The organism is Actinobacillus minor NM305 (genome assembly GCF_000175195.1).
GTDB classification, from domain to species: Bacteria; Pseudomonadota; Gammaproteobacteria; order Enterobacterales; family Pasteurellaceae; genus Haemophilus_A; species Haemophilus_A minor.
In genome coordinates, this window is sequence record NZ_ACQL01000055.1 from 57,672 (window position 1) to 115,342 (window position 57,671).

Here is a 57,671-nt window from a genome sequence, read left to right on the forward strand (position 1 = left end):
GGTTGGACAGTAATGCCGGACGGTCAATACTATCGCCGTGCCGTACCAAGCCCATTACCACAAAGTGTCACCGGGATTGGCTCTGTTAAAGCACTTCTCGCAAATAACAATATCGTTATTTGCGGTGGAGGCGGTGGTATCCCAAGTTTCCGCAATGAAAAAGGCGAATTACAAGGCGTAGAAGCGGTTGTAGATAAAGATCTTTGTACTGCAGTAATTTCACAAAATCTTGAAGCAGATTTATTTGTGATCGCAACCGATGTGAAAGCTGCGTGTGTAAACTTCCAAAAAGAAGATCAAAAGGCCATTGCAAAAGCAAGCCCGGCAGCACTTGAAGCACTTGCTAGTGAATTCGCACCAGGATCAATGGGGCCAAAAGTGAAAGCGGTCATCAATTTCGTTAAAGCAACAGGTAAAGATGCAGTTATCGGCTCACTGTCTGATATTGAAGAAATTGTCAAAGGCAACGCAGGAACCCGTGTAACAAACAGTATTGACGGTGTAGAATTTTACTAATCTTACTCACATAGACAAGCGGTTGAATTGATTGTGTATTTTGCAAAATCCACTTAAAATTCAACCGCTTATTTTCTTTATGAGAGGTTTTATGTCTGAGCTATTGATTGAACCTGTTACTGAAACGGATTTTGAAACCCTTTTTACCATTGAACAAAAAGCACATCTCGTGCCGTGGTCAAAAGGCACCTTGCTTAATAACCAAGGCGAACGTTATCTTAATTTAAAATTAACTGAAAATGGGCAAATCGTTGCCTTTGCGATTTGCCAAACGGTACTAGATGAAGCTACACTTTTCAACATTGCTGTCACGCCTGAAAAACAAGGCAAAGGCTATGGCAAAAAGTTACTTGAGGCCTTAATTAACGCTTTACAAGACCAAAAGATCCTGACTTTATGGCTAGAAGTGAGAGAAAGTAATCAAACCGCCCAGCGCCTTTACCAATCTTTAGGGTTTAATGAAGTTACGGTGCGGAAAAACTACTATCCTTGCCCCAATGGGCAAAAAGAAAACGCCATTGTGATGGCACTTTATTTATAATTTTTTTATTTTTTATAGGAACACAATATGACAATCACAATTCTTGACGGTGGTATGAGCCGTGAACTTATGCGCCTTAATGCCCCTTTCCGCCAACCAGAATGGTCTGCTCTTTCTTTATATGAAAAACCAAGCGCAGTTCAACAGGTACACGAAAATTTTATTCAAAGTGGCGCAGAAATTATTACCACAAACAGCTATGCAGTGGTGCCTTTTCATATTGGCGATCAACGCTTTATTGCCGATGGAAAGATGCTTGCCGATTTAGCCGGTCGTTTAGCCAAACAAGCGGTCAAAAATAGTCAAAAAAATGTCAAAATCGCAGGCTCATTACCGCCTTTGTTTGGCTCATATCGCCCTGATCTTTTCCAAGCCGAGAAAGTGAAAGAAACCGCTCAACCACTGATTGATGGCTTAGCGCCTTATGTCGATTTTTGGTTATGCGAAACCCAAAGTGCCATCATTGAACCTCAATCGATCAAACCATTACTCCCTGATAATCGTCCATTATGGGTTTCATTTACTTTAACCGATGATGAACCTACGCCGGAACCACAATTACGTTCAGGTGAAAGTGTCAAAATGGCAGTCGAAAAGATGATTGAACTCGGTGTACAAGCCATTCTCTTTAATTGCTGCCAGCCTGAAGTCATTACCGAAGCATTAAATATTACCCGCCAAGCATTAGCGGCCCATCAAGCAACACATATTCAGATCGGTGCTTACGCAAATGCATTCGCTCCTCAACCGAAAGATGCTACGGCTAACGATGGTTTGGATGAGGTTCGCCCAGATCTTGATCCGCAAGCCTACCTCACTTGGGCGCAAAAATGGGTCGAAAGTGGTGCAAGCATTATTGGCGGCTGTTGTGGTATTGGACTTGAACATATTCAAGCATTATCAGAAAACCTCAAATAAGGGAAAGCTATGTCGAATAAAAAAATTGGATTAGTATCCCTTACTGCATTAGTACTTAGCTCAATGATCGGTTCAGGGATTTTTAGTTTACCGCAAAATATGGCTGCCGTAGCAGGTTCTGAGGCATTGCTTATCGGTTGGGCAATTACCGGCGTTGGCATAATCTTCCTTGGGCTTTCTTTTTTCTACATTTCTCGGTTAAAACCAGAATTAGACGGTGGCATTTATACTTATGCTCGAGAAGGCTTTGGTGACTTAATGGGCTTTATGTCTGCTTGGGGCTATTGGCTTTGTGCAACGATTGGTATTGTCGGTTATCTGGTGGTTGCTTTTGAAGGACTAGGTACTTTTACAGATAACGAAAATACAATCATTTTTGGGCAAGGAAATACGCTCGCTTCTTTTATTGGCTCCTCTATCATCGTTTGGCTCGTTCATATTTTGATTGCCAATGGTGTTAAAGAGGCAGCCTCCGTTAATCTTATCGCTACCTTTGTTAAAGTTTTCCCACTTATTTTGTTTATTGGGCTTGCGATTTGGTATTTCTCGCCAGTAACATTTAGCCAAGACATTAAGGCAACGGCTTTAAATAACAGTGTTTCTGATCAAGTAAAAAATACTATGCTCATCACGCTCTGGGTATTTACGGGCGTAGAAGGCGCTTCTGTTCTTTCTGCTCACGCAAAGAAAAAAAGTGATGTAGGTTTAGCAACCGTATTAGGGATTATCATTGCTTTAGTGCTATATGTTGCCATTACCGTACTTGCTCTTGGTATTTTACCAAGAGAAGTGATTGCAGAAATGTCTAACCCTTCTATGGCAGGATTACTTGAACAAATGATGGGAGCAAGCGGTAAAATTATCATTACGTTTTGCTTAATTGTTTCGGTACTAGCCTCTTACATCAGCTGGACAATGTACTGCTCTGAGGTTCCTTATCGAGGCGCAAAAAATGGGGCTTTTCCTAAAATTTTAGATAAGCTCAATGAAAATGATGTTGCTATCAACTCACTATGGTTTACAGGTGCAGTTGTACAATTTTGCTTATTCTTAGTCTTAATGACAGGCAAAAGCTACGAAACACTATTATTAATTTCGACCTCAATGATCCTCGTACCTTATTTATTGATTGGCGCTTATTTACTTAAACTGTCTATTCAACAAAATGCGGCTTGGCATATTAAACTAACAGGGCTCATTGCAACGCTTTATGGCATTTGGATCTTATATGCGGCAGGTTTAGATTATCTGTTACTCTCTGTGATTTTATACCTTCCGGGCATCGGTTTATTCCTTTATTCACGCTATCAGTTTAATGGGAAGAAATTTAACCTAACCCAATGGGAAAAAGGACTACTTCTTATTATCTGCCTGCTCTTTATATGGGCGGTTTATCACAGTCTAACCAATATGGATTGGAGCTAAAAAGCAAGGTTGCTCATCGTAAAGAACATAAGCCAACATTCGCTACAAATGGTATATAAGCTCTTTTGGTATGATAAGTTAGGCGTATCGCAATCTAATGATATCGAAGAGCTAGGAAAAAACTGGCAATCGCTTTGGTTAAATACGCAAGAAAAACAGATTATTCTACTGGTAAAGCCAACGGAAGAAAGTGAGAATTATCGGGTTTATGTTAAGTGAGTGTTTTCCATCTATTCTTTTATAGCGTTAAGTCGTTACTGGTTTATAGCGTTCAAAATAGCGAGACTATTTAATTTAAAGGGTTAAGCTCTATATTACCTGAGACTTAACCTTTTTTATTTCTAAAAAAAGTATAACATGATAATATATACTCATTATTTTTACAGTATTCTTTATGGCTATGTTTGAAAACTATTGGCACTATATTGTCATTGTCTTACTCTTTTTGCTTTCTTTAGTACTTTTCTTTTTCCACTCTCGAGCGCAACGAGATGTATTGGAATTACAACAAGATTTAGAAGAGGCTAAAAATACTTCTACTCAATTAACCCAAAAACTTGAACAGCTTTTGACAGAAAAAAGCCAGTTAGAGCAATGGGCTATTCAATATAAAGTCCAATCGGAAAATGCCCTTGAGCGAATTCGTGAAAAAGAGAATGAAATTGACTGCTTGCAACAAAAAATAATTTTGGCTGAACAAGCTGAAAATCAATTGGAAAATTACATTAGTGAGCTAAAAGAGCGAATTGGATCATCGCAGGCGAAAGCAGAAGGTTTAGAAGAACAGCTTCAAACCACACAAAATGCGCTTATAAATAAAGAGCGAGAAACTCAATCGTTATTTGTTCAGTTAAGTCAAACACAGAATGATTTAACGGAATTACGCACAACATTGCATGAAAAACAAGCCAATTTTGAAGCTCAGCAGCGGAATTTTATTGAAGTTAAGCAGCAGCTCAATAGTGAGTTTCAGCATTTGGCGCAACAAATCTTGGAAGAAAAGAGCCAGCTATTTGCACAGAGTAATCAAACGTCCCTTGATGCTTTATTAAAGCCGTTTAGAGAGCAAATTGAAGGCTTCCAAAAACGTGTGAATGAAGTTCATAGCGAATCGGTTAAAGGCACTGCAAATTTAGAAGCAGAGATTAAACGAGTGCTTCAAGTGGGGCTATCAATGTCTGAAGAAGCCCAAAATTTAGCCACAGCGTTAAAAGGTAACAATAAGGTTGCAGGTAATTGGGGAGAAGTGCAATTAGAAAGTGCTTTGCAAGCAGCAGGCTTATTAGCCGGTGAGCATTATGTTGCTCAAGAAAGTTTCCGTAATGAAGAAGGAAAACGATTTGCACCAGATTTTGTTCTGCATCTACCAGATAATAAGCATTTAATTATTGATAGCAAAGTGTCGCTTGTTGCTTACGATAAAGCGGTTCGAGCAGACAATATGGCGGAAATCAACCAAGCCTTTGATGAACATTGTCGTTCACTGAGAACCCATATTGAAGGTTTATCTAAGAAAAATTATAGTGCTTTATTAGGCGTGAAAAGTCCTGATTTTGTGTTAATGTTTGTGCCGATTGAGCCTGCTTATATTGAAGCTATGAAACATGATCCAACCTTGTTTAATTTTGGTTATGAACATAATGTGATTTTGGTTTCTTATACAACATTAATGCCTATTTTACGTACAGTTGCGAATTTATGGCGAATTGAACGAGGAAATAATGAAGCCCGTGAAATTAGCGAGAAAGCCGGTGAAATTTATAATCAAGTTTGTACCATTGCAGACCGTCTCAGTAAGCTAGGTAACACACTCAATACTGCCAATAATCAGTATAATCAAACTGTAACGGCTTTAGTGGGGCGACAAGGCTTACTTGGTAAAGTTGAACGTTTCCAACAACTTTCTAGTAAGGCAAGCCAGCTTGTTCCACAAGTAGAGCTTTTAACCAGCGATTTGGATACAGCAAAATTAGAAGTATTGGTAGAAAAGGAAGCGGAACATGACGACTAAGTTGTTAATTATCGATAATCACGATTCTTTTACTTTTAATTTAGTCGATTTATTGCGCCCAATTTGTCATACGCATCAGATTGACATGCAAATTGTGAAAGCAGAAGACGTGGAATTGGATAAAGTGGCGGAATTTAGTCATATTCTGATTTCACCGGGGCCGGATGTACCGAGAGCTTATCCAAAAACGTTTCAAATGCTGACGGATTATCATCAGTCTAAATCGATCTTAGGGGTTTGTTTAGGTCATCAGACCATCGCCGAATTTTTTGGTGGGGAACTGTATAATTTAGCGGAAGTAAGGCATGGGCAACAACGCCCACTTTATCAAATTCAGGATAATCCGCTTTTTCATTCTCTGCCGGCTTCGTTTAACATCGGGCTTTATCATTCGTGGGCAATTTCGCAAGATTCTTTAAAAAACACACCGCTTGTTGCAACCGCGGTGTGTGATCAAAATGTCTTGATGGCGTTTAAACATCAAACCTTGCCGATTTATGGTGTCCAATTTCACCCTGAATCTTTTATTACCGAGTATGGCAGCATGATGCTAACGCATTGGCTTGTGAGCTAAAAGTTTGTTGAAAAACGCTTTGGCACAATAAAGATTGCCGGTAGAGCAAAAAGTGTCATCGTTAAAAACATCCACGTTGGGCTACTTTGATAGATAATGCCGGAAAGGAATGTAAAAATGGCCATCATGGCACAGCTGCCTAATCCGAAATAGAGTCCTTGCAACTTCGCAATTTTGTTCGTTTCTTGGCTAGAAATATAGCGAATCATCGCAAAATGAGCTAAGGCAAAACTCAGTGAATGAAAGAGTTGTGAGAATGCGAGTAGGTTAATGTCAGTCGTAGTGGCGAGTAATGTCCAACGCAGGGCAGTCCCAAGTGTTGAAACGAGGATTAAATACGCAAGTCGAATTCGTGTGAAAAAGCGTTTTGCGATAAAAAATAAACCAATTTCGGCAATGACGGCTAATCCCCACAATAGGCTAATTGCTTGAGTCGAAATGCCTAATGAAGACCAATAAATGGTGCTATAAGTATAGTAAGCTGCATGCGAAGCAAGAATCAAAGAAACTGCCATCAACATTCTGAATGTTGTGGGTTCTTTCAGAATTTGCCAGTAGCTAAATGAGATACTTGCCTCTTGTTGTTGAGGTTGTTGTAAGCCAATCGTTGGCGTAAAAAGTTGCCCTAAGCCAAGTAAAAGAAGAAAAGCACCACAAATCAACACAATAGATTCTGTACCCAACCAACCGACTAAATAGCCCGTACTAATCGAGCCAACGACAAAAGCTAGTGAACCGAATAAACGTGCTTTTCCATAATCTAATCCCACTTGCTGTTGCCAAACAGAAGCAATGCTATCTGCAATGGGCATTGCTCCTGCATTGAAAATGTGAAAGAGCATGAGCATCGGGAAGAAGAGCCAGATATTCTCAACCGTGAGAATGAGACCTACTACAACAGCTAAATTTAACCAAGTAAGCCAACGTGCAGTCGGTAAAAATTGCGAAACTTGCTTTACCCGTTGAGAGCTTAGCATACCGCCAAGAAAGCGAAATAAATAACCAAAGGAAACTAATAAGCCAATCATTTCCGTTTCGTAGCCATAATGTTTTAGCCAAACAGGTAAAAAAGGTAAGATCACGCCATAAGCACAGAAGAACCCGAAAAAATTAAAGGAAGACCATTGAAACGGGGTCAATTTCATAGTGATTTCTCCATTTCCTCCGCACGCTGAATTGCGGCTTGCATAGCATCATCAATAATTTTAGGGAGTTGGTATTGTTCAAATACAGCGAGAGCTTGTGCCGTTGTACCACCTTTTGAGGTAACATTTTCTCGTAAGGTGGAAAGAGGCGTAGTTGGATTTTCTGCAACTAATTTCGCCGCCCCTAATGCAGCCTGCTGAACTAAAAAACGTGCATCATCAGCAGAGAACCCCATGGCTTCGGCAGAGTTTTGCATCGCTTCCATAAAACGGAAAAAATAAGCTGGACTTGAACCTGTAATCGCAATAATTTGATTTATCTGCGCTTCTTGCGCTACCCAATAGCATTTTCCTACGGCTGCCATAAGCGTTTCAGCAAATTGACAAGCGGTCGGATCAACGGATTTTTCTGCAAAAAGTCCGGTTAGTCCCTCGCCAATCAGAGAAGGCGTATTTGGCATGGTTCGAATAATGTGTTGAGCGTGAGGGAGAAGTTGTTTTAAACGGGCAACTGATATCCCCGCGGCAATAGAAATGATCCATTTATTAGCAAGATCGATGTCTGCAAATTCCGCACATACTTCTGCCATCATTTGTGGTTTTACCGCTAAAATAATCACATCAGCCTGTTCTACTGCTTGTCGATTGGTAAAATGGGTATGAATTCCGACCGCTTGTAATGCTTCTCGGCGAGCAACATTTGATTTATTGCAGGCAATAATTTCATTAGCATGATAACCGCTTTTTAATAGCCCTTGCATGATCGCCCATGCCATGTTACCCGCCCCAATAAAAGCTAATTTTTTTTGTATCATGAATTCCCCTTTATCCTCTTTAGTTATGAAAAGACCGACATTGGTGTCGGTCTGCTTGTTTGATTGCCTACACAATAACGATGTTATTAACTAGAACGCTTATTCTTCGGCATCGGATCTTCAATCGGTCTAATCTCTTTTTCTGGATTTTCTGGATCTTGTTTTGGTGTAGACTCTGGTTGTTTCTCCGTTTCTGATTTAGGCGCTTCTGTATTCTGTGTCGCTGGCTGTGTTTCTACTGTGTTTTCTGGTGTCGTAGGTACTGTTTGAGAAGGCACTTCAACGACTTGAGTTCTATTTTCAGCCGCATTTTCTGATTTTTGCACAGCGGCATCTTGAGCTGGTGCTGGTTGAGTATTTTCAACAATGGCTTTAGTCGGCACGCCAATAGCTGGGTGTTCTAATACTTTTTCAGAAAATTGTGCTTGTTTTAGCGCAAATGATTGAAATAGACCGCTTGCTGTTTTTTCAATGACCTGATTTTCATCACTCACTTCTGGTACGGTATAGGCCGCAACGTGAACGACTTGCTCATCGTTAATTTTTTTCACGGTAATTTTTTTACTTAAATCGACTCTTGGATCTAACCATACCGCTACAATAGAGTCATTGACTGCTTTATCAAATTCTTCAGGGATAATCTGATCATTTACAACAAAATAGCCTTTATCTTCTAAAGCAATATAGCTCAGTAAATCGCCTGATTTTAAATCGGGTAGGAGTCTTCTTAAGCGCTCAATCACTTTATTTTGTTCAGGTACTTTAATATCTAAGCTTGCCCATGAACGTGCAATAGAAATCGCAAAGTCTCGCCCATCAACAGGTTTATCATATTTTAAACTTAACATTAAAGGACGAGTTTGAGGCTGATATTCCCCATTTTCAGTAAATAACGTAATGTTATAAATTTTGAAGGGCCCCCACGTATAATCGAGATCATTAATTTTTTCCCAATTCGCGAAGGTTGTGTGACTGAATACAGAAAATAAAAGAGTAAAGAGAACTTTGTAACGCATTATTATTGCCTCTCAAGAAATTTGTTCGCATTATACCGTGAAAATATAAAATTTCGTAGAATGATTTTTAAGATAAAAATTTTGTGATCTAGTTCAAATTTTTGAGATATTTACCGAGCGATTTATATTAGAAGTGCTACTATGATTATGCTATCCACAACCATTAGAGGAGTATTTTATGTTTCCAGAGTATCGTGATCTTATTTCAAAATTGAAGGTAGAAGATGCTCATTTTGCTCGATTATTTGAAAGACATAATGAGTTGGATCAGAAAATTAAAAATCAAGAAGCGAATATTGAATTAGCAACACATGAGGAAATTGAAAATCTGAAAAAAGAGAAGCTTCATATTAAAGATGAGCTTTATGCTATTTTAAAACAAAAAGCGTAATTAGCTTTAGGACTATATAAAAAAGTGCGACATTCAAGTCGCACTTTTTGCTTTAGACTAATTGTATCTTACCAGTAAGCACGTGCACCGATAACAGTGATGTTATCACGAACGCGTTTAGTTTTTTCGCCATTTTCAAAGTGTTTTGCGTGAGTTGTTTGCCACTCAACAAAAGCTTTTAAGTATTTAGGTACGATGTAGTATTCCGTTCCTAACATAAATTGATGGCGTCTTACTTTGGTATCGTTACTTCCAGCAATTGCATCTAACTTATTATCTTTGTAAGCATACATAGTATAAGCACTCCAATCATCCGTTAATTTTTGACGTAATACGGTACGGATTTCTTTCTCAGTGCGTTTATTACCAACTAATGCTTGGTCATTTGTTTCACGGCGTTCTAAATCTACGCCCACAGTTGTTTTATCATAAGTATAAGCTACGCCAAATGAGAACGCATTGCGATCATAAGCTGGTCGATTTGATTGCTCAAAGCGATCGCGAGTAAAGCCGATGCCGGTTTTTACGCTTTGTAACTCATCAATTTTGTGTTTATAGATTGCTGCCGCACCCCAAACATCTTTTACATGGTTGGTTAAATCTAAACCGTTTGAACCACGTTGGCTATGACCAGAATAGAATGCGCCTAATTTTAAGCCATCAATACCTTGATAAGTATATTGGATAGCGTGGCGTGCATTTGCAGTTAATAAACCATCACTTAAACTTAATGTATTCGGTAAGTCAGTTTGTTTTACTTCATCGGTTACGGTTGTCATATGACCATAGGTTAATTCACCGTACTGCTTATGACCAATACCTGCATAAAGTTGGCGATCGTAAACGTGGTCAAAACCGTGTTGAGAGCTTGCTAAATCTTGGAAACGCCATTCAACGCGACCTAACGCATAGAAGCCAGCACCAAGTTGTTGGTTTACTTTAAAGCCAAAACGTGAGCCGTTATTGCTTACTGCTTTATTTACGTGATTTCGTGTTGTTGCACCATTCACATTTGAAGTTTTATTAGCCTCACTGCGCCATTGTAAACGTGCAGAACCGGTAAATTCTACTTTTGTGCCTGTTTCTTCACTATCGAAAACAGTGATTGCTGATGCTGAGTTTGCCACGAAAGCAGATGCTAACAGGGCTAATGTTGTTTTTTTCATTATAAAAATCCCACAGTCAAAAAAAAGAGGCTATATTCTAGCTTATATAACAATACCTAATCAATCCGATTTTGTTTGTTTATATTGCGATTAGTTATAATAACCATATAATACCGTTTTATTTTTACCCTTATTTTTACTCTTAGAACATTGAGAGGACATTGAGATGGAACAACAATCTCCGTTAATCGCACTTGTTGCCGGCGAAGTTTCGGGCGATATTTTGGGGGCAGGTTTAATTAACGCTTTAAAACTTCATTATCCTAATGCTCGTTTTATTGGCGTTGCCGGTGAGAAAATGCAAAAAGCCGGTTGTGAAACACTATTTGAAATGGAAGAGCTTGCCGTGATGGGATTAGCGGAAGTGGTTAAACATCTTCCTCGTTTACTTAAACGCCGTAAACAAGTAATTGAAACGATGCTAGAAATGAAACCGGATATTTTTATCGGCATTGATGCACCTGATTTCAATCTTACTGTGGAAGAAAAACTCAAAGCTCAAGGGATTAAAACTATCCATTATGTTAGCCCTTCGGTTTGGGCTTGGCGCCAAAACCGTATTCATAAAATTGCAAGAGCGACAAACTTAGTCTTGGCGTTTTTACCTTTTGAGAAAGCTTTCTATGACCGTTTTAATGTGCCTTGCCGTTTTATTGGGCATACGATGGCAGATGCCATTCCGCTCAAACCTAACCGAACGGAAGCCTGTAATATGTTGGGAATTGATGAACAACAGCGTTATATCGCTATTCTGGCAGGAAGCCGTGCGAGTGAAATTCATTTTTTGGCAGAGCCGTTTCTAAAAACAGCACAAATTTTGCAAGAAAAACACCCTGATTTGCAATTTTTAGTGCCCATGGTTAATGAAAAAAGGCGAGCGCAATTTGAGGCAGTGAAAGCACAAGTTGCGCCAAATCTTCAGATAAACATCATTAATGGTAATGCGCGCCAAGCTATGATTGCGGCAGAATGTACGTTACTGGCTTCAGGCACGGCAGCATTTGAAGCGATGCTTTGTAAATCTCCAATGGTAGTCGGGTATAAAATGAAGCCGATGACTTATTGGTTGGCAAAAAAATTGGTCAAAACCGACTATATCTCTTTGCCAAATTTATTAGCAAATGAACCGCTTGTTCCAGAGCTTATTCAAGACGAATGTAATCCGGAAAATTTAGCGTGGTATTTAAATCGCTATTTAAGTGATGATGCCGATAGTCAAAAGCAAAAAAATGAATTGAAACAACGTTTCACAGAGTTACATAAACTTATTCAATGTGATGCTGATAGCCAAGCCGCACAAGCTGTGGTGGAGTTGTTAAATCATACGCCTGAAGCAAAATAATGCGCTAACAAGCGGTTAAATTATTCTTATTTTTTACAAAAGGACACTTATCAATGTGGAAAGAAATTCTTCTCAATTATGGGATATTTTTACTCGAGCTTTTAACCATTTTTGGCATTATCGCCGTTGTTGTGATGTTGATTTTAGAAGCTAAAAAACAACCTGAAGATGGGGCTATCTCAATTACGAATTTCTCTAAAAAATACCAAGAGCAACAAACTTCACTTAATCATTTCTTTTTAAGTGAGGAAGAGCTTAAACAACAAGAGAAAGCGGAAAAAGAAGCCGAGAAAGCAAAAGCGAAAGCGGAGAAAAAACGCATAAAAGAAGGAAAAGAAAAACCTGAAGAAGAGCAAAAAGCTCGTTTATTTGTTTTAGATTTCAATGGCGATGTTCACGCCAATGCGGTAAATGCATTACGTAAAGAAATTACCGCACTCTTATCTATTGCGAAACCGAATGATGAAGTACTACTTAAATTAGAAAGCCCTGGTGGTGTGGTTCACGGCTATGGTTTAGCTGCTTCACAATTACAGCGTTTGAAAGCCAAAAACATACCGCTTACGGTGGCGGTAGATAAAGTAGCGGCAAGCGGTGGCTATATGATGGCTTGTGTTGCCGATAAAATTATTTCAGCACCTTTTGCGGTTATTGGATCTATCGGTGTTGTAGCTCAAGTACCAAATATTCACCGCTTATTGAAAAAACACGATATTGACGTAGATGTGATGACGGCGGGGGAATACAAGCGTACGGTAACCTTAGTTGGCGAAAATACCGAAAAAGGTAAACAAAAATTCCAACAAGAGCTAGAAGAAACACACGATTTATTTAAACAGTTTGTCACGCAACACCGCCCTCAATTAGACATTGAGAAAATTGCGACCGGTGAACACTGGTTTGGGCAACAAGCATTGGCATTAAATTTAGTTGATGAAATTGCAACGAGCGATGATCTGTTAGTGAAGGCGGTTGAAGATAAAGAAATTATTGAGCTGAAATACAAGGAAAAGAAAAACTTAACCCAACGTATTGGTTTACAGATGGAGCAGTCTGTTGAAAGTTTGCTTGGGAAAATGCTTAATAAGAGAAGATTTATAATGTAAGAGATATTTTTCATGACAAAAGAGATTACGATTGTAACGGCATTTTTTGATATTGGCAGAGGGAATATTTCTACAGAAGCAGGCTATCCAAGCTATTTAATACGTAGTAATAACACCTACTTTAGTTATTTTGTTCATCTTGCCAAATTAGAAAAAGGGGGATGGTTCTCTATGTTTAAAAGATTTTCAGTCTCTCAATAAGATGAGCGTATAGCGATGCAGACGATTAATTTCACAGATTGCTTAGCAAAAAAACTTTACACTGAGCTATACAAGCGGTCGGATTTTTCTCAAACAATGGAACCACAACAGCAGATTTACTATTACCGAGAAGTAAACCGTGAGCAAATGCAACACGTGGCGAAAATTTGGGAACAAGTCATTACGCAGTATTATAACCAGCCTTTTCCTCCCTTTGAAATTAAACCTAAGCAAAATTTGGATGGGAAGAAAATTATTTGGCAATACTGGGGGCAGGATATCGATGCTAATTTGCCTGATATGGTCAAGCTCTGCTTTGCGAGTGTTGAGCGTTTTAAAGATGACTACGTGGTTATTCGATTGACGGATAAAACCATAAGGGATTATATCGAATTGCCTGAATTTATTTGGCAAAAGCGACAAACCCCTGCCTTTGTGCCTTGCCCCTATGAATTATCTTGATTAGAATCGATATCCTACGTTAGCCGTAAAATCATTGCCTTTTAATTTTGTACCGCTACGTTTTAAGTTGTTACGTGTATATTCTGCACCAACTTCAACGTTGCTTGATACCGCATATTTTGCTCCAGCGCCATAGCCAAAGCCACGATAAGTTTCATCGCCCACTTTGCTTGAGCTTGCATCCACTTTTACGTAAGGTAATAAATCTGAACCTACACGGTAGCCTTGTTGGTAAGCAACGGTGTATTTATTTTTCTGTTTTACATCGTTAAAAACTTTCGTGCTACCTACTTTTGCTTTACCTTGAACAATACCAACAAAGTTGCTACCGTAATCCATTCCATAGTCCACAACAAGAGCCGGACCGGTAGATTGTTTACCTTTTACGCCATCAACTTTATATTTTGCGGTAGTTAAATCAACACCTACGCCTAAGCCTGTAAAAGTTTCACCTACCGGTGCAGCAAAAGCAGAGGCAGAAAATAGCCCTGCTAATGTAAGTACTGCCATTTTTTTCATAATTGAATCCTTATTGATATCTTAAAAAGAATAGTAAGCCCTGTGGGCTTAATAAAAATAGACAAAGCTGTCTTACTCAAGTTCACCACAAAAACGATAACCTTCGCCATGTACGGTAATAATGATCTCAGGTGTATTCGGATGATCTTCAAAATGTTTGCGAATTCGGCGAATCGTTACATCAACCGTGCGATCATGCGGTTTTAATTCACGCCCAGTCATTTTTAGTAAAAGATCTTCTCGGGTTTGAATTTTTCCTGGATTTTCACAAAAGTGGAGTAATGCTCTAAATTCACTCCGTGGTAATTTATTTTCTTCGCCTTCAGGGCTAATGAGGCTACGGCTGTTAATATCTAACGTCCAGCCATTAAAGCGGTATTGTTCAATATTTTTTTCAGGTTGAAGTTTTTCTTTATCTTCTACCATTGTACGATGAAGTAAATTTCTAGCACGAATCGTTAATTCGCGAGGATTAAAAGGTTTAGTAATGTAATCATCGGCACCAATTTCTAATCCTAAAATTTTATCAATTTCGTTATCTCGTCCTGTGAGAAACATTAAGGCAACTTTGGTTGTTTCTCTCAATTCACGAGCTAACATAAGTCCATTTTTTCCGGGTAAATTGATATCCATAATCACTAAGTGAATTGTTTGTTTTGCAAGAATTTCATGCATTTGTGTGCCATCAATTGCTTCAAATACATTATATCCTTCGGCTTCAAAGATATTTTTTAATGTATTGCGTGTGACAGCTTCATCTTCAACAATTAAAACTTGTGGATTATTCTGCATAATAGAGATTCCTCATTTGAAATGACGTAATAATAACATTTCAATAATGTTGCGAAATTGTATCATTGTACCTGATGGTAACTGTTACTCAAAAAAGTTATTTACCGTTTTTTTATGCTTAATCAAATTTTTAACAAATTTGATTACTTTATGCTGTTTGATCCCGATCATCAATGCCAAATATCAAATAATTCCCGTTAATATCGGCAAGGCTTCGGAAGCCAACATTAAACATCTCACAATGTTTATTGCGATTAATAGGTTTGTAATCAAAATTATCATGGTGATGCCCGTGAAATATTTTACGTACGCCCATTTTTTTCGCTAATTGATTGATGATTGCAAAGCCCTGAGGATGAGGTCTTGGCGCCTCATGAGTAATTAAAATATCTGCTTTTTGTGTTTCTAAGGTTTCCACATCCGAAGGAAAAATAGAAGTCCGATGTCTAAGTGGCAAACCGCCTCGCCAAATCTTTTCTTGTGGCATATACTGACAGTAGTGAATTGGGTCAAAAAACATCGGGCGGTTAGGAGGCATCCAAATATGCCCTCTAAAAACGCCACCTAACCCAGCAATTTTGACGCCTTGAATATCGACCACTTTGCCATGTAAATTACGTGTTTTCCATTCGCTTCCCCAAAGGGCATCAAAAGCGGCAGCTGTTTTACTATCGTGATTTCCGTGGATAAACCAAATATCACAATATTGCGCTAATTTATCGAGATCATGCGGCGTAGTCAGTTGTAAATCACCTAAAATAACCAATGCAACATTTTGTTGAGAGGTCACAATAGGATAGAGGTGTTCGTAGCTGCCATGCGGATCTCCGGCAAATAGAATCATGCGTTACCTTCCGATTCGGTATCAGTATTAAATTGTTTAAATTGTAACGGAATTGGCTCATCATTTAAAATAGCTTCAACCACTTCTTTTGTTTGGTTATAGCGATCTAAATAGCTTGGCGATTCAATTTCAATATAAGGAATATGATGTTTCTCTAACAATTTTTTAAGTAAAGTTTGGAAGCGTTGGCGTTGTTTTAGAGAGCCTAGGCTACGCAAACCATCATCAACCCATTTGGTATTGTTAGCAAGTAAAATGGTTACATCAAAAGGATATTCCTTAATCATTGAATCCAAAAACGGATGCGATTTTCCTTCATATTGAATACAAAAGGCTTGTGTTGTAATGTAGTCCGTATCAATAAAAGCCACCTTATGGGCATGCTTCATTGCATAATCTACATAGCGTTTGTGTCCAAGTGCCATTTGAGGGTAATCGGAGTATTGCATTGCTTGTTCATCGCCCCCGAGTTGCTCAAATACGAATTCACGACCATACTCCCAAGCAGATGTGGTATTAAAGACATTTGCCAGTTTGCTCACAAGAACGGATTTACCGCTGCTTTCTCCCCCTAAAATCGCAATGGTTTTCACGAAAAATGGACGAACCTCTTTTGGAATAAAACGCCAGTATTGGAACGGATTATTACGGATTTTGGTTGCCGAAACGTTAAAGTGCTTGCGATCAGGATCGACTAAATGAACCTCTAAATTAAGGTATTTTTCATAAGGTTCTTTATCTTGCATTTCGCTACTAAAAACGATAGTCGGTTGAATGTTTTTTTCAACGAATAATTCTTTTACTCGGTTCGCCCAACCTTCCCAGCCATTAGGATAGCTAGGAATACCATCTTCAGATAAATGATGAATTAAGATGTGTTTTTGTTGATATTTAAAAATTTGTTGCATCCAACGTAGGCGATCTTCATTGGTTGGCATTCTCTTCATTTTGCTCTGTTTGAAGAGTTGGAGATCACGTTCCGTATCCGTACAGACGACCACATGTAAAACATCCACTTTACTGAATGCTTCATAGATCATATTAATATGCCCTGTATGAATAGGATAGAACTTGCCAAAAATCACGCCAATACGTTGATTTTTATCTTCTACAATGTTTAAAACTTGATGAAGTGCTTTTAATTTTGCTGCACTTGGGTTTTTAATTTTGCCACTGACTAATTGATTAAAATAAGCTCGCGTCACGCCTGCTTGAGTACATACGTCATTGACTTTCATTTTTAGCTGTTTACGCTTGGTTTGAAGGTAGGCGAAATGGGTTATCGTTGTCATAATTTAGAAAAGGTTGTAAATAATCATATATATGATAAAGCAAAATGTAGCATTTGAATAATCTTTTCTGCCTAACAGTAAGAAAAATGCACTATTTATGAGACATAAATAGTAGAATAGTATTTCTCTTCTTGATTTTTGCAAAAAATTGCTGGAATCAGACCGCTTTTATTTCCTCTTTTAGCGGATAACCGCTATAATCAGAAGAATTTTTTTATTTTGTTTTTAAGATACCGTTACCCATGCAACTAGTTCGAGGATTCCATAATTTAGCCAATAACCCCATATTCCAACAAGGGTGTGCTTTATCCATTGGGAACTTTGACGGGGTACATTTAGGGCATCAAAACATTTTGGCTCGCTTAAATGAAAAAGCAAAAGCACTGAATTTGCCTTCGGTGGTGATGGTATTTGAGCCTCAACCTCGAGAGTTTTTTGCAAAAAAATCTGGAAATTTAACCGCTAATCCTCCGGCAAGATTGATGCGTTTAAGAGATAAACTTAAGTATTTAGAAAAAGCCGGGGTTGATTTTGTTCTTTGTGTGCGTTTTTCGGCACAATTTGCAAAACTAACGGCACATGAATTTATTGAAAAATTATTGGTAGAACGGTTAAACGTGCGCTATCTAAGCGTGGGCGATGATTTCCATTTTGGTTCAGATCGAAGCGGTAATTATCAAACGTTACTTAATGCGGGTAAAACGCTAGGGTTTGAAGTTGAAGAAAGCCACACCCATAGTTTTGAGAGTGAAAGAATTAGTAGCTCGTTAATTCGTGAAGCATTAAGTAAGGATGAATTAACGTTAGCCGCAAAACTACTGGGTAAACCTTATTCCATCGCTGGGCGTGTTGCTCATGGGAATAAATTAGGCAGAACCATTGGCTTTCCTACTGCAAATATTATGCTCAATCGTTTAGTGACACCACTGCAAGGCGTTTATGCGGTAAAAATAGAGACAAAATACGGTATATATAGCGGTATTGCCAATGTGGGGAATCGCCCAACGATAAACGGAACAAAACCGTTATTGGAAGTGCATTTGTTTGATTTTAATCACTCAATTTACGGTCAGGCAATTGAAGTCCTCTTTTTAAAAAAAATCCGTGCGGAAATTAAATTTGCAAGTTTTAATGAGTTAAGACAGCAAATTGAACAAGATCGGGAACAAGCAGTGAGGTTTTTTAGAGGTAATGATCCTGTATTATTCTTAGACTAATCATAAGTCAGTCTTTTTAGACTGTAAGGTGGAGACAATGAGCTATACAGACAAAATTTTACTAGCTAATGAAAAAATTATTTATCAAGGTAAAAGAAGCGTATTTCCTAAATTACCCTATATTATAGGTTTAAGTTTGATTTTTCCTTTTATAAGTGTATTAGGCACATTAGCTGTTTTTTTTGATAAAAATATTCTTAATCTTACAGGATTATTTACTGGTATTTTTTTAGGCGTTATTGTGTTTATTATTTTATATTTATTAGCAAAGCTTATTGTAAATAAAACGGAGCTTGTGATTACAAATAGAAGGATTATTGCAAAATTCGGGATTATTAGATTAGACACATTAGAGATAAGATTAGAAAACATTGAAAGTATTGGAATTGAACAAACTTTTTTAGGTAGATTGTTCAATTATGGAACGATTATTATTCACGGCTATGGTGGCTCAAATACGCCAATAATAGAAGTTATAAATCCTTTAAAATTTAAAAGAGAACTTGAACAATTACACGATACTTTTCAGACTTAAGTGTGATGTATTAAACAATATTCAATTTTATTAACTGGAACATAAAAATGACTGATTACAAAAACACATTAAATTTGCCTGAAACAGGCTTTCCGATGCGTGGGGATCTCGCTAAGCGTGAACCTGCGATGTTACAAAATTGGTATGACAAAAAGCTCTATCAAAAAATTCGTGAAGCATCAAAAGGGAAAAAATCCTTTATTCTGCACGATGGCCCTCCGTATGCGAATGGGAACATTCACATTGGTCACGCCGTTAATAAAATTTTAAAAGATATTATTATGAAGTCAAAAACCGCATTGGGTTTTGACACGCCTTATGTACCAGGTTGGGACTGCCACGGTTTGCCAATTGAGCTAAAAGTAGAAGGTTTGGTGGGTAAACCAAATGAAAAAATTTCTGCGGCAGAGTTCCGTCAAGCGTGTCGTGAATATGCAAAAGAGCAAGTCGAAGGACAAAAAGCAGACTTTATTCGTATGGGCGTGTTGGGCGATTGGGATAATCCATATCTCACGATGAACTTCAATACTGAAGCGAACATTATCCGTACTTTAGGTAAAGTAATTGCAAATGGTCACTTATACAAAGGCTCAAAACCGGTTCACTGGTGTTTAGACTGTGGCTCTTCCCTTGCTGAAGCCGAAGTGGAATATGAAGATAAAGTATCGCCATCAATCTATGTTCGTTTCCCTGCCAAAGATCAAGCAGAAATTGAAGCAAAATTTAACGCTCAAGGTAAGGGGCATGGTCAAATTTCTGCGGTGATTTGGACAACAACGCCTTGGACATTACCTTCAAATAAAGCGATTTCAATCAATCCGGAATTTGATTATCAATTAGTCCAATTTGGCGAAGAACGCGTTATTTTAGCGAAAGAACTCGTAGAAAGTGTACAAAATGCTGCAAAACTTGAAAGTGTTGATGTATTAGGTGAAGTAAAAGGCGAGGCATTAGAATTACTTCAATTTAATCACCCATTCTACGATTATAGTGTGCCATTAATTTTAGGCGATCATGTCACAACGGATGGTGGTACAGGTTTAGTTCATACCGCACCGGATCACGGTCAAGACGACTTTATCGTTTCGAAAAAATACAACATTGAAATGGCTGGTTTAGTCGGAAACGATGGTAAATTTAAAGCAGAAGCGCCATTCTTTGCAGGTTTAGGTGTTTTCGAATCAAACGAGAAAGTTTTAGAAAAATTAAAGGAGGTGGGGGCGTTACTTAAATTAGAACGCATTAAACACAGTTATCCACATTGCTGGCGCCACAAAACGCCGATTATTTTCCGTGCAACACCACAATGGTTTATCGGTATGGAAACGCAAGGTTTGCGCCAACAAGCGTTAGGCGAAATCAAATCCGTACGTTGGATTCCTGCTTGGGGAGAAGCGCGTATTGATACAATGGTGGCGAATCGTCCAGACTGGTGTATCTCTCGTCAGCGTACTTGGGGCGTACCAATGACGATGTTTATTCACAATGAAACGGAAGAGCTGCACCCACGTACAGAAGAAATCCTTGAAATCGTGGCAAAACGTGTGGAAGAAAAAGGTATCCAAGCGTGGTGGGATTTAGATCCAGCAGAAGTCTTAGGCGAAGAAGCTAAAGATTACCGCAAAGTACCAGATACACTCGATGTATGGTTCGATTCGGGATCAACTTATGCCTCTGTGGTAGAAGCTCGTCCAGAATTTAATGGTAATAGCGCAGATATGTACCTTGAAGGTTCAGACCAACATCGTGGTTGGTTTATGTCTTCATTAATGCTTTCAACCGCAACTAATGGCAAAGCACCTTATAAACAAGTATTAACTCACGGTTTCGTGGTTGATGAAAAAGGTCGCAAAATGTCAAAATCACTCGGTAACGTGATTGTGCCAAGTGAAGTATGGAATAAAAATGGTGCGGATATTTTACGTTTATGGGTTGCTTCAACAGACTATACGGGCGAAATTGCGGTTTCTCATAACATTTTAAATAGCGCAGGCGAATCGTACCGCCGTATTCGTAATACTGCTCGCTTCTTATTAGCGAACTTAAATGGCTTCGATCCAAAACGTGATTTGGTTAAACCGGAAGAGATGATCGCCTTAGATCGTTGGGCGGTAAGCTGTGCGTTAGATGCACAAAACGACATTAAAGAAGCCTATGATAATTATCAATTCCACACCGTTGTTCAGCGTTTAATGCGTTTCTGTTCAATCGAAATGGGATCGTTCTATTTAGATATTATCAAAGACCGTCAATACACCACCAAAGCAGACAGCCTTGCACGCCGTAGCTGTCAAACTGCGTTGTGGCATATCTCTGAAGCATTAGTGCGTTGGATGGCACCGATTTTATCCTTCACCGCCGATGAAATTTGGGGCTACTTACCACAAGTGGAAGAACGTTCTGAATTTGTCTTTACTGAAGAATTCTACACAGGCTTATTCGGTTTAAGTGAAAGCGACAAATTAGATGACAACTACTGGCAAAAACTGTTAAAAGTGCGTGCGGAAGTAAACCGTGTCTTAGAACAAGCGCGTAACGACAAGTTAATTGGTGCTGGCCTCGAAGCGAAAGTCACCGTGTATGCAAATGATGATATTCGTCCGTTGTTAGAACAGTTAGGCAACGAGCTACGTTTTGTGCTAATCACTTCACAAGCGATTGTTAAACCACTTGCAGAAGCTGATGTTGCAGAAGGCGAATTGGCGGGTCTTGCGGTGAAAGTAGAACGTGCAGACGGTGAAAAATGCCCACGTTGCTGGCACTATGCGACAGATATTGGTGCGAATGCAGAACATCCTGAGATTTGTGGGCGTTGTGTGGAGAATGTGGCAGGTAATGGCGAGCAAAGAGCATTTGCTTAAACAAGCACTTTCTCCGTAACTACATTTCCTACTTTTCTTTGCTTCGCCAAAGAAAAGTAGGCAAAAGAAAGGCGACCCCGAGCGTTTCTTCTTCCTACGCTTGTTGCTAATTTTTGGGACGAACTTTTCAAACTCGCTTGCTTTGCAAGCTCAAACACGAAAAGTTGTCCTCAAAAATTGACGCAACCGCTTCGGCGAAACGCAGGGGAGATCGAACATCTCGATCTTAGCATTACAAAAAATTTATTAAAACTCACCGCTTGTTATGGCGGATTGGGTTCCCTTCTGAACCGCCTGAGCGTGTTTAAATTTGTAGGAACATTTTTCTCTGAGCCAACGAAGTTGGCGAATTTAAAATGTTCCGTTAAGCAAATTTAAACTAAGCGAAGATAAGCGGTGAAGTAGGGTGTGTTTCTTTTGGTTACTTTTCTTTGCACAAGCAAAGAAAAGTAACAGAGGACTAACAATGCTTATTCTAAACAAACAAACCCGTGCAAAACGCCACTTAGATAATCTCACTTTTATCCCCCAAGCGGTAGAAAAAGTGGATTTTCTTACCAGTAGCACCGAGTTTAAACAACACATTTTAGCGTTAATAAAACAAGCAAAATTTCGCATTTATCTCACCGCTCTCTATTTTGAAAAAGATGAAGCCGGGCAAGAGATCTTAGATGCACTTTATCAAGCGAAATTAGCTAACCCACAACTAGAAATCAAAATCCTTGTAGATTGGCATAGGGCGCAACGGGGACGTATTGGCGAAGCAACCCAAAGTTCAAACGCCGATTGGTACACCCTGATGCGTGAGCAATATGCCCTGCCGACAGAGCAAGAGATTGCGTTTTATGGCGTTCCGGTCAATAAACGTGAGATCTTCGGTGTGTTGCACCTAAAAGGGTTTGTGTTTGATGATACCCTACTTTATAGCGGAGCGAGCATCAACAACGTCTATTTACAGCAATTTGAGCGTTACCGTTACGACCGTTATCATCAAATTGAAAATAAGGCTTTAGCAGATAGCTGGGTTAATTTTATTCAACAGAATATTTTGAGCAACCCTGCGGTAAATCGCTTGGATCAAGCAAATCGCCCAAAAACCATTGAAATCCGACCGCTTGTGAAAGCTTTCCGTAAGGAGCTTAGCCAACAAGAATATCGTTTTAATGGTAAATCAATGGATAATGAACAGCTAATGGTTTCGCCATTGGTCGGGCTAGGGCGTAAAAATCCGCTGAATAAAACGATTGAAGCGTTATTTTTCCAAGTACAACAAAAATTGACGATTTGTACGCCTTATTTCAATTTCCCTCGTTCAATTAACCAACGAATTGAGTGGTTATTGGAAAATGGCAAACAAATTGAAATTATTGTCGGCGATAAAACGGCGAACGATTTTTTCACGCCACCGGAAGAAAAATTTACGATGGCGTCCGCTTTGCCGTATCTGTATGAAAAAAATCTGCGAGCATTTACGAAAAAGTTTGATCATTATATCCAAAATGGGCAATTAACGATCCGCTTGTGGAAAGATGGCAAGAACAGCTACCACTTAAAAGGCGTATGGATTGATGAGCGTTATATTCTACTTACAGGAAACAATCTCAACCCACGAGCGTGGAAGTTAGATGCGGAAAATGCGGTATTAATTTCAGATCCGAAAGGTGAATTAACCGAAAAGTCTCAAGCAGAATTAGCGCAAATACGTACCCATACGACAGTGCTTACCCATTATAGTGATTTAGAACAGTTAAAAGATTATCCGGAAAATGTGCGTAAGTTACTGAAGAAATTCGGGCAAGTTAAATTAGATAAAGTGGTTAAAATGCTTTTATAGTGTATTAACTGAATAAAGGAAAAAAATGAGCGAACAAATTTACGGTATTCATGCTGTTAAAGCATTTCTTGATAACGCTCCGGAGCGTTTGATTGAGGTGTTTGTATTAAAAGGGCGTGAAGACAAACGACTTATTCCGTTGTTAAATGAATTACAACGTTTGGGGATCGCAATTCAACAAGTCAATCGCCAAACATTAGATAACAAATCACAAGGCGAGGTTCATCAAGGCATTATTGCCAAAGTAGTGCCACAAAAAGAGTTAAATGAACATGATTTAGATCGTATTTTAGCAAGCAAGCCGCAACCCTTATTATTGATTTTAGATGGTGTTACTGATCCGCATAATTTGGGCGCTTGCCTGCGTACAGCTGATGCCGCTGGTGTTGATGCAGTAATTGTGCCAAAAGATAAATCGGCACAATTAACTTCAACAGCTCGTAAAGTGGCTTGTGGTGCGGCAGAAACCGTACCTCTCATTCGGGTAACCAATTTGGCTCGAACCATGAGAGAGCTTCAAGAACAGCATAATGTTTGGATTGTTGGCACGGCAGGTGAAGCAACTTCAAGTATTTACGATGCCAAATTAACGGGTGCTATTGCACTTGTAATGGGGGCAGAAGGCGATGGAATGAGACGCTTAACACGTGAACATTGCGATCAATTGATTAGTATTCCAATGGCTGGTTCGGTCTCATCATTAAATGTTTCTGTTGCGACCGGTGTTTGTTTATTTGAGATTATTCGACAAAAGTTATCTACATAGTTTTTGATAAATCAACGACTATTTTGTCCACGGTGCCAGCTTAAAGCCTTATGCTACAAGACTTTAAGCTGGTTTTAGTAACAAAATTTAGCTATTATCTAGCTCTCTTCAAAAGCCTCAGAAAAACGTTCAATCGTTGCGCCAAGACCACGTAGTTTTTCTTCGATGTGTTCATAACCACGATCGATATGATAAATGCGATCCACAATGGTTTCACCATTTGCGATACAGCCTGCTAAGACTAAGCTGATTGATGCGCGAAGGTCAGTTGCCATAACTTCTGCAGGTTTTAATGATTCAACACCATGACAAATTGCTGTGTTACCTTCGATTTCACCTTTTGCACCCATGCGGTTGAGTTCCGGAATATGCATAAAGCGGTTTTCAAAAATGGTTTCCGTAATACGGCTTGTCCCTTCTGCTACAGTGTTTAACAAGGTAAATTGAGCTTGCATATCTGTTGGAAAGCCAGGGTGAGGCATAGTGCGGATATTTACCGCTTTTGGACGCCGACCTTTTGAATCAAGTGTAATCGTATCTTCAGTCACTTCAACATCCATGCCTGCTTCACGTAATTTCTCAATTACAGCGTCTAGTGTATCTGCTTTCGTACCGCGGCACGTGATTTTACCGCCAGAAACGGCAGCTGCAATAAGGAATGTACCGGTCTCAATACGGTCTGCAACAACACGGTGTTCACAACCACCTAAATGTTCCACACCTTCAACCGTAATCATATCAGTACCTGCACCAGAGATTTTTGCCCCCATCGCATTTAAGAAAATGGCTGTATCTACAATTTCAGGCTCACGAGCAGCATTTTCAATTACCGTTTTTCCCTCTGCTAAAGTTGCCGCCATCATCACAGATAATGTTGCCCCTACGCTCACTTTATCCATATAAACTCGAGCGCCTTTAAGACGACCATTTGAAGTTGCTTTTACATAGCCTTCATCTAATTCAATCGTTGCGCCCATTTTTTCTAAACCTGCGATATGCATATCCACAGGTCTCGCACCGATAGTACAGCCACCCGGTAAAGAAACTTGTCCTTCGTGGAAACGAGCCACTAATGGTGCCAGCGCCCAAATTGAAGCACGCATCGTTTTCACTAATTCGTAAGGTGCAACATAGTGATCAATCTTACTTGCATCAATCTGTACTGCGCCGTTTGCATCACGCTCAACAACTACACCTAATTTACGTAAAATTTTGAAAGTGGTTTCCACGTCCTTTAACACAGGCACATTGGTTAATGTCACTGGCTTTTCTGCCAAAATGGCGGCGAAAAGAATAGGTAATGCCGCATTTTTTGCACCAGAAATTTCAACGGTACCGCTTAAAGTAACTGGACCGCGTACTCGGAATTTTTCCATTTTTTATCCTTTTTATCATAAAAACAAAAGTTGAACCTTTTGTAAGCGGTCAAATTTGACATATCACTTACGAAATGGCCCAACTTACTTAATTAACCTGCCATATTTAATAAACGCTCTTTTTTCCATTGGTCTGTGGAAAAAACTTTAATGGTAAGCGCATGAATAGCATTAGTAGCAAATAAATCGCCGAGTGGTGCATAAACAGCTTGTTGTTGTTTCACTCGAGAAAGTGCAGCTAAACTATCGCTTACCACAATAACACCATAATGGGAATTTTCCCCTTGAGCATGAATTTCTGTGGCATCGGTAAGTGCTGCTTTAAGTATTTCTTCAAGTTGTTTTGGTTCCATAAATTAAATGATCCTTTAAATCAAAAAATAATGATGTCGATTAGTTTACAAGAAAGCGATTTAACCATTGGTCTAAATCATATAAATCCGCTAATGTTTTCACAACATTCGGAACATGAATCAGATGATTTGAGGTTTGCTTTCCATAAAAATGCAACAATTCAGTCAATAGAACAAAGCCGGCAGAATCAATACGTGAAATTGCTTTTAAATCCCAGTAAATATGTTGATTTTTTCTTGTAGATAAAAAAGAAGCACGTTGCTTCCATAACGGAAGCAACGTGTCACGGGTTAATTCACCACTCAACTCTACCACTAAGCTTTCATTGTTATGCAATACGCTCCATTGTAATGTTTTTTGTGGTTTCATACTAATTATTTTTTAGTTAAAGAGATTGGTTGTTTTGCTGATTGTGCAACTTGTGCAGTAAGAGCATCGATACCTTGTTGGCGTAATACACCGCTCCATTCATTTTGTTTTGTTGCAACCATACTTACGCCTTCAGCTGCCATGTCGTAAGCTTGCCATTCACCGGTTTTACTATTTTTACGCCATTTAAAATCTAATTTAATAGGCGCTGCACTGCCGTTCGATAATACATTTACACGAATACTTACGATAGATTTACCTTCTGTTGGTTTTTCGCCCTCAATCTCAATTTTTTGATCTTGATATTGGGTTAATACTTGTGCATAAGATTGCTCAATAAATTGACCGAATGCATCAAAGAATTTCTCACGTTGTGCTTCTGATGCTGAAGAAAGCGCTTTGCCTAGAACAAGCTGTCCAGCATATTTCACATGTACTTTTGGCATTAAATCGTTACGAACGATTGTACGTAAATATTCTGGATTTGATTTAATTTTACTTTGGTTTGCTTTAATATCACTAAAAAGTTTATCTGCGGTTTGTTGCATTAACGCATATGGGCTCGTTTCTGCAAACGCTTGTGTTGAGAATAAAGTTGATAAAGCGACAACACCAGCAACCATCATTTTTTTGATATTTTTTAACATTAAAAATACTCCAATAAGAATAACTATCTGTTATTAAGGTTTACAAGCGGTAGAATAATGCGTTTATTTTACCGCTTTTCATTATAGTCTATACGACTACATTAAGGTGAAGCAGGTTTTTCTGCTTCGGTTTTTTCTGCATCCGTTCCTGAAGATTTTTTATCTCCATATAAGAACTGACCGATTAAATCTTCTAATACCATCGCAGAATTGGTATCTGCAAAAGTACTTCCTTCTTTCATATATTCCGTTTCGCCTTCCATCATAAAGCCAACATTTAACGCAATATATTGTTCGCCAAGTAAACCTGCCGTTTTAATAGAAAGTGAACTCGTGTCCGGAATCTTATTAAAATCTTCGTTTACCGCTAAAGTGACTTTAGGGGTATAAGTTTGAGAATCTAACTGGATATCAGAGACACGTCCTACAACGACACCGCCTACTTTAATTGGCGCACGCACTTTTAGTCCACCGATATTATCGAAAGTTGCGTAAAGAGTGTAAGTTTTCTCTGAACTAAATCCCTGAACATTCGCTACACGTAAGCCTAAAAAAGCAAGAGCAATAAGCCCTAATAATACAAATAAGCCTACCCAAAATTCAAATTTAATTGATTGACGCATTTTTTTTCCTTTCTTAGATTAACCGCCAAACATAATGGCTGTTAAAATAAAGTCTAACCCTAAAATAACCAGTGAAGCGTTTACCACGGTCTTTGTTGTCGCTTGGCTAATCCCCTCTGATGTTGCAGTCGAATCATAACCATTAAATAAAGCAATCCAAACAACGGCGAAGGCGAAGATAATGCTTTTAATAAAACCGTTAATTAAGTCGCTTGCACTTACAGAGTTTTGCATAACAGACCAGAAGCTACCTGAATCTACCCCTTTCCAGTCAACCCCAACTAAAGAGCCGCCCCAAATGCCAATTGCAGTAAAAATAACAGCTAAAATTGGCATTGAAATTACACCAGCCCAAAAACGTGGTGCGATAATACGCCGTAAAGGATCAACTGCCATCATTTCAAGGCTGGAAAGCTGTTCTGTCGCTTTCATTAAACCAATTTCTGCGGTTAATGCCGAGCCAGCTCGGCCTGCAAAAAGTAATGCCGTGACCACCGGTCCTAACTCTCGAAGTAAAGAGAGTGAAACTAAAGTTCCCAAACTGGTTTCGGCGGCAAAATCAACTAAGACAACATAGCCTTGTAGCCCCAATACCATTCCAATGAATAAGCCTGAAAGCATAATAATCAGAAGAGATTGTACACCAACTACATAAAGTTGTTTAATTAGCAGTGGGCTATGTTTACGAAATTGAGGCTTTCCAATCAATGCTCCCCATAACATAAAAGCGGAACGCCCAAATGCTCGGATAATATCAATAGTCGTTTTCCCAATTTGGTTAATAAAATTAATCATTAAACAAGTCCTCCACATAGTCTTTTGCAGGATAGTGGAAACGAACCGGACCATCTGCTTTTCCTGCCAAGAATTGAATCACTTGAGGATCTTGACTTTCCACAAGCTCTTCAGGCGTTCCCTGAGCAATGACTCGCTGATTTGCCACAATATAAGCATAATCCGCAATACTTAATACTTCCGTCACATCATGAGAAACAACTATCGAAGTTAAATTCAATGCCTGATTGAGTTTTTTAATCAACTCGACAATAACACCCATACTAATCGGATCTTGCCCCGTGAATGGTTCATCGTACATGATCAGATCAGGATCTAATGCAATTGCTCGAGCCAATGCTGCTCGGCGAGCCATGCCTCCGGAAAGCTCTGAAGGCATTAAGTGAGCCGCCCCACGTAGCCCAACAGATTCTAATTTCATTAGAACCAATTTTCTAATCAGTTCTTCCGGTAAAGTGGTATGTTCACGAATGGGAAAGGCGACATTATCAAAAGTCGATAAATCAGTAAATAACGCTCCGGATTGAAACAACATCCCCATACGTTGGCGAAGCTGATAAAGCTCTTTATTTGATGCTTGGCAAATATCTTGTCCATCAAATAAGATTTCGCCTTGTTCCGGAATAATTTGTCCACCGATTAAACGTAATAATGTTGTTTTTCCTATGCCCGAAGGCCCCATTATCGCTGTCACTTTACCTTTCTGCACTTGCAGATTAAGATTATCGTAAATTACTCGCTCACCTCTTTTAAAGGTCAAGTTTTTTACTTCAATCAAGTTTTCAGTGTTTTGCATTCGTTTGTTTATATACTCTTTTTAGTAAAAAGAAAGGCTTCTATACTCCACTAAGTTAGCCATAAAGTCAAAAGGCTTTTAAATTTTGACAAAAAATTTTTTCGAAAGATGTTCTTTTCAAAAATTTACGTATTAACAATCCAACCATTCTAAATAAAATATCAGTCTTTAATGAACCCTTCCAAATTTTGTCTGTCCTATCAGACACGAGCAAGCGACTCAAGTTCAGCAAAAAGTATGCTTTCTCGCTATAGACATTTTCATATAAAAATTAAGGAACAAATAATGAAAACAATGAAAAAATCAATCATTGCCGCTTTCGTATTAGGTATGGGAATGGCATCTATGCCTATCACAGCACAAGCTGAAATCAAATTACCTTTTATTTCAGCAAGTAGCCAGCAAGAAACCCTATCTTTAGCAGATATGTTGGATAAAGTACGTCCTGCTGTTGTTAGTATTTCTGTTGAAGGTAAAACAAAAGAAGAAAAATACAGTCGAAGAATGAGAGATATTCCAGAAGAATTTGAATTTTTCTTCGGAGATATGTTTGGTGATCAACGCTCTGCTCCGCGTAATTTCCGTGGAATTGGCTCAGGCGCAATTATCAATGCAGAGAAAGGCTATGTGATCACCAACAACCACGTGATTAAAGATGCAGATAAAATTATCATTAAATTAGAAGATGGACGTGAATTTAAAGCAAAATTAGTTGGTGCAGATCCACTTTCTGATGTGGCTTTAGTCCAAATTGAAGAACCCAAAAATCTTACAGAGCTTAAATTTGCTGATTCGGATAAATTACGAGTGGGCGATTTTAGCGTAGCTATTGGTAATCCATTCGGTTTAGGTCAAACCGTAACATCAGGGATTATTTCTGCCTTAGGCCGCTCCACCGGAACAACTGATGATGGCTATCAAAACTATATTCAAACCGATGCAGCTGTAAACCAAGGTAACTCGGGTGGTCCGTTAATTAACCTAAAAGGAGAACTCATCGGTATCAATACGGCAATCATTTCGCCAAGTGGTGGTAATGCAGGTATTGCATTTGCGATCCCATCTAATATGGCAAATAACCTTGTTCAACAAATTATTGAATTCGGTGAGGTCAAACGTGGTATGTTAGGCATCAAAGGTGGCGAATTAAATGCAGATCTTGCTAAAGAATTCAGCATTGATGCTCAACAAGGGGCATTTGTCAGTGAAGTTTTACCTGATTCTGCTGCAGCAAAAGCAGGCTTAAAAGCCGGTGACGTTATTATCGCACTCAATGGTCAAAAACTCCGTAGCTTTAGTGAGTTACGTGCGAAAGTGGCAACAACCGGTGTAGGAAAAGAGATTGAATTAACGTATCTACGTAATGGTAAAGAAGAAAAAACAAAAGTCACTTTACAAGCCGATCCAGGCAGTACTGTTGCAGCCAAAGATCTATTACCGGCACTAAAAGGGGCTGAGTACAGCAATTACAAAGAGAAAGGCATTAAAGGTATTGAAATCACTAAAGTCGAAAAAGGTTCACAAGCAGAAATGCGTGGCTTGAAAAAAGGCGATGTGATTGTTGGTATCAACCGCCACAGTATTGAAAATATGAGCGATTTACGCAAAGTGCTTGAGACAAAACCTTCAGCCATTGCTCTCAACATTTTCCGTGATGGTTCTAATTTCTTCTTACTTATCCAATAATTAATCGATTAAAGCACAACATCTGTTGTGCTTTTTTTCTTATTTATCTTCTATAATGGCAACATTTTCTTCACTCTTTCATAATGTCAAATGAAAACACCTTTATCTATTTGTATCTTACGTTTATCTGCAATAGGCGATGTATGCCATACTCTTGCGGTTGTCCAAGCAATTCAACGCCAATATCCCGATGCTGAAATTACGTGGATTATCGGTAAAACAGAAGCCAATTTAATGCAAGGATTAGCAAATGTAACACTTGTGCCTTACGATAAAAAAAATGGCTGGAAAGAAATTTTTACAATCTGGAGAAAGCTATCAAACAAGCGGTTTGATTTTTTATTAAATATGCAAACCGCTTTTCGTGCTTCATTAATTTCTATCGGAATTAAAGCTAATCGGAAAGTTGGCTTTAATCGAGATAGAGCAAGGGAGCTACAATGGCTTTTTACCAATGAAAAAGTCGATACTACCACTTCTCCTCACGTACTTGACGGGCAAATGATGTTTGCTAAAGCGGTTGGCGTAACAGATTTAACCCCACGTTGGACCTTACCTATTTCTGCCGAAGATCGTGCATATTCACAGCAATTTCTAGATGAAAATCGTAAAAATGTTGTGATTTCTCCCTGCTCGAGTAAAGCCGAAAAAGATTGGCTGCCTGAACGTTATGCCGAAATTGCAAAATGGCTATCAGCACAAAATGTTAATGTGATTTTAGTCGGATCGCCTGCAAAAAATGAATTAAAAATGACCGCTTACATTGAAGAACAAGCTCCACAATGTACAAATCTTGCAGGAAAAACCACATTAAAACAGCTTGCGGCATTATTAGATAAAGCAGATCTCGTTATTTCTCCGGATACCGGAGCGGCTCACATTGCCAGTATTCAACATACTCCGGTTATCGGACTTTATGCTATTCATAACCCACGCCGTACTGCTCCTTATAACGATCAACAAAATGTGATCTCTGTATATGATGAAGCCGTAAAAGCATATTATGGAAAAAGTTGGGAACAACTCCCCTGGGCAACAAAAGCGCGTAGTAAAAATGATGAAAAATTGATGGCTCGCATTTCTGTTGAGCAAGTTAAGAAAAAAGTAGTTGATATTTTAGGTGTAAATCTGTAAATTACAACTGTATTATTTATTTTACACAACAGGAAAGAAAAATGAACGCACAAGTCGTTAATCAAGATAGCATTCACAACGTTAATATTACTGATGAAAAAGTATTGCTTACCCCAGCTGAATTAAAAGCTGAACTGCCACTACCTTCTCATCTTCGTAAACAAATTGAGACATCTCGTCAAGAAATTGCCGATATTATTCACAAACGTGATCACCGCAAATTGATCGTAATTGGACCTTGCTCTATTCACGATCCTAAAGCCGCCATTGAATATGCTCAAAAATTAAAAGCATTAAACGATAAAGTGAGTGATCAACTTTACCTAGTCATGCGTGTTTACTTTGAAAAACCTAGAACCACGGTTGGTTGGAAAGGTTTAATCAACGATCCTAACATTGATGGCACTTTTGATATTGAAAAAGGATTACACGTTGGGCGTAAACTTTGCTTAGATTTAGCTGAATTAGGCTTGCCACTTGCAACAGAAGCACTCGATCCAATGACACCACAATATATTATGGATTTATTCAGCTGGGCAGCTATTGGAGCAAGAACCACTGAGTCGCAAACGCACCGTGAACTGGCTTCCGGTTTATCAATGGCAGTAGGCTTTAAAAATGGTACTGATGGTGGTTTAGGTGTAGCAATCAATGCAATGAAAGCCGCAGCCGAAAGCCATAGCTTTATCGGTATGAACCAAAAAGGGCAAGTTACCCTTTTAAAAACGAAAGGGAATGAAAACTGCCACGTGATTTTACGTGGAGGCAAAACGCCTAATTTCGAAAAACCATTTGTAGAAGAGTGTGAACAAAGCTTACATAAAGCAAATCTAGCAGAAGCGATTATGATCGATTGTAGCCACGGGAATTCAAATAAAGATTATACTCGCCAACCATTAGTGGCTGAAAATGCTTTAGAGCAATTACTTGCCGGGAACAAATCTATTATTGGTTTAATGATTGAAAGCCACTTAAATGCAGGTAATCAATCTTCTGAACAACCTTTTGAGCAAATGAAATATGGTGTATCTATTACAGATGCGTGTATTGATTGGGATACCACAGAAACATTATTAACTCATTTTGCTGAAAAATTAAGACAACTAGATAAATAAGAGACACGATAATGCCACTTAACCCTTTACGAGAAAAAATTGATCAGGTTGATCAACAACTCATTCAATTATTCGCAGAACGTCTAAAATTAGTTGCCGAAGTGGGCAAAGTTAAATCTGAGCACGGCATACCTGTTTATGCGCCTGATCGTGAAAGTGCGATGATCAAAGCTCGCCGAGAAGAAGCTGAAAAACAAGGCGTACCGGCAGACTTAATTGAAGATGTACTGCGCCGAGTGATGCGAGAGTCTTACGCTAATGAAAACAAGCACGGATTTAAAACCGTTAATCCGCAGGTGCGTAAAATTGTTATCGTAGGTGGTAAAGGGAAATTAGGTGGCTTATTCGTTCGCTTTCTAACGCTATCAGGCTACCAAGTTGAAGCATTAGGCAGCCAAGATTGGGGGAATGCCGAGCAAATTATCAATGGTGCAAATCTTGTTATCGTCTGCGTACCGATCAATAAAACCCTTGAAACCATTGAACGATTAGCGCCTTACTTAACGGAAAATATGATCTTAGCCGATCTCACATCCGTAAAAGCCCAACCTTTAGAGAAAATGTTAGAAATACATAGCGGACCTGTTGTTGGTTTACACCCTATGTTCGGGCCTGATATTGCAAGTATGGCAAAACAGATTGTCGTTTGTTGTCACGGACGCTTTTCCAGCGAATACGAATGGCTTATCGAGCAAATTAAAATTTGGGGCGCAAAAATTGAGGTCATCGATGCACATGAACACGATCACTGTATGACTTACATTCAAGCACTCCGCCATTTTTCAACATTTGCATTTGGGCTACATTTATCTCGCCAGCCGGTAAAATTATCACAACTTTTAGCGTTATCTTCACCGATTTACCGTTTAGAACTGGCGATGATTGGGCGTCTATTTGCGCAAGATGGTGGACTGTATGCCGATATTATTTCAGATAAGCCAGAGAATTTATCGGTCATTCAGTCGCTTAAAGAAACCTTTGAAGAAAGTTTGAAGTATTTTGAGCAAAATAATAAAGCCGGTTTTATCGAGGCCTTTGATGAAGTCCATCACTGGTTTGGCGAATATTCTGAACTGTTCTTAAAAGAAAGCCGAAACCTACTTCAACAGGCACATGATTTTAGACGATAGTTGTTCAGTAATAACATAGTAAAAAGGGACTATCCTAGATAACTGACTTAAACAGATCTTAACTAATTGTTTTAAAATGGAAATTTGAGATTTTAAGTAGCTGTGATAAAAACGCCATTTGCATTCCTTCAAATACAATTCAAAATGTGCTTTGGGGATACCATAAAGCTTGTGTAAATGACATTTAGCTTGATTCCATTCTCAATTCCGTTTATATGATTTTGTTTTTCTGCGAAGAGGGTATTGCGATTGATGCAAAAATGATTAAACTCAGGTACATCATAGCTTCAGTAAAAATCGGTATACACTATGCTGTCTAGCTTCACCTTTTCTCGAATAATCGGTAAAATCAGGCATAGTAGACAAATTTGTTGCTAAAAACAGGCACAAGCAGATGCTTGTGCCAAAGTTGCTAGTATGCGCTATTACTTCGCAATACGCTTATATTTAATACGATGTGGCTGTGTTGCCGCTTCACCTAAGGTTTTCTTTTTCCACTCTTCGTAGTCTGAGAAGTTACCTTCGTAGAAAGTCACTTTACCTTCATCGCCGTAATCTAAAATGTGAGTGGCGATACGGTCTAAGAACCAGCGGTCGTGCGAGATAACCATTGCGCAGCCTGGGAATTCTAAGATCGCATTTTCTAACGCACGCAAGGTTTCCACATCAAGGTCGTTGGTTGGTTCGTCTAATAATAAGACGTTTCCGCCCGCTTGTAACAATTTCGCAAGGTGTAAACGACCACGCTCACCGCCTGATAATTCGCCAACACGTTTTTGTTGATCCACGCCTTTGAAGTTAAAACGCCCAACATAAGCACGGCTTGGGATTTCAAAGTTGCCGATGGTTAAAATATCTTGTCCGTTTGAGACTTCTTCCCATACGGTTTTCTTGTCGTCCATTGCATCACGGAACTGATCCACTGAGGCAAGCACCACTGTTTCGCCCATCACGATTGAACCGCTGTCCGGCTGTTCTTGACCTGAAAGCATACGGAATAAGGTTGATTTACCTGCACCGTTCGCCCCGATGATCCCCACAATCGCCCCTTTCGGAATACTGAAAGATAAATCGTCAATTAAAGTGCGGTCGCCGTAAGATTTAGTTAGGTTGCTCACTTCAATCACTTTATCCCCTAAGCGTGGGCCAGGTGGAATAAAGAGTTCGTTAGTTTCGTTACGTTTTTGATATTCGCCTGAGTTAAGTTCTTCAAAACGTGCCATACGCGCTTTACTTTTCGCCTGACGACCTTTCGGATTTTGGCGTACCCATTCCAACTCTTTGGCAATGGATTTTTGGCGAGCATTTTCCGCCGCTTGTTCTTGCTCTAAACGTTTCTCTTTTTGCTCTAACCAAGAAGAGTAGTTACCTTCCCAAGGAATACCTTCACCACGGTCAAGCTCTAAGATCCAACCTGCTACGTTATCTAAGAAGTAACGGTCGTGGGTAATTGCCACCACAGTACCTTCATAGTCGTGTAAGAAACGCTCTAACCACGCCACAGACTCCGCATCTAAGTGGTTGGTCGGCTCGTCTAATAACAACATATCCGGTTTTTCGAGCAATAAGCGGCAAAGTGCCACACGGCGGCGTTCTCCCCCTGAGAGGTGTTCAATTTTTGCGTCCCAATCAGGTAAACGTAACGCATCAGCCGCACGTTCTAGCTGGTTATCCAAATTGTGCCCATCGTGAGCTTGAATAATTGCTTCTAATTGTGCTTGTTCAGCCGCAAGTTTATCGAAATCCGCATTCTCATCAGCATAAGCCGCATACACTTCATCTAAACGAGTGAGTGCATTTTTCACTTCTGAAACTGCTTCTTCAATGGCTTCACGCACGGTTTGTTGCGGATCTAATTTTGGCTCTTGCGGAAGATAACCGATTTTGATCCCCGGTTGTGGACGAGCTTCACCTTCAAACTCTTTATCAACGCCGGCCATAATGCGTAATAGGGTAGATTTACCCGCACCATTTAAGCCAAGCACCCCGATTTTTGCCCCTGGAAAGAAGCTTAAAGAAATATCTTTTAAAATATGACGTTTCGGCGGAACAACTTTGCCTACTCGGTGCATTGTATAAACAAATTGTGTGGACATTTTTAATTCCTCAATAAAAAATCTTATCTATTTTACTTGAAAAGCGAAGGAAAATACAGAAAGCAAGCGGTAGGATTTTTCGCATTTTTTACTAAATTTAAGGTAAAAAAAATCCCTAAGCAAAAGGGCTTAGGGATAAGTATTAAATAAAGTATAACTACTTTAACTTAACCAAGGAAATATCTATGAAAACATGCCTTATTACTAAATGGCGGTGAGAGGGGGATTCGAACCCCCGATACAGTTTCCCATATACACGCTTTCCAGGCGTGCTCCTTCAACCACTCGGACATCTCACCGAATCAATAAAAAGACCGCAGAAATATACCTTTTTTTAGCTGATTAAGCAAGGATTTTCTTCACGTTATAAAATAAATTACTTGCGAACTATTCACCTACGCCCAAGCAATTTGTTGATTTAGGAATAACACCTTTTGCATCCAACCATTCCTGTGAAGTATAAGTATGTAATGCAAGAGCATGAACACCTTGCGCCAGTTCATCGGCTAAACATTGGTAAATCGCTTGATGACGGGCAACACTTCTTTTTCCTTCAAAAGCAGGAGAAACTATCGTTACTTTAAAATGCGATTCAGCCCCTCTGCCAGAACTATGCATATGGCTTTCATTTTCAATCTGTAAAAAAGAAGGATTAAAGGTTTCTTTCAGTTTTTGTTCAATCATTTGTTGAATAATCATTGTTTATTTCCTAAAGAAAATAGCCCACGTATTGTGGGCTATTTAGATTTATGCTTTTTTGCGTAATGCAACTTGACTTAATACCACTAATGAAAGTGATAAAATAATCATAATCGTTGCAAGCGCATTCACTTCTGGTGTTACACCTGTTTTAACAAGAGAGAAGATTTTAAGTGGTAAAACTTCATAACTTGGGCTGGTAACAAAAGATGAAACAACAACATCATCTAATGAAATCGTAAAACTTAATAACCAACCTGAAATGATTGAAGGTAACGCTAACGGTAAAATAATTTTACGTAAAATCGTCACTTCGCTTGCCCCTAAATCTTTTGCTGCTTCAAGCATTTTACCGTCAAAATCGCTCAAACGTGCTGAAATCGTAATTACAACATAAGGCAAACAGAAAGTAATATGTGCAATCAATAGCGAAATAAAGCCTAATTGGATACCTAAAATCATAAATAGCACAAGCATAGAAACTGCCATTACGATATCCGGCGACATCATAACAATAAAGAGCAATCCGCCAACCATTTGCTTACCACGGAATTTATAACGATATAACGCAATAGAAGTTAATGCCCCTAAAATCGTTGAAAATGTTGCCGCGAAGAAAGCAATCGTAATTGAGTTCATTGTTGCTTGTACTAGCGTATCATTATTAAATAAACGCTCATACCAGTCCCAACTAAAGCCTTTCCAGTTCAGACCATAGCGATCTGCGTTAAATGAATTCACAACTAAAATAATAATTGGAATATAAAGATACGCAAACACCACAAACATAAAAAGGTTTCTAAACATCTTTTTCATTATTCAAGCTCCACCTTTTTATTTAAAAGTTTATTTGCACGGTAGTAAACATAAAGCATTAATGCCATTAAGAAGGTTAAAGCAATACTTACTGCTGAGCCTAATGCAAATTGGTTGGTATTCAAGAACAAGCTCTTAATAATATTCCCCACTAATGGAGTTTTACCACCACCTAATAAGTCTGCAACGTAGAACATCCCCATTGCCGGTAACAATACCAATAAACAACCCGAAACAATCCCTGGCATGGTAAGAGGAATGGTTACACGAATAAAGCGTTGGAAAGCATTTGCCCCTAAATCTTTTGCTGCTTCCAATAAACGCCCATCAATTTTCTCAATAGACGAATAAAGAGGCAGAATCATAAACGGTAGCAAAATATAAACTAAGCCAATAATAATTGCTAATTCTGAGTTTAATAAACGCAATGGCTCATTGATAATACCTAACCAAAGTAGAGCCTCATTCAGTACCCCCTTCACACCTAAGAAAATTTTAATGCCGTAAATACGAATTAAAGAGTTAGTCCAGAATGGCAACACCACAAGGAAAAGCAAAATCGGACGTACCTTTACCGGCATTTTTGCAATAATAAATGCAAAAGGATAGCCAATGATTAAACAGAAAAAGGTCGCAATTCCCGACATATACAACGAGTTCCATAACACCGTTGCATAAGTATCATTAAATAATGCTTTATATGCTTCTAAGCTAAAAGCAAAATCAACAAAGTACTGACTTTGGCGGTTTTCTGTTAAAAAACTGATGATCAACACTAATAAATTCGGGACTAAAACGAAAAGTAATAGCCAACCGAAAATTGTTGCCACCGTTCCTTTTTGGAATTTATTACTCGTCATCGCTTAAGACAACCTCCCAGCCTTCGTGCCACGTTAATGCCACTTTTTGACCGACAGAATGGTCGATATGCGGATCATCTTCATTGAAGAATTCGCTTACTAAAACATTCATTCCATTGTGATCTAATTTCACGCTTGATTCTAGCGTCATACCTTTATAGTTACGATCTGTAATATGACCGATAATCGCTTTTGAGCTTTCATCTTCATCAAGTTCTTCAATCACAATATCTTCAGGACGTAATAATACTTTCAGTTTTTGATTTGGCTTCACATCCATATCTTCTACTTTAATATTACAAATACGACCTTCAACATTCGCTTTCACATTTGTTGCATCAACACGCTCAATCGCCGTTGCATCAAATACGTTAATTTCACCAATGAAACGAGCAACGAAAAGGTTTTTCGGTTCTTCATAAATTTCACGTGGTGAACCGTCTTGAGCAATTTTACCTGCATTCATCACGATAATACGATCTGACATAGTTAATGCCTCTTCCTGATCGTGAGTAACGAAAATAAAGGTAATGCCTAATTGGCGTTGTAATGCTTTCAATTCATTTTGCATTTCTTTACGCAATTTGTAGTCTAATGCAGAAAGTGATTCGTCTAATAGCAATACTTTCGGTTTGTTTACCACTGCACGAGCAATCGCAATACGTTGTTGCTGACCACCGGAAAGTTGTGCCGGTTTTTGCTCCGCACGGTCTTCAAGACGAACCATACGTAACGCTTCCATGACACGTGGCTTAATTTGCTCATTTGGTACTTTTTGCATACGCAATCCAAATGCCACGTTTTCAAAAATGGTCATATGTGGGAAAAGCGCATAACTTTGGAAAACAGTATTAACAGGGCGATGTTCTGCAGGAACGTTAGATACATCTTGACCATCAAGAATAATCGACCCCTCTGTCAATTCCTCAAAACCTGCAATTAAACGTAATGCGGTTGTTTTACCACAACCCGAAGGCCCTAAAATTGTTAAAAATTCACCATCGTTAATGGTTAAATTCAAATCTTTAAGAATCGTTTTGCTACCATAGCTTTTAGTAACATTGCGAAGTTCGATGATCGGTTTTCTGTCTAACTTTTCCATCTACTGCCGTTTTCCCCTATCAAAATACGTTGAGAAAATTCATTGCCAGCCAATTTGGCTTACAATACAAACATAATAAAAATCAATAAGCTATAATATAGCGAATGACTAGATATTGAAAGCAAAAAATGACTTTTTAGGCAAATTATTCCAAGAATAAGCGGTCATCTTTTTTTTCATATTTTACGAATTGCTAAACAAATTAGACCGCTTGCCAGCTTTTCGTTAAAATAAAGAAAAACATAAAGAAAAGAACATGAAATTAAACGATCAACAACAACAAGCCGTTGAATATGTAAAAGGTGCTTGCTTAGTGCTTGCCGGGGCAGGTTCGGGCAAAACTCGGGTAATCATCAATAAAATTGCCCATTTAATTGCATACTGTGGTTATTCACCAAAACAAATTGCTGCTGTAACCTTTACCAATAAAGCTGCACGGGAAATGCGTGAACGTGTGGCACATTCTATTGGTAAAGAAAAAAGTAAAGGACTTACCATTTCCACCTTTCACACACTTGGGTTTGAAATCTTAAAACGTGAATATAAATTACTCGGTTTTAAATCGGGAATGACATTATTTGATGAGCACGATCAATTAGCATTATTAAAACACTTACTACCCGAAACGGTAAGCGAAGATAAAGATCTGTTAAAACAGCTCATTAGCGCCATTTCAAACTGGAAAAACGATTTACTTTCTCCGGAAATGGTTATTTCGCATACAAAAACCGAGCGAGACCGTGTTTTTTCTCACTTTTATCAACTTTATCAAAATCAATTAAGAGCCTATAACGCTCTGGATTTTGATGATTTAATTATGTTGCCCGTGTTGCTCTTTCGTCAATTTCCGGAAGCTAAAGAACGCTGGCAACAAAAAATTCGTTATTTACTGGTTGATGAATACCAAGACACCAATACCAGCCAATATGAACTCATCAAGCTTATTGTTGGCAAAGAGGCGAATTTTACCGTTGTAGGTGATGATGACCAATCCATCTACTCTTGGCGTGGTGCAAAGCCTGAAAATATGCAACGTTTACGGGAAAATTTTGATCTTAAAGTCATTAAGCTGGAACAAAACTATCGTTCCAGCCAACGTATTTTACATTGCGCTAACATTCTGATCGATAATAATGATCATATCTTTCAAAAACGCCTTTTTTCACAGCTTGGAGAAGGTGAAAAACTCAATGTTATAGAAGCCAAAAATGAAGAACATGAAGCTGAACGTATTGTTGGTGAGTTGATTGCCCATCGTTTTTCTAAAAAAACAAAATATAAAGACTATGCCATTCTTTATCGAGGGAACCATCAATCTCGCTTGCTTGAAAAATTATTGATGCAAAATCGTATTCCTTACAAAATTTCAGGCGGAACAAGCTTTTTTGCTCGCGCTGAGATTAAAGATATGATGGCATATTTACGTTTAGTGGTAAATCAAGATGATGATGCAGCTTTTTTACGCATCGTTAATGTTCCTAAACGAGAAATCGGTGCGGCTACTCTCGAAAAATTAGGGCAATTAGCAAATGAAAAGCAGATTAGCCTTTTTGAAGCGATTTTTGATTTCGAGCTTATTCAACGCCTTACGCCAAAGCCTTATCAAGCACTACAAGATTTTGCACACTGGATTGTAAAGATTGCTGATCAAGCAGAACGAGTTGATCCTTTAGAAGCTGTTAAAGATCTTTTATCACACATTCAATATGAAGCCTATCTTTACGAAACAGCAACATCACCTAAAGCGGCTGAAATGCAAAGTAAGAATGTTGAAACATTATTTGAATGGGTACAAAGTATGTTAGAAGGCGATGAATTGGAAGAGCCTATGACGCTAGTTCAAGTCGTAAACCGTTTAACATTGCGAGATATGCTGGAGCGAAGCGAAGAAGATGATGAGACGGATCAAGTTCAACTAATGACCCTTCACGCCTCCAAAGGCTTAGAATTTCCACATGTATTTTTGATCGGTATGGAAGAAGGTATTTTACCCCATCAAACCAGCTTAGATGAAGACAATGTGGAAGAAGAACGCCGCTTAGCTTATGTTGGCATTACTCGGGCGCAGCAGACCCTAACTTTTTCACTTTGTAAAGAACGCCGTCAATACGGGGAGGTGATACAAACCGAACCTAGCCGTTTTTTACTTGAACTTCCTCAAGATGATTTAATGTGGGAACGAGATAAACCTAAAATGACCGAAGCTGAAAAAGTGGAAAAAACCTCAGCCCATATTGCGAATTTAATGGCACAGTTAAAAGCGAATAGGAAATAGCATATGTCGTTATTTAAATCCACGAAAAAAGAGGAACATTGCCCTGATTGTGGTGCAATTTTGCAAATAAAACAGGGGAAACGAGGCTTGTTTCTCGGTTGTACTAACTACCCAAAATGCGAATATATTAAGCCTCTTCAGCAGAACTATCACGTGATTAAAACCCTTGAAGAAAGCTGCCCTGAATGTGGACATTTGCTTCAAATCAAACAAGGGCATTTAGGTATGTTTATTGGTTGTAGCAATTACCCAACTTGCCATTTTATCGTTCACGAACAGCAAGAAGAGAGTGAAGAGACTAATTTTATTTGCCCAGAATGTAAACAACATCAACTGATTGCAAGGAAAGGACGGGCGGGGAAAATTTTTTATGGTTGCCGTGGCTATCCCCAATGTAAATTTACGCTCACGCATAAACCGGTACTAAAAACCTGCCCACAATGTCATTGCGCTTTAGCCACGTTAAAAAAAGAAGGGTATTACCAATGTGCAAACAAGCATTGCCAACATCTATTTAAAGAAGAGACGAATGAATAATTTAGAACAAATTTTAGCAAAAATTAAACAAAATCAAGTTGTTGCCTACCCGACTGAAGCCGTTTTTGGTTTAGGATGTAATCCTAATAGCGAACAAGCGGTCAAATTATTGCTTGATTTGAAAAAACGCCCTGAAGAAAAAGGGCTTATTCTGATTGCTCATGATGTTGAATTACTCCGCCCTTATATTGATGAAAGCCAACTTAGCGAAACCGAATGGCAACGGTTGAACACGCTACAAGAACAAGCGATTACTTGGATTATGCCGGCTAAAACAAATGTACCACGTTATTTAACCGGCAAATTTAACTCTATTGCAGTGAGAATTTGTCACACACCAGCCGTGGTTGCTTTATGTGAAAAGTTACAATCCGCCCTCACCTCTACAAGTGCAAATCTATCCGGTTTAACCCCTTGTCGAACATACCACGAAGTTTATGCCCAATTTGGACAATATTTCCCGGTTTTAGAAGCAACAACAGACGGCAAAACCAATCCATCTGAAATTCGAGATATTTTCACACAAAAAGTTTTTAGAGCCGGATAAACAAAGAGGGTATATATTTACCCTCAATGACATTACATAGATACAATCACACATTCAGCAACGCTACGCGCATTAGATTGTGCATTAGAAGTTGCGGCTCTGTCTCCAATTGGTCCAACAAAAACCCTATTCCAATCAGCACTTGTTGCGATTCTCGCATTAAAGCCTGCCATCGCTAAGCGAGCCTGTACATTTTCCGCTTGGGCAGGATTTTTAAAGGCACCACATTGCAAACCAAATCGACCTGTTGAAGCAGATTTTTCAGCTTGTTTTGTTTCTGGCGCTTTTGTTTTAGTTTGCTCTTTTTTCGCTACTTCAAGCTTGGTTTGTTCTGCCTTTGATTTGTCTGCTTTTTGTTCATTTTCTGTGGTGGTTGCTTTCTTTTGTGCTAACTCTTGCTGTTTTTTCAGCTCCGCTTGCTTACGTTTTTCTTCTAACTTACGCTTCTCTTCAGCCAATTTCTGCTCTTGTGCCTTTTGAGCGGCGAGTTCTGCCTCAGAAGGCTGAGCAACCGTTTTTTCTTTTGATACGGTGGTTTCTGTTTGCACTTGAGCTTTTTCAACTGAAGCTTGTTCTACCGCTAAACGAGCAAGTTCTTCTTGCTTACGCTTTTCTTCTAGCTGTTTTAACTGTTCTGGAGAAAGTTGTGCTAATTTTTCTTGTGTTTTCTTCGTTGGATTTGTTACCACTTCACGCGTTTCCAAGTCACGAATATAGCTATATACTTCTTCAGGTCGGCTTGGAAGATTGGTTCCATTTGGCACAGGTTTAGTTGCTTCAACAGGAACAGGAATAGTTGGTGCAGGTGCATTTTCTTTTAACAACCACAAGCCAGCCCCCATTGCCAAAAGTAACACGACCACGATGGATAAAATTGTCGATTTGCTCACACCACTTTTTTTCTTTGAGCGAGCCATATAATCACGTCTAGGCACTTTATTTTTACCTTATAAATTAAAGATGGAAAATTGGTAAATTTTACTGAAAAAATAACCGCTTGCCTATCATCTCACAAGCGGTTATTTAAAATTTTTTGTAAATCTTTGTTAAATTTATTGATTTTACCGATGTGATAAATACACATCAAACCGATGATTCTTCGTTTCTTGGCTAAAATCAGGCTTCTGCTCTGCTAAAAACGGGGCATAATCGGGGCGTTTAACCACCACCCGTTTACGAGCCAACTGTTTTGCCGGTAAAAAGAAATCATCAGAATCCAAATCTGCCCCAACCAAATGCTGGAATACTCTCATCTCTTTTTTAACTAAAGCACTTTTCTGTTTATGCGGGTACATTGGGTCAAGGTAAACCACATCAGCAAAATCACAATTTGGATCAAACTCTGCAATAGAATGCACGGGCAACAAAATCATTCGCTCTCGCATAAAGTCGCCAATTTCTGCATCTTGATAAGCTCGATTTAAACCATCTTCCAACAACGCACTGACCACAGGGTTTCGCTCAACCAATTTAACTTGGCAACCCACTGCCGCCAACACAAAAGCATCTCGCCCAAGCCCTGCGGTTGCATCAATCACCGTTGGCAAATAATCGCCTTTAATCCCAATTGCTTTTGCCACGGCTTCACCACGTCCGCCGCCAAATTTACGCCGATGAGCCATTGTGCCATCAACAAAATTCACTGCAATAGCCCCAAGTTTTGGCTCATCTAGTTTACGAAGCTCCAAACGTTCATTTGTTTGAACTAAAGCTAAAATTGCATCGGGATTATGTTGAAGTTGCCATTTTTCACAGGTTTGTTGAAATTGTTCGGCAAAATCGCTTTCGTTAATTAATTGGATTTTTGTCATTATTTTTTACAATATGTAATGTTTAAAGACATCATCAATGTGCTGGCTCAGGCTACATTTCCCAGCCACATCTTCACCTTCCCACGCTATTTGCAAAATTTCAGGTGAAAGTAACCGCTCACACTGTTCTGCAATTGGGAAATAACTGATATGCCAAGGCTCTAAGCCAATTTGTTTGTCGTGATCCTCCATAAACGGAAAATAGAAACCAAACTGTTCGGCATTGACTAACAGCCAATTTGTTAAACGTTGGAAATAGCCACCCGTTTGATATTCCCACGGCTCTAACATCAGTTTTTGCCCTTCTGGCAGTAAATCGGGATCAAAAATATCAATTTCCGTTCCCCAATGATGACGGCTCGCCCCCGGCACAGCAGACCAACGTAACATCGCTTGGCATTTTTGCCAATCGTCTAAGCAAGTCAAATCTAAGGCACAACCATTGTCATCGTGAACTTTACGCTCTCCGTTAAACTTTGCATTCCAGATCAATTTTTGCCGTTCAAAATCACGATAGGTGCTGGCAGGTTGTAAGTTAAAGCCCGCCTGTTTTGCCGCTTGTTGTAGCTGTAAAAAAGCCTCTACGACTTCTGCTTGTAAAGCGTGTTTATCCGACAATGCATTCGGCAGTGGCACTAAATGCTCACGGCTTTTGCCCGTGAGGATTTCAGGTAAATTTGTAAAATTTTGCATAAATTAGACCGCTTGTAACAGTAATTTTTCGGCAATCTGGTAATACACTTCACCACATTTGCCCAAATCATTGACATTCACACATTCATTTACTTTATGAATGGTTTGGTTGATTGGACCGAACTCAACCACTTCTGCACCCATTAAGGCGATAAAGCGTCCGTCTGATGTACCACCGCCAGTGTCTAATTTAGGCGTAATTTGTGTCACGTTTTCGACCGCTTGTATTGTGGCTTGAACCAGTTTTCCGTTGCCTGCTAAAAATGGTTTTCCCGACAAGTTCCACTCAATTCGATGTTTTAAACCGTGTTTTTGCAACATTTCGGCAACTTTAGCTTTAATAATTTCATCATTTACTTCAGTGCAATAACGTAAATTAAACTGCACATAAAGCTCGCCAGGGATCACGTTATTACTGCCCGTGCCTGCTTTGATATTGGCGATTTGCAGACTTGTCGGTGGGAAAAATTCGTTGCCGTTATCCCATTGGTAAGCAGTCAGTTCGCTTAAAAACGGCAGAGCCGTATGAACAGGGTTCTCAGCTAAATGGGGATAAGCAACGTGTCCTTGAATGCCTTCAATATAAAGATTGGCGGTAATCGAACCTCGGCGACCATTTTTCACCACATCGCCTAGCTGTTTGGTGCTGGACGGCTCGCCCACTACGCAATAGTGGATTGGCTCTTGGCGTTGCATTAGGGTTTCTACGACTTTCACTGTACCGTCTTTGGCGGCAGCTTCTTCGTCAGACGTAATAAGCAAGGCAATTTTGCCCTGATGGTTAGGGTTGTTTTTTACAAAGGTTTCACAAGCGATTACCATTGCTGCTAAAGACCCTTTCATATCCGCCGCACCACGCCCGTAAAGTACATCATCAACAATCTCGGCGGAAAATGGTGGATAAGTCCATTGACTTTCATCGCCTTCAGGGACAACATCGGTATGTCCTGCAAAGGCTAAACAAGGATCGCCTTCGCCGTGAGTTGCCCATAAATTTAAGGTGTCGCCAAAAGGCAACCATTCCAGTTTAAATCCGACCGCTTGTAGTCGTTCAGCAATCAGCTGTTGGCAACCTTCATCATTTGGGCTGATGGATTTACGTTGGATAAGGGCTTGGGCTAATGTGATGATTTGTCTTTCCATATTGCTCTCAAAATATTAAACAGTTGATTTGTCCCTTTTGATAAAAAATACAATACCAAAAGGCAAAAAAATATAAATCCAAATATAACTGGTAAATCGTATTTTAGAAAAATCGTAAAGGGTTTTTCATAAAGTTGCTCACATAACTCCAATGTCTCACACCCAGTAATGTCGATGATATCAACAATATCTCTGAAAGGAGAATACGAGGCAGAAAAAGCCAAAGGAGCGGCAATAAATAAAGCAATAATGCTGAGAGTAAACAGCCTTTTACTTAAATGCTTGAGCATATTCTTTTTCATCAAACCCAATCAACGCCACATCATCAGCAATCACAATCGGGCGCTTAATTAAGGTTGGCTGTTCGTTTAACACCTTTAATGCCAGCTCTTTGTTAAGATTATTTTTAATCTCATCATCAAGCCCACGCCAAGTGGTGCTACGTTTATTGACTAAGTTTTCCCAGCCAAATTTCTCTGCCATTTCAGCTAGCCAAACAGGATCTAAGCCATCAACACGGTAGTCGTGAAGCTGTGGGTTTAGGCTGTTATCTGCAAGCCATTTGATCGCTTTTTTCACAGTATCACAATTTTTAATGCCGTAGATTTTTGTCATTTTACCTTCCTTTTTTTATTCATATTCATTACCAGTAACACGTTGTTAGACAGGTTTATTGAAAAATATCAAATTGTTACATTCTAAGAATTAATTTTCCAGCTCTTTTTGTATTTTATACCCTAAATCAATGAAGCCTTTTTAAATAGAATTACTGTAAATACCCCTATAAGAAACCATATAATTGGAAATACTAGAAAAAATGTGGGGAAAGACATTTTTTTCTGATAAATCATATTGCATATAACCCAATGTAATAAGATTATAATGATAAAATGCTCACTATACTCTGGCTCTAACAAACTTAATAACACGATAGCGAAAAAGACGCTACTCAAAATATTGACTAGATATTCTCTATAATCATCTTTCAATTTAAAAATAAAGATTAACATAGAAAAAAAGATGAGATGAATAGGATAATTATAAGATAGCAGTCCAGATATTATAATAAGAAATAAAAATACTAAGGATCTATACTTGAAAAAAGTTAGTAAGTAGCTTATTAGTATAATGACAAAAGACATCAATCCAATATGTTCAAAGAGATAGCTAAAGCACCTAAAACATATAATTAGATTTAACAACAACATAAAATTTCTCTTTTAGAATAAGTAGTTCTCTAATAAGTTGTATGCTTCTGCAACCCCATTTTCTTTACAATAAAAATTACCAGATAAAATATTATTTTCATAAGAGCCAAAAATCATATTGTATTGAACGATTATTTTTTCTAAGTTTTTATCGTAAAGTATAAATGTATTATGACCTAAAATATTTTCAGGGTATATATATGAATATATGTTGATATTAGGGTATTTATTATTTATAGCTCTTAGTCTATATTCTTTTCCATAGAAATTCATTCTTGGCTGATATAAATTTCTATTTTTTATAAGAAAAGGGTTATCAATAAATTTGCTTTCAAGTATAGGATAAGATATCCATTTAGTATCTTTTAATAATTCACTAACACCCGACAATTCTCTCCACTCTTTAGGGGTTAAAAAACTTCTATTTCTTTGCCTTCCCACATTTTACAACGAATAGGTGTAACTACAAGTACTATTATCATTTGGAGAAATACGGATAAGAATAATCCAAGGAAGATATAACAAAATCGATGTTTAAAAAAATTCTGTTTTAACTTATCCAAAAGACTATTCATCACAATATCTCTCCACCATTTCTTAGACACTTGTCTGAGATAGTAAGTTTTACTTTACTTTTTATTCACATTCATTCATCGCTTGCCACACTTTCAACGCGTCAGCGGTTTCCGCCACATCGTGAACTCGCACGATCTTCGCTCCATTTTGCACCGCGAGCAATGCCCCAGCGATACTGCCTGCGACACGTTGATCGACAGGTTTATTGATCACATTGCCGATCATTGACTTACGGGAAAGCCCAGCCAACACAGGATAGCCTGAAGCCACAAAGGCGTTTAGATGTTTTAGCAGTTGATAATTATGTTGCACCGTTTTACCAAAACCAAAGCCGACATCTAAAATAATATGCTCTTTGGGAATGCCAGCCATTGTGCAAGCAAAAATGCGTTGGTTGAGAAAATCTGCGACTTCTTCCACCACATCATCATATTCAGGATTTTGTTGCATATTTTGCGGTGTGCCTTGCATATGCATTAAACAAACAGGCAAGCCTAATTCTACGGCAGTTTCTAGGGCATTCGGCTCTTGTAACGCACGAATATCATTGAGAATATCCGCCCCAACTAAGGCTGATTGACGAAACACTTCCGCCTTTGAGCTATCCACCGAAATCAAACAATCAAACCGTTTGCGAACCGCTTCAACTAACGGCACAACCCGTTCCAACTCTTGCTCAAGAGTAACGATTTCCGCATTCGAACGGGTGGACTCACCACCAATATCAATAATATCCGCCCCATCATTGAGCATTTTTTCCACTTGAAACAAGGCTTTATCAAGGGTAAAAAATTTGCCCGAATCGGAGAATGAATCAGGGGTAAAATTCAAAATCCCCATAATTTTGGGGGAAGTGAGATCTAATAAGCGGTCAGATCCTTGGAAATTTTTGTAATTTATTTGCATTATTTATCTCTTAATAAAATTGACGTATTACTTTGTAATTACGCTAATACTTTTATAATGAATATAATTACCTAGAAGAGATTGTCTTTTAGTAATAGAAACTTTTGATGAAACATTTACTCTTTCATATAATGCTCTATTTTCTATAGTTTCTTTTCCAAATTCATTAGAGTTTACACTCACATAATAATATGTCTTTGCATGTTTTCCTGATGAATGATAAATTTCTTTATCGTAAACATCTGCAGTATAAAAGACATTTTTCCCAAATCTATAAGTATACTCATAAGATATTATTGGCATAACTAAAATAGCAAATGCAGCAGGAGCAGCAAGAGAGCCTAGAATATTACTAAATAAAGAATACTCCTCTAAGTTTTTCTCATGCTCTTCTTGCTTTTTCTTGGAAAAATATCTTTTTTTCTCTAGCTCTTTATGAGATCTATATCCTTTAATAACATCTTTTATAAGGATAGGTAAAATAAGGACATAAGAAATAGCGAAATAAATTATTTTATAATTTGTTTCTATTTCATAACGATGATCTACAAATGAAAAATAAATCAAAAATGAAATAGCTATTATAGGAATAGCCTTTTTCATTATTTTTCTCCAGCTCTATTCTATTACTTCTCCGCTCTCAGCTTCGCCAACACGGCCTTTAGTTGTTTATCCAACGGTGCTGTCACAACCATTTCTTCGCCCGTTTTCGGGTGAACAAAGCGAATGGAATGAGCGTGTAAAAATAGGCGGTTTAAACCCGCTTGTTGCATTTTTTGGTCAAATTCACGGTCGCCGTATTTGTCATCAAGGGCAATCGGGTGTCCTGCGTATTGAGTATGTACACGGATTTGGTGCGTTCTACCTGTCACAGGCGAAGCCTTGACTAAAGTCGCTGTCGGATAACGTTCTTCAATCACAAATCGAGTTTCGGACGGTTTGCCTTCTTCGCTCACTCGTACAATGCGTTCGCCACTGGCTAATTCGTTTTTCAATAGCGGTGCTTTAATCACTTTAACGTGCGATTGCCACTGCCCACGTACGAGTGCAAGATAATCTTTCTGTACAACTTTCTCACGCAATTGTTCGTGCAAATTACGCAATACGGAACGTTTTTTCGCCACTAATAATAGCCCCGAGGTATCTCGGTCGATACGGTGTACCAACTCTAAAAAACGGGCTTGTGGGCGTAACGCTCGTAAGGCTTCAATCACACCGAAACTCAAACCGCTACCACCGTGAACAGCAATGCCGGACGGTTTGTTAATCACTAACATCACATCATCTTCATAAAGAATTTGATGTTCAAGTTCGGCGACTTTGTTGAGTTTAGTCGAAATCGGGGCTTCATTTTTTTCTGCCACACGCACAGGCGGAACTCGTACAATATCGTCTGCTTGCAACTTATATTCGGGTTTAATCCGCCCTTTGTTCACTCGCACTTCGCCTTTACGCACAATGCGGTAAATCAGGCTTTTTGGCACGCCTTTGAGCTTGGTGAGTAAGAAGTTATCCAAACGTTGTCCGGCTTCATCATCGCTGATGGTAAAAAATTGCACGCCGGCACTAATTACTTTTTCTGTTGTCATTACATTACCAACATTATTTAAGGTAAAATCTTGCTTTAAATTTTAACACAAACGCCCCTGTTTCGGGGTAATTATTCATTTAAATGAGGAAATCAAATGTCAGGACAAACGGCAGAAAAAGCAGCAGAAGCTGCGCAACACGTTGATGTTGTTGCGGAAACAGAAAAAGTTATCGATAAAGTAAGTTCAATGAACTTCGATACGATGCTCAATGATTGGATTATCCCCTATGGTACAAAAGTCTTACTTGCCATTGCCATTTTTGTTATTGGGAAATGGTTAGCGAAACTTATCAGTAAATTACTTGGTAAAGCGGCACTAGCTTCAACTAAAGATGAAATGCTACAAGGCTTCGTTCGCTCAATTAGCTACTTCTTATTACTTCTCATTGTTGTGATTGCTTCATTATCTCAATTAGGGATCAATACAAGCTCCCTTGTTGCGCTTATCGGTGCAGCCGGTTTAGCTATCGGTTTATCATTACAAAACTCGTTGCAAAACTTTGCAGCTGGCGTCATGTTATTGATCTTTAAACCTTTCAAGAAAGGAGATTTGATCGAAACAGGAGGCATGAGTGGTACTGTTGAAGAAATGGGTTTATTAGTGCTAGAACTTCGTACTGGCGATAATAAAACGGTACTTATTCCAAATGGTAAAGTGTTCTCTGATAGTATCGTGAACTATTCTGACAATGAAACACGCCGTATCGACTTTATTTTTGATATTTCTTACGATGCTGATATTGCTAAAGCAAAAGCAATTGTTGCGAATATCCTAGCAAATGATTCTCGTGTATTAAAAGACCCTGCACCAGTTATTGCTGTTAGTGCTTTAGCGGCAAATAGTGTTCAGCTTGTTGTACGCCCTTGGGTAAATACATCTGATTATTGGGCAACTTATTGGGGCATTATGGAAAAGGTGAAATTAACCTTTGATGAAGCGGGCATTGCTATTCCATATAATCAAATGGATATTCATATCACAAGCGAAGAAACTATCGCTCTTGAAAAGAAAAAATATAACTAATCTTAAATAAACAAGCGGTTGAATTTAACAAACATTTTGCAAAAAATCCGTTAAATTCAACCGCTTAACTTTTCTTACCAAATCTTATTTTGAAGAAGATTCTTTTTTCTCAATCATATCCTCAGGAATAAATGATTTCTGAACTTTTTCCATATGTGGGAGATTGTGAGCAATCCCTTTGTGGCAGTCAATACAGGTTTTGTTTTGCTCTTGAGCCATTGCGTGCATTTGTTGTGCCACGGTTTTTTGTTGGGTAAAGTCCATATCATCGAAGTTATGGCAGTTACGACATTCTTGTGAATTATTGGCTTTCATACGAGCCCATTCACGTTCCGCCATTTCTAAACGATGTGCTTCAAACTTCTCTTTGGTATCCACTTTGCCGGTAAAATGTGCATAAACTTCCGTTGAAGCCTGAATTTTACGTTTCCATTTTGGTAAAAATTCGTGTGGAACGTGGCAATCGGAACAGATTGCTTTTACGCCTGAACGGTTGCTAAAGTGAACAGAGGCTTGATATTCAGGCACGACATCGTTCATATGACAGTCAGAACAAAATTGTTCTGTATTGGTATATTCCAACCCTTTATTAAAGCCACCCCAGGCTAAAATACCACCGATTGCTGAAATTAAAATGATTGTTCCAGCCGCCATTTTGCTTGGTGTACGAAACCAATTCCAAAATTTTTTAAACATTGTTTTGCTCCTTATTTACCTTGCGTTTGGCGAATTGTGTCAAATTTATTTTGAATAATCGGGTTTACATCTGTTTGTTGCACGTGGCATTGTAAACAGAAGTAACGGCGCGGCGAAGCACCTTCTGTGCGTTTGCCATCACGATCCATAAAATGGCTTTCAGGAATACGTGTTGCCCCCGTTGTTTGAGCTACTTCTGGCGAATGGCAACCTAAACATTGGTTGGTATTTTTGGTCACTTGCAAACCACGGATACTATGCGGCACAAGCGGTGGTTGATGAGGGAAGGTAATCGGTATATTCCCTGCATCTTTATAAGGGTTAGTAAATGCCGGCGCAACACTTTCTGCCGTACTGTTTATATCCGTTGTAACTTGCGTATTTGCCACAGCAACACCTGCAAGTGCGGTCAAAATTAAGGTTAAAATTTTTCTCATTGGAATTCACTCCGTTTTGATTATTTTTGTAGGGGCAAATCACATTTGCCCATTCACATAAATTATTTTTGGGGGGCTAATGTGATTAGCCCCTACATTAAACATTCACGTTCAAATATTTTTCACATCAATCCCTTTCTCAAATCGGCTCCCAAAGGCAAAAACATTTTCAGGGCAGACGTCAATACAACGTCCGCAACTAATGCAATCTTGGGATAACACGATTTGGCTATCTTCGGGTTTGCCGTGCAATGGTAAGCGTAGCACTTGTGGTTCAGGACATACATTGTAGCAATCCATACAACGGTCGCAGCGATTGCGATCAACCACATTCACTTTAATCAGTGCTTTACGACCAATTAAGGCATAAGTTGCGCCGATTGGGCAAAGGTGTCCACACCAGCCGTGTTCGACCACTAAAAGATCAAAGAAGAACACGATTGCCGCCAACCATAGGGTTGCACCTAAACCGAATACAAAGACCCGACCGAGTGCTGCAACAGGATTGATCCATTCCCACAAAAGCGTGCCAGAAATGGCACTTCCCACCAAAATCATCGCAAGAATGGCATAACGTAGCCCTCTTGGTAATTTTGCACTCTGGCGAATACCCAATTTTCGGCGTAACCACGCTGCCGCATCAGTTACCATATTCATTGGACAAACCCAACTACAAAAGGCTTTGGTCGCCACCAGCGCATAAAAAGCAATGATAATTAACGCCCCTAAGATCGTGCTCCATTCCGGTAAATAGCCTGTCGCAAGGCTTTCCGCAGTAATGAGCGGATCCGTTAAAGGAATAACATCAAATAATAAACTTGCGCTGTAATTCCCTTTTAAGATCCAGACATTCCAAAATGGCCCACTTAAAAACATCGCAATAATCGCTAGTTGGCTTAAACGGCGTAAAATAAGAAAGCGATAAGCTCTCCACCAGCCTAATTTCTGACGCGCTTCTAAGCCTGCATCTTGTGGGCGATTAGGCGTAGTTTTGACTTCAACCATTTACTTCACCCCTTTGATATTCAAGTCTAAGTTAGGGAAATGCTCGGCATCAGGTACCGTTGTTGATTTCGGCACATAATCTTGCGTTGCTCGGCTCGGTGTTGCCACTTTAAGGTTTGGCTGAACTTGCATTGGCTGATAAACCGGTTCATATTTGCCTTCCGGCATTTGAGCCTCAAAGGCAGGACGTAAACCATCCGGATGTTGATCTTCCAACAACGCTTTGCCTGCATTTTGCTTTTCTTGCCAACCCAGTCGGTAATGGCGCCCTAATAAACCTTTGGCTAAATCCATTGGAAGTACCTTAATAGCGGCTTCTTCCAACACACAGGCCTGCTCACATTTTCCACAACCTGTACAAGCATCAGAATGTACGGTTGGAATTAATTTGGCGTGAATACCTGTGCGATCATTATGAATGCGCTCAAGGGTAATCGCCTTATCCACCAAAGGACAAACACGATAACATACATCACAACGCAAGCCTTGCCAGTTCAAACAAGTTTCGTGGTCGAGCAATACCGCCAATCCCATTCTTGCGTCATCAATGTTTTTCAATTCCTCACTTAATGCCCCACTTGGACAAGCCTTCATACAAGGAATATCCTCGCACATTTCACAAGGCTTATCACGAGCCACAAAATAAGGTGTGCCGGCTTCCATTGGTGAAAGCAAACTTGCCAAATGCAACATATCGTAAGGACAAGCCTGTACGCATTGACCACACCGTGTACAAGCAGCTAAGAATTCACTTTCCGGCAACGCCCCAGGGGGACGAAGTGCCACACCCTCTTTAGCATTCGCTTGGTGTTGTTGTAATCCTAAGATCACACCAACGCCACAGACACCTGCCGCTGTTCTGGTTGCATTTTTGAGAAACTGGCGGCGGTTTGGATCTAATTTCATCGTCATATCCTGCGTAATTTTTGTAGGGGCGAAACATTTTTCGCCCTTTCATCATTGGGGCAAATGTGATTTGCCCCTACAAGCGGTTAAATTTTCAAAAATTTTGCCAATTTTGACCGCACTTGCTATTACGCCTTCACTACTTTAACCGCACATTTTTTGTAATCGGTTTCGCCTGAAATTGGATCAGTTGCATCTAATGTTAATTTATTCGCTAACTGCCCTGCATCAAAGAACGTTGTAAAGACTAAACCTTCCGGACATTTATTACGACCACGTGTATCTAAGTGCGTAATCATTTCGCCACGACGGGTAATTAATTTCACTTTATCACCGTGACGTAAACCGCGTTTTTTCGCATCCGCTGGGTGCATCCAGCAAAGGTTATTCGGGAATGCTTTATGTAATTCAGGCACACGGCGAGTCATTGTGCCTGTATGCCAATGCTCTAATACACGACCAGTGCTTAACCATAAATCATATTCTTCATCCGGGCTTTCTGCCGGACCTTCATAAGGCACACCTAAGATAATCGCTTTTTTATCCGGATAACCGTAGAATGCGACACCTTCCCCTGCTTTCACATAAGGATCATAGCCTTCACGATAGCGCCAAAGTGTCTCTTTGAATTCGCCTGTTTTTTCATCTTTTACCACAGGCCAACGTAAACCACGCACTTGATGATAAGTATCAAATGACGCTAAATCGTGTCCGTGTCCTCGACCAAATTGTGCGTATTCTTCAAACAAGCCTTTTTGTAAGTAATAACCGAAGTGATCCGCTTCATCGTTTAAATAACCCGGTACATTTTTCGGTGTGTCAAATTTATTGACTTCGCCATTCTCGTACAGTACTTGGTAAAGGGTTTTTCCACGATATTCAGGCATTTGTGCTAACAACTCTTCGCTCCACACATCTTCTGTTTTGAAGTATTTAGAGAATTCAACAATTTGCCATAAATCTGAACGAGACTCGCCCGGCCCTTTCACTTGCTGACGCCAGAATTGAGTACGGCGTTCTGCATTACCATAAGCCCCTTCTTTTTCTACCCACATACAAGTTGGTAAAATTAAGTCTGCCGCGACCGCACTTACAGACGGATAAGGATCAGACACCACAATAAAGTTGTCAGGATTACGCCAGCCCGGGAAAATCTCTTCGTTAATGTTTGGACCACCCTGCATATTGTTGGTACAAAGTTGCCATAAGAAATTCATCTTGCTGTCTTTTAACATACGGCTTTGCATTACCGCAGGATAACCCGGTTTCGTTGAAATGGTACCTTTCGGTAATTTCCACGCCGTTTCTACGATTTCTACGTGTTTTGGATTGGTCACCACCATATCCGCCGGTAAACGGTGTACGAAAGTCCCGACTTCACGCGCTGTCCCACAAGCAGACGGCTGACCTGTTAGAGAGAACGGACCGCAACCTTCTAACGAAATTTTTCCAGTAAGTAGGTGAACGTTATACATCATATGGTTTACCCACACACCACGAGTATGTTGGTTAAAGCCCATTGTCCAGAATGACACTAATTTTTGGTTCGGATCCGCATACATTTTCGCTAATGTTTCAAGTTGCTCTTTTGGCACCCCTGAAATTTCGTGGGCTTTTTCTAAGGTATAAGGCGCAACAATTTTCTTGAATTCTTCAAAATCGCTGTCATACATTTTGCCTGCGGTTTTCACATTTTTCGCGGCTTTTTGTAACGGATGTTCCGGACGTAAACCATAACCAATATCCGTTTCGCCACGTTTGAATTTAGTATGCTTATTCACAAAATCCCAATTCACTTTATCGTTTTGGATAATGTAGTTGGCGATATAGTTAAGAATAGCTAAATCTGAGTGCGGTTTAAAAATAATTGGTGTATCCGCCAGTTCAAAAGAACGATGCTCAAAGGTGGACATCACTACCACTTTCACTTTGTCATCAGATAAACGGCGGTCAGAAATACGGCTCCATAAAATTGGGTGCATTTCCGCCATATTTGAGCCCCAAAGCACAAAAGCATCGGTTTTTTCAATGTCGTTATAGCAACCCATCGGTTCATCCATACCAAAGGTACGCATAAAGGCTACCGCCGCTGAAGCCATACAGTGACGAGCGTTCGGATCGATAGTATTAGAACGAATGCCTCCTTTCCAAAGTTTCACTTTGGCATAACCTTCAAAAATCGTAGTTTGACCGGAAGAGAACATACCGATGGCATTCGGATCTTTTTTCTCTTTTAAAATCGTTTTGATTTTATCTGCCATAATCGTAAAGGCTTGATCCCAAGAAACCGGCGTAAAATCCCCTTCTTTATGGAATTTACCATCTTTCATACGTAATAATGGCGTTTGAACACGGTCTGCACCGTACATAATTTTGGATAAGAAATAGCCTTTAATACAGTTTAAACCACGGTTAACTTCTGCATCCGG

General features: G+C 39.1%; 60 protein-coding genes, 1 tRNA gene and 1 pseudogene (2 of these 62 cut by a window edge). 25 read left to right on the forward strand and 37 right to left on the reverse strand.

Annotation, left to right across the window (positions count from 1 at the left end; translation table 11 throughout):
* The 7 genes from arcC to AM305_RS01860 all read left to right on the forward strand — a co-directional run.
* Window positions 1-516: the 3' portion of a carbamate kinase gene (gene arcC / locus AM305_RS01830; protein WP_005822624.1), read on the forward strand. The gene continues 429 nt to the left of window position 1, outside the view; 516 of the gene's 945 nt are visible here — the last part of the coding sequence; its start codon lies off the left edge, out of view; the stop codon is at window positions 514-516.
* Between the two features lie 103 nt (window positions 517-619).
* A complete protein-coding gene (rimI, locus tag AM305_RS01835; RefSeq protein WP_005822625.1) occupies window positions 620-1,057 on the forward strand; it encodes a ribosomal protein S18-alanine N-acetyltransferase in 438 nt (145 codons plus the stop codon).
* Window positions 1,058-1,084: 27 nt separating this feature from the next.
* On the forward strand, window positions 1,085-1,975 hold the full coding sequence (locus tag AM305_RS01840; protein ID WP_005822626.1) for a homocysteine S-methyltransferase family protein: 891 nt from the start codon (window positions 1,085-1,087) through the stop codon (window positions 1,973-1,975).
* 9 nt (window positions 1,976-1,984) lie between these two features.
* Window positions 1,985-3,400, forward strand: a complete 1,416-nt coding sequence (locus AM305_RS01845) for a basic amino acid/polyamine antiporter (protein WP_005822628.1) — start codon at window positions 1,985-1,987, stop codon at window positions 3,398-3,400.
* Between the two features lie 9 nt (window positions 3,401-3,409).
* Window positions 3,410-3,619, forward strand: a complete 210-nt coding sequence (locus AM305_RS01850; RefSeq protein ID WP_272941015.1) for a YcfL family putative periplasmic lipoprotein — start codon at window positions 3,410-3,412, stop codon at window positions 3,617-3,619.
* A gap of 181 nt (window positions 3,620-3,800) precedes the next feature.
* Window positions 3,801-5,411: a DNA recombination protein RmuC gene (locus AM305_RS01855; RefSeq protein WP_420196302.1), complete on the forward strand. Its 1,611-nt coding sequence runs from the start codon at window positions 3,801-3,803 to the stop codon at window positions 5,409-5,411.
* A complete protein-coding gene (locus AM305_RS01860; protein WP_005822632.1) occupies window positions 5,401-5,985 on the forward strand; it encodes an anthranilate synthase component II in 585 nt (194 codons plus the stop codon). Before AM305_RS01855 ends, AM305_RS01860 begins: the two co-directional genes overlap by 11 nt.
* On the opposite strand, the gene AM305_RS01865 is transcribed toward AM305_RS01860, so the two are convergent.
* The 3 genes from AM305_RS01865 to AM305_RS01875 all read right to left on the reverse strand — a co-directional run bounded on the left by AM305_RS01865 (window position 5,982) and on the right by AM305_RS01875 (window position 8,961).
* Window positions 5,982-7,130, reverse strand: coding sequence for a 3-phenylpropionate MFS transporter (locus AM305_RS01865; RefSeq protein WP_005822634.1), 1,149 nt, complete (start codon window positions 7,128-7,130; stop codon window positions 5,982-5,984). The genes AM305_RS01860 and AM305_RS01865 overlap by 4 nt on opposite strands.
* Window positions 7,127-7,945: a pyrroline-5-carboxylate reductase gene (gene proC / locus AM305_RS01870; protein WP_005822635.1), complete on the reverse strand. Its 819-nt coding sequence runs from the start codon at window positions 7,943-7,945 to the stop codon at window positions 7,127-7,129. Before proC ends, AM305_RS01865 begins: the two co-directional genes overlap by 4 nt.
* Before the next feature lie 86 nt (window positions 7,946-8,031).
* Window positions 8,032-8,961 (reverse strand): hypothetical protein, encoded by a 930-nt coding sequence (locus AM305_RS01875; protein ID WP_005822636.1) that lies wholly within the window; start codon window positions 8,959-8,961, stop codon window positions 8,032-8,034.
* 178 nt (window positions 8,962-9,139) lie between these two features.
* Between AM305_RS01875 and AM305_RS01880 the strand changes: the two genes are divergently transcribed.
* The gene (locus AM305_RS01880) at window positions 9,140-9,352 is read left to right on the forward strand and encodes an HP1242/YdcH family protein (RefSeq protein WP_005820069.1); all 213 of its coding nucleotides are present in this window, start codon (window positions 9,140-9,142) and stop codon (window positions 9,350-9,352) included.
* A 68-nt stretch (window positions 9,353-9,420) separates the two neighbouring features.
* Here the strand turns inward: AM305_RS01880 and AM305_RS01885 are convergent, their stop codons facing one another.
* Window positions 9,421-10,518, reverse strand: a complete 1,098-nt coding sequence (locus AM305_RS01885) for a porin (RefSeq protein WP_005822638.1) — start codon at window positions 10,516-10,518, stop codon at window positions 9,421-9,423.
* Between the two features lie 166 nt (window positions 10,519-10,684).
* On the opposite strand from AM305_RS01885, the gene lpxB reads away from it, so the two are divergent.
* From lpxB to AM305_RS01905, 4 genes are read left to right on the forward strand one after another with little or no spacing between them, the layout of a single operon-like run.
* Window positions 10,685-11,860, forward strand: a complete 1,176-nt coding sequence (lpxB, locus tag AM305_RS01890) for a lipid-A-disaccharide synthase (protein ID WP_005822639.1) — start codon at window positions 10,685-10,687, stop codon at window positions 11,858-11,860.
* 53 nt (window positions 11,861-11,913) lie between these two features.
* A complete protein-coding gene (gene sohB, locus AM305_RS01895) occupies window positions 11,914-12,966 on the forward strand; it encodes a protease SohB (RefSeq protein ID WP_005822641.1) in 1,053 nt (350 codons plus the stop codon).
* Window positions 12,967-12,978: 12 nt separating this feature from the next.
* Window positions 12,979-13,167 carry a WlaTC/HtrL family glycosyltransferase gene (locus AM305_RS01900; RefSeq protein WP_005822643.1) on the forward strand — a complete coding sequence of 63 codons (189 nt, stop codon included), beginning with the start codon at window positions 12,979-12,981 and terminating at the stop codon, window positions 13,165-13,167.
* Window positions 13,168-13,182: 15 nt separating this feature from the next.
* Window positions 13,183-13,629 (forward strand): capsular polysaccharide synthesis protein, encoded by a 447-nt coding sequence (locus AM305_RS01905; protein WP_005822645.1) that lies wholly within the window; start codon window positions 13,183-13,185, stop codon window positions 13,627-13,629.
* Here AM305_RS01905 and AM305_RS01910 read toward each other — a convergent pair whose 3' ends face one another.
* The 4 genes from AM305_RS01910 to nadR all read right to left on the reverse strand — a co-directional run bounded on the left by AM305_RS01910 (window position 13,630) and on the right by nadR (window position 17,067).
* Window positions 13,630-14,148, reverse strand: a complete 519-nt coding sequence (locus AM305_RS01910) for a porin family protein (RefSeq protein ID WP_005821634.1) — start codon at window positions 14,146-14,148, stop codon at window positions 13,630-13,632.
* A gap of 72 nt (window positions 14,149-14,220) precedes the next feature.
* Window positions 14,221-14,940, reverse strand: a complete 720-nt coding sequence (gene arcA / locus AM305_RS01915; RefSeq protein ID WP_005822647.1) for a two-component system response regulator ArcA — start codon at window positions 14,938-14,940, stop codon at window positions 14,221-14,223.
* A gap of 148 nt (window positions 14,941-15,088) precedes the next feature.
* Window positions 15,089-15,784, reverse strand: a complete 696-nt coding sequence (locus AM305_RS01920) for a metallophosphoesterase family protein (RefSeq protein ID WP_005822649.1) — start codon at window positions 15,782-15,784, stop codon at window positions 15,089-15,091.
* Window positions 15,781-17,067, reverse strand: a complete 1,287-nt coding sequence (nadR, locus tag AM305_RS01925; protein ID WP_035293718.1) for a multifunctional transcriptional regulator/nicotinamide-nucleotide adenylyltransferase/ribosylnicotinamide kinase NadR — start codon at window positions 17,065-17,067, stop codon at window positions 15,781-15,783. The genes AM305_RS01920 and nadR overlap by 4 nt, the downstream gene beginning before the upstream one ends.
* Before the next feature lie 251 nt (window positions 17,068-17,318).
* On the opposite strand from nadR, the gene ribF reads away from it, so the two are divergent.
* From ribF to rlmB, 5 genes are all read left to right on the forward strand, one after another.
* Entirely contained in the window at window positions 17,319-18,293 is a 975-nt protein-coding gene (ribF, locus tag AM305_RS01930; RefSeq protein WP_005822652.1) for a bifunctional riboflavin kinase/FAD synthetase, read from the forward strand.
* 37 nt (window positions 18,294-18,330) lie between these two features.
* Complete coding sequence (locus AM305_RS11785) at window positions 18,331-18,828, forward strand: PH domain-containing protein (RefSeq protein ID WP_005822655.1); 498 nt, start codon at window positions 18,331-18,333, stop codon at window positions 18,826-18,828.
* Between the two features lie 47 nt (window positions 18,829-18,875).
* Window positions 18,876-21,689: an isoleucine--tRNA ligase gene (gene ileS / locus AM305_RS01940; RefSeq protein WP_005822657.1), complete on the forward strand. Its 2,814-nt coding sequence runs from the start codon at window positions 18,876-18,878 to the stop codon at window positions 21,687-21,689.
* A gap of 466 nt (window positions 21,690-22,155) precedes the next feature.
* Window positions 22,156-23,523 (forward strand): CDP-diacylglycerol--serine O-phosphatidyltransferase, encoded by a 1,368-nt coding sequence (pssA, locus tag AM305_RS01945; protein WP_005822661.1) that lies wholly within the window; start codon window positions 22,156-22,158, stop codon window positions 23,521-23,523.
* Between the two features lie 25 nt (window positions 23,524-23,548).
* Entirely contained in the window at window positions 23,549-24,289 is a 741-nt protein-coding gene (gene rlmB / locus AM305_RS01950) for a 23S rRNA (guanosine(2251)-2'-O)-methyltransferase RlmB (protein ID WP_005822662.1), read from the forward strand.
* A gap of 98 nt (window positions 24,290-24,387) precedes the next feature.
* Here the strand turns inward: rlmB and murA are convergent, their stop codons facing one another.
* The 7 genes from murA to mlaF form a co-directional block, all read right to left on the reverse strand.
* Window positions 24,388-25,665 carry a UDP-N-acetylglucosamine 1-carboxyvinyltransferase gene (gene murA / locus AM305_RS01955; RefSeq protein WP_005822664.1) on the reverse strand — a complete coding sequence of 426 codons (1,278 nt, stop codon included), beginning with the start codon at window positions 25,663-25,665 and terminating at the stop codon, window positions 24,388-24,390.
* A 92-nt stretch (window positions 25,666-25,757) separates the two neighbouring features.
* Window positions 25,758-26,018, reverse strand: coding sequence for a BolA family protein (locus AM305_RS01960; protein ID WP_005822665.1), 261 nt, complete (start codon window positions 26,016-26,018; stop codon window positions 25,758-25,760).
* 40 nt (window positions 26,019-26,058) lie between these two features.
* Window positions 26,059-26,388 (reverse strand): STAS domain-containing protein, encoded by a 330-nt coding sequence (locus AM305_RS01965; protein ID WP_005822666.1) that lies wholly within the window; start codon window positions 26,386-26,388, stop codon window positions 26,059-26,061.
* Between the two features lie 5 nt (window positions 26,389-26,393).
* Window positions 26,394-27,035 carry a phospholipid-binding protein MlaC gene (mlaC, locus tag AM305_RS01970; protein ID WP_005822668.1) on the reverse strand — a complete coding sequence of 214 codons (642 nt, stop codon included), beginning with the start codon at window positions 27,033-27,035 and terminating at the stop codon, window positions 26,394-26,396.
* A 101-nt stretch (window positions 27,036-27,136) separates the two neighbouring features.
* Window positions 27,137-27,658 (reverse strand): outer membrane lipid asymmetry maintenance protein MlaD, encoded by a 522-nt coding sequence (gene mlaD, locus AM305_RS01975; RefSeq protein ID WP_005822670.1) that lies wholly within the window; start codon window positions 27,656-27,658, stop codon window positions 27,137-27,139.
* A gap of 18 nt (window positions 27,659-27,676) precedes the next feature.
* Window positions 27,677-28,453, reverse strand: coding sequence for a lipid asymmetry maintenance ABC transporter permease subunit MlaE (mlaE, locus tag AM305_RS01980; protein WP_005822672.1), 777 nt, complete (start codon window positions 28,451-28,453; stop codon window positions 27,677-27,679).
* Window positions 28,446-29,249 (reverse strand): phospholipid ABC transporter ATP-binding protein MlaF, encoded by an 804-nt coding sequence (gene mlaF / locus AM305_RS01985; protein ID WP_005822674.1) that lies wholly within the window; start codon window positions 29,247-29,249, stop codon window positions 28,446-28,448. The genes mlaE and mlaF overlap by 8 nt, the downstream gene beginning before the upstream one ends.
* A 282-nt stretch (window positions 29,250-29,531) precedes the next feature.
* Here mlaF and AM305_RS01990 point away from each other — a divergent pair, with 282 nt between their 5' ends.
* The 4 genes from AM305_RS01990 (at window position 29,532) to tyrA (ending at window position 34,314) form a co-directional block, all read left to right on the forward strand.
* Entirely contained in the window at window positions 29,532-30,935 is a 1,404-nt protein-coding gene (locus AM305_RS01990; RefSeq protein WP_193594257.1) for a DegQ family serine endoprotease, read from the forward strand.
* Between the two features lie 90 nt (window positions 30,936-31,025).
* Window positions 31,026-32,069 (forward strand): glycosyltransferase family 9 protein, encoded by a 1,044-nt coding sequence (locus tag AM305_RS01995; RefSeq protein WP_005822678.1) that lies wholly within the window; start codon window positions 31,026-31,028, stop codon window positions 32,067-32,069.
* A gap of 41 nt (window positions 32,070-32,110) precedes the next feature.
* On the forward strand, window positions 32,111-33,184 hold the full coding sequence (locus AM305_RS02000) for a 3-deoxy-7-phosphoheptulonate synthase (RefSeq protein ID WP_005822679.1): 1,074 nt from the start codon (window positions 32,111-32,113) through the stop codon (window positions 33,182-33,184).
* Between the two features lie 8 nt (window positions 33,185-33,192).
* On the forward strand, window positions 33,193-34,314 hold the full coding sequence (gene tyrA, locus AM305_RS02005) for a bifunctional chorismate mutase/prephenate dehydrogenase (protein WP_193594259.1): 1,122 nt from the start codon (window positions 33,193-33,195) through the stop codon (window positions 34,312-34,314).
* 57 nt (window positions 34,315-34,371) lie between these two features.
* On the opposite strand, the pseudogene AM305_RS11915 reads toward tyrA, so the two are convergent.
* From AM305_RS11915 to potA, 7 genes and pseudogenes are all read right to left on the reverse strand, one after another.
* Window positions 34,372-34,664, reverse strand: a pseudogene (locus AM305_RS11915) (IS1595 family transposase); the annotation flags it as partial.
* A gap of 75 nt (window positions 34,665-34,739) precedes the next feature.
* Window positions 34,740-36,410 carry an energy-dependent translational throttle protein EttA gene (gene ettA, locus AM305_RS02010; protein WP_005822683.1) on the reverse strand — a complete coding sequence of 557 codons (1,671 nt, stop codon included), beginning with the start codon at window positions 36,408-36,410 and terminating at the stop codon, window positions 34,740-34,742.
* Window positions 36,411-36,619: 209 nt separating this feature from the next.
* Window positions 36,620-36,709, reverse strand: a tRNA-Ser gene (locus tag AM305_RS02015).
* Between the two features lie 88 nt (window positions 36,710-36,797).
* Window positions 36,798-37,109 (reverse strand): BolA family protein, encoded by a 312-nt coding sequence (locus AM305_RS02020; protein ID WP_005822685.1) that lies wholly within the window; start codon window positions 37,107-37,109, stop codon window positions 36,798-36,800.
* Window positions 37,110-37,157: 48 nt separating this feature from the next.
* Window positions 37,158-37,925 carry a spermidine/putrescine ABC transporter permease PotC gene (gene potC, locus AM305_RS02025; RefSeq protein WP_005822687.1) on the reverse strand — a complete coding sequence of 256 codons (768 nt, stop codon included), beginning with the start codon at window positions 37,923-37,925 and terminating at the stop codon, window positions 37,158-37,160.
* The gene (gene potB / locus AM305_RS02030; protein WP_005822689.1) at window positions 37,925-38,785 is read right to left on the reverse strand and encodes a spermidine/putrescine ABC transporter permease PotB; all 861 of its coding nucleotides are present in this window, start codon (window positions 38,783-38,785) and stop codon (window positions 37,925-37,927) included. Before potB ends, potC begins: the two co-directional genes overlap by 1 nt.
* Complete coding sequence (gene potA / locus AM305_RS02035) at window positions 38,775-39,887, reverse strand: spermidine/putrescine ABC transporter ATP-binding protein PotA (protein ID WP_005822690.1); 1,113 nt, start codon at window positions 39,885-39,887, stop codon at window positions 38,775-38,777. Before potA ends, potB begins: the two co-directional genes overlap by 11 nt.
* Before the next feature lie 256 nt (window positions 39,888-40,143).
* Between potA and rep the strand changes: the two genes are divergently transcribed.
* From rep to tsaC, 3 genes are read left to right on the forward strand one after another with little or no spacing between them, the layout of a single operon-like run.
* Window positions 40,144-42,162, forward strand: coding sequence for a DNA helicase Rep (gene rep / locus AM305_RS02040; protein WP_005822692.1), 2,019 nt, complete (start codon window positions 40,144-40,146; stop codon window positions 42,160-42,162).
* A 3-nt stretch (window positions 42,163-42,165) separates the two neighbouring features.
* The gene (locus AM305_RS02045; RefSeq protein WP_005822694.1) at window positions 42,166-42,699 is read left to right on the forward strand and encodes a DNA topoisomerase family protein; all 534 of its coding nucleotides are present in this window, start codon (window positions 42,166-42,168) and stop codon (window positions 42,697-42,699) included.
* Entirely contained in the window at window positions 42,692-43,246 is a 555-nt protein-coding gene (gene tsaC, locus AM305_RS02050; RefSeq protein WP_005822696.1) for an L-threonylcarbamoyladenylate synthase type 1 TsaC, read from the forward strand. Before AM305_RS02045 ends, tsaC begins: the two co-directional genes overlap by 8 nt.
* A gap of 32 nt (window positions 43,247-43,278) precedes the next feature.
* Here the strand turns inward: tsaC and ftsN are convergent, their stop codons facing one another.
* From ftsN to rluC, 10 genes are all read right to left on the reverse strand, one after another.
* Entirely contained in the window at window positions 43,279-44,181 is a 903-nt protein-coding gene (ftsN, locus tag AM305_RS02055) for a cell division protein FtsN (RefSeq protein ID WP_035293699.1), read from the reverse strand.
* Between the two features lie 126 nt (window positions 44,182-44,307).
* Window positions 44,308-45,057 carry a class I SAM-dependent methyltransferase gene (locus AM305_RS02060; protein ID WP_005822699.1) on the reverse strand — a complete coding sequence of 250 codons (750 nt, stop codon included), beginning with the start codon at window positions 45,055-45,057 and terminating at the stop codon, window positions 44,308-44,310.
* Window positions 45,058-45,063: 6 nt separating this feature from the next.
* Complete coding sequence (locus AM305_RS02065; RefSeq protein ID WP_005822701.1) at window positions 45,064-45,750, reverse strand: M15 family metallopeptidase; 687 nt, start codon at window positions 45,748-45,750, stop codon at window positions 45,064-45,066.
* A 3-nt stretch (window positions 45,751-45,753) separates the two neighbouring features.
* Window positions 45,754-46,893: a succinyl-diaminopimelate desuccinylase gene (gene dapE, locus AM305_RS02070; protein WP_005822703.1), complete on the reverse strand. Its 1,140-nt coding sequence runs from the start codon at window positions 46,891-46,893 to the stop codon at window positions 45,754-45,756.
* Window positions 46,869-47,183 (reverse strand): hypothetical protein, encoded by a 315-nt coding sequence (locus tag AM305_RS12505; RefSeq protein WP_005822705.1) that lies wholly within the window; start codon window positions 47,181-47,183, stop codon window positions 46,869-46,871. The genes dapE and AM305_RS12505 overlap by 25 nt, the downstream gene beginning before the upstream one ends.
* On the reverse strand, window positions 47,164-47,508 hold the full coding sequence (locus AM305_RS02080; RefSeq protein ID WP_005822707.1) for an ArsC family reductase: 345 nt from the start codon (window positions 47,506-47,508) through the stop codon (window positions 47,164-47,166). Before AM305_RS02080 ends, AM305_RS12505 begins: the two co-directional genes overlap by 20 nt.
* A gap of 605 nt (window positions 47,509-48,113) precedes the next feature.
* On the reverse strand, window positions 48,114-48,491 hold the full coding sequence (locus AM305_RS02090; RefSeq protein ID WP_005822710.1) for a hypothetical protein: 378 nt from the start codon (window positions 48,489-48,491) through the stop codon (window positions 48,114-48,116).
* Window positions 48,492-48,737: 246 nt separating this feature from the next.
* Window positions 48,738-49,583, reverse strand: coding sequence for a dihydropteroate synthase (gene folP, locus AM305_RS02095; protein WP_005822712.1), 846 nt, complete (start codon window positions 49,581-49,583; stop codon window positions 48,738-48,740).
* 27 nt (window positions 49,584-49,610) lie between these two features.
* Window positions 49,611-50,186 (reverse strand): hypothetical protein, encoded by a 576-nt coding sequence (locus tag AM305_RS02100; protein WP_005822713.1) that lies wholly within the window; start codon window positions 50,184-50,186, stop codon window positions 49,611-49,613.
* 23 nt (window positions 50,187-50,209) lie between these two features.
* Window positions 50,210-51,172, reverse strand: coding sequence for a 23S rRNA pseudouridine(955/2504/2580) synthase RluC (rluC, locus tag AM305_RS02105; RefSeq protein WP_005822715.1), 963 nt, complete (start codon window positions 51,170-51,172; stop codon window positions 50,210-50,212).
* A 96-nt stretch (window positions 51,173-51,268) separates the two neighbouring features.
* Here rluC and AM305_RS02110 point away from each other — a divergent pair, with 96 nt between their 5' ends.
* Window positions 51,269-52,198: a mechanosensitive ion channel family protein gene (locus tag AM305_RS02110; protein ID WP_005822717.1), complete on the forward strand. Its 930-nt coding sequence runs from the start codon at window positions 51,269-51,271 to the stop codon at window positions 52,196-52,198.
* A gap of 84 nt (window positions 52,199-52,282) precedes the next feature.
* On the opposite strand, the gene AM305_RS02115 is transcribed toward AM305_RS02110, so the two are convergent.
* From AM305_RS02115 to napA, 5 genes are all read right to left on the reverse strand, one after another.
* The gene (locus AM305_RS02115) at window positions 52,283-52,894 is read right to left on the reverse strand and encodes a cytochrome c3 family protein (protein ID WP_005818003.1); all 612 of its coding nucleotides are present in this window, start codon (window positions 52,892-52,894) and stop codon (window positions 52,283-52,285) included.
* Between the two features lie 11 nt (window positions 52,895-52,905).
* Window positions 52,906-53,331 (reverse strand): nitrate reductase cytochrome c-type subunit, encoded by a 426-nt coding sequence (locus tag AM305_RS02120; protein ID WP_005822719.1) that lies wholly within the window; start codon window positions 53,329-53,331, stop codon window positions 52,906-52,908.
* A gap of 111 nt (window positions 53,332-53,442) precedes the next feature.
* Window positions 53,443-54,336: a quinol dehydrogenase ferredoxin subunit NapH gene (gene napH, locus AM305_RS02125; RefSeq protein ID WP_005822721.1), complete on the reverse strand. Its 894-nt coding sequence runs from the start codon at window positions 54,334-54,336 to the stop codon at window positions 53,443-53,445.
* Window positions 54,337-55,242, reverse strand: coding sequence for a ferredoxin-type protein NapG (gene napG / locus AM305_RS02130; protein ID WP_005822722.1), 906 nt, complete (start codon window positions 55,240-55,242; stop codon window positions 54,337-54,339).
* A gap of 128 nt (window positions 55,243-55,370) precedes the next feature.
* Window positions 55,371-57,671: the 3' portion of a nitrate reductase catalytic subunit NapA gene (gene napA, locus AM305_RS02135; protein WP_005822723.1), read on the reverse strand. The gene runs 207 nt beyond the window's last position; the window shows 2,301 of its 2,508 coding nt (coding positions 208-2,508); the start codon falls outside the window, past its right edge; its stop codon occupies window positions 55,371-55,373.

Coding starts and splice junctions, on each gene's coding strand:
- AM305_RS01840 (WP_005822626.1), top strand. CDS start 1,085: ATGACAATCACAATTCTTGACGGTGGTATGAGCCGTGAACTTATGCGC.
- AM305_RS01845 (WP_005822628.1), top strand. CDS start 1,985: ATGTCGAATAAAAAAATTGGATTAGTATCCCTTACTGCATTAGTACTT.
- AM305_RS01855 (WP_420196302.1), top strand. CDS start 3,801: ATGTTTGAAAACTATTGGCACTATATTGTCATTGTCTTACTCTTTTTG.
- AM305_RS01860 (WP_005822632.1), top strand. CDS start 5,401: ATGACGACTAAGTTGTTAATTATCGATAATCACGATTCTTTTACTTTT.
- AM305_RS01865 (WP_005822634.1), bottom strand. CDS start 7,130: ATGAAATTGACCCCGTTTCAATGGTCTTCCTTTAATTTTTTCGGGTTC.
- proC (WP_005822635.1), bottom strand. CDS start 7,945: ATGATACAAAAAAAATTAGCTTTTATTGGGGCGGGTAACATGGCATGG.
- AM305_RS01875 (WP_005822636.1), bottom strand. CDS start 8,961: ATGCGTTACAAAGTTCTCTTTACTCTTTTATTTTCTGTATTCAGTCAC.
- AM305_RS01880 (WP_005820069.1), top strand. CDS start 9,140: ATGTTTCCAGAGTATCGTGATCTTATTTCAAAATTGAAGGTAGAAGAT.
- AM305_RS01885 (WP_005822638.1), bottom strand. CDS start 10,518: ATGAAAAAAACAACATTAGCCCTGTTAGCATCTGCTTTCGTGGCAAAC.
- lpxB (WP_005822639.1), top strand. CDS start 10,685: ATGGAACAACAATCTCCGTTAATCGCACTTGTTGCCGGCGAAGTTTCG.
- sohB (WP_005822641.1), top strand. CDS start 11,914: ATGTGGAAAGAAATTCTTCTCAATTATGGGATATTTTTACTCGAGCTT.
- AM305_RS01900 (WP_005822643.1), top strand. CDS start 12,979: ATGACAAAAGAGATTACGATTGTAACGGCATTTTTTGATATTGGCAGA.
- AM305_RS01905 (WP_005822645.1), top strand. CDS start 13,183: ATGCAGACGATTAATTTCACAGATTGCTTAGCAAAAAAACTTTACACT.
- AM305_RS01910 (WP_005821634.1), bottom strand. CDS start 14,148: ATGAAAAAAATGGCAGTACTTACATTAGCAGGGCTATTTTCTGCCTCT.
- arcA (WP_005822647.1), bottom strand. CDS start 14,940: ATGCAGAATAATCCACAAGTTTTAATTGTTGAAGATGAAGCTGTCACA.
- AM305_RS01920 (WP_005822649.1), bottom strand. CDS start 15,784: ATGATTCTATTTGCCGGAGATCCGCATGGCAGCTACGAACACCTCTAT.
- ribF (WP_005822652.1), top strand. CDS start 17,319: ATGCAACTAGTTCGAGGATTCCATAATTTAGCCAATAACCCCATATTC.
- AM305_RS11785 (WP_005822655.1), top strand. CDS start 18,331: ATGAGCTATACAGACAAAATTTTACTAGCTAATGAAAAAATTATTTAT.
- ileS (WP_005822657.1), top strand. CDS start 18,876: ATGACTGATTACAAAAACACATTAAATTTGCCTGAAACAGGCTTTCCG.
- pssA (WP_005822661.1), top strand. CDS start 22,156: ATGCTTATTCTAAACAAACAAACCCGTGCAAAACGCCACTTAGATAAT.
- rlmB (WP_005822662.1), top strand. CDS start 23,549: ATGAGCGAACAAATTTACGGTATTCATGCTGTTAAAGCATTTCTTGAT.
- murA (WP_005822664.1), bottom strand. CDS start 25,665: ATGGAAAAATTCCGAGTACGCGGTCCAGTTACTTTAAGCGGTACCGTT.
- AM305_RS01960 (WP_005822665.1), bottom strand. CDS start 26,018: ATGGAACCAAAACAACTTGAAGAAATACTTAAAGCAGCACTTACCGAT.
- AM305_RS01965 (WP_005822666.1), bottom strand. CDS start 26,388: ATGAAACCACAAAAAACATTACAATGGAGCGTATTGCATAACAATGAA.
- mlaC (WP_005822668.1), bottom strand. CDS start 27,035: ATGTTAAAAAATATCAAAAAAATGATGGTTGCTGGTGTTGTCGCTTTA.
- mlaD (WP_005822670.1), bottom strand. CDS start 27,658: ATGCGTCAATCAATTAAATTTGAATTTTGGGTAGGCTTATTTGTATTA.
- mlaE (WP_005822672.1), bottom strand. CDS start 28,453: ATGATTAATTTTATTAACCAAATTGGGAAAACGACTATTGATATTATC.
- mlaF (WP_005822674.1), bottom strand. CDS start 29,249: ATGCAAAACACTGAAAACTTGATTGAAGTAAAAAACTTGACCTTTAAA.
- AM305_RS01995 (WP_005822678.1), top strand. CDS start 31,026: ATGAAAACACCTTTATCTATTTGTATCTTACGTTTATCTGCAATAGGC.
- AM305_RS02000 (WP_005822679.1), top strand. CDS start 32,111: ATGAACGCACAAGTCGTTAATCAAGATAGCATTCACAACGTTAATATT.
- ettA (WP_005822683.1), bottom strand. CDS start 36,410: ATGTCCACACAATTTGTTTATACAATGCACCGAGTAGGCAAAGTTGTT.
- AM305_RS02020 (WP_005822685.1), bottom strand. CDS start 37,109: ATGATTATTCAACAAATGATTGAACAAAAACTGAAAGAAACCTTTAAT.
- potC (WP_005822687.1), bottom strand. CDS start 37,925: ATGAAAAAGATGTTTAGAAACCTTTTTATGTTTGTGGTGTTTGCGTAT.
- potB (WP_005822689.1), bottom strand. CDS start 38,785: ATGACGAGTAATAAATTCCAAAAAGGAACGGTGGCAACAATTTTCGGT.
- potA (WP_005822690.1), bottom strand. CDS start 39,887: ATGGAAAAGTTAGACAGAAAACCGATCATCGAACTTCGCAATGTTACT.
- rep (WP_005822692.1), top strand. CDS start 40,144: ATGAAATTAAACGATCAACAACAACAAGCCGTTGAATATGTAAAAGGT.
- AM305_RS02045 (WP_005822694.1), top strand. CDS start 42,166: ATGTCGTTATTTAAATCCACGAAAAAAGAGGAACATTGCCCTGATTGT.
- tsaC (WP_005822696.1), top strand. CDS start 42,692: ATGAATAATTTAGAACAAATTTTAGCAAAAATTAAACAAAATCAAGTT.
- AM305_RS02060 (WP_005822699.1), bottom strand. CDS start 45,057: ATGACAAAAATCCAATTAATTAACGAAAGCGATTTTGCCGAACAATTT.
- AM305_RS02065 (WP_005822701.1), bottom strand. CDS start 45,750: ATGCAAAATTTTACAAATTTACCTGAAATCCTCACGGGCAAAAGCCGT.
- dapE (WP_005822703.1), bottom strand. CDS start 46,893: ATGGAAAGACAAATCATCACATTAGCCCAAGCCCTTATCCAACGTAAA.
- AM305_RS12505 (WP_005822705.1), bottom strand. CDS start 47,183: ATGCTCAAGCATTTAAGTAAAAGGCTGTTTACTCTCAGCATTATTGCT.
- AM305_RS02080 (WP_005822707.1), bottom strand. CDS start 47,508: ATGACAAAAATCTACGGCATTAAAAATTGTGATACTGTGAAAAAAGCG.
- folP (WP_005822712.1), bottom strand. CDS start 49,583: ATGCAAATAAATTACAAAAATTTCCAAGGATCTGACCGCTTATTAGAT.
- AM305_RS02100 (WP_005822713.1), bottom strand. CDS start 50,186: ATGAAAAAGGCTATTCCTATAATAGCTATTTCATTTTTGATTTATTTT.
- rluC (WP_005822715.1), bottom strand. CDS start 51,172: ATGACAACAGAAAAAGTAATTAGTGCCGGCGTGCAATTTTTTACCATC.
- AM305_RS02110 (WP_005822717.1), top strand. CDS start 51,269: ATGTCAGGACAAACGGCAGAAAAAGCAGCAGAAGCTGCGCAACACGTT.
- AM305_RS02115 (WP_005818003.1), bottom strand. CDS start 52,894: ATGTTTAAAAAATTTTGGAATTGGTTTCGTACACCAAGCAAAATGGCG.
- AM305_RS02120 (WP_005822719.1), bottom strand. CDS start 53,331: ATGAGAAAAATTTTAACCTTAATTTTGACCGCACTTGCAGGTGTTGCT.
- napH (WP_005822721.1), bottom strand. CDS start 54,336: ATGGTTGAAGTCAAAACTACGCCTAATCGCCCACAAGATGCAGGCTTA.
- napG (WP_005822722.1), bottom strand. CDS start 55,242: ATGAAATTAGATCCAAACCGCCGCCAGTTTCTCAAAAATGCAACCAGA.